General features: G+C 63.1%; 59 protein-coding genes (1 of these 59 running past the window's edge). 24 read left to right on the forward strand and 35 right to left on the reverse strand.

Features of this window, described 5'->3' with window-relative positions:
- Positions 1–159: 159 nt before the first annotated feature.
- The 4 genes from NKJ64_RS27220 to gcvA all read right to left on the reverse strand — a co-directional run bounded on the left by NKJ64_RS27220 (position 160) and on the right by gcvA (position 5,693).
- On the reverse strand, positions 160–1,464 hold the full coding sequence (locus tag NKJ64_RS27220; protein WP_023671283.1) for an ABC transporter substrate-binding protein: 1,305 nt from the start codon (positions 1,462–1,464) through the stop codon (positions 160–162).
- A 152-nt stretch (positions 1,465–1,616) separates the two neighbouring features.
- Complete coding sequence (locus NKJ64_RS27225) at positions 1,617–3,059, reverse strand: hypothetical protein (RefSeq protein ID WP_352463623.1); 1,443 nt, start codon at positions 3,057–3,059, stop codon at positions 1,617–1,619.
- 191 nt (positions 3,060–3,250) lie between these two features.
- Positions 3,251–4,555 (reverse strand): nicotinate phosphoribosyltransferase, encoded by a 1,305-nt coding sequence (pncB, locus tag NKJ64_RS27230; RefSeq protein ID WP_023683568.1) that lies wholly within the window; start codon positions 4,553–4,555, stop codon positions 3,251–3,253.
- A gap of 169 nt (positions 4,556–4,724) precedes the next feature.
- Positions 4,725–5,693, reverse strand: a complete 969-nt coding sequence (gene gcvA / locus NKJ64_RS27235) for a transcriptional regulator GcvA (protein ID WP_023671280.1) — start codon at positions 5,691–5,693, stop codon at positions 4,725–4,727.
- Positions 5,694–5,905: 212 nt separating this feature from the next.
- On the opposite strand from gcvA, the gene speB reads away from it, so the two are divergent.
- From speB to NKJ64_RS27275, 8 genes are all read left to right on the forward strand, one after another.
- Positions 5,906–6,967, forward strand: coding sequence for an agmatinase (speB, locus tag NKJ64_RS27240; protein ID WP_023714542.1), 1,062 nt, complete (start codon positions 5,906–5,908; stop codon positions 6,965–6,967).
- A gap of 83 nt (positions 6,968–7,050) precedes the next feature.
- The gene (locus tag NKJ64_RS27245) at positions 7,051–7,845 is read left to right on the forward strand and encodes a transporter substrate-binding domain-containing protein (RefSeq protein ID WP_352463624.1); all 795 of its coding nucleotides are present in this window, start codon (positions 7,051–7,053) and stop codon (positions 7,843–7,845) included.
- A 6-nt stretch (positions 7,846–7,851) separates the two neighbouring features.
- Complete coding sequence (locus NKJ64_RS27250; protein ID WP_023683571.1) at positions 7,852–8,508, forward strand: amino acid ABC transporter permease; 657 nt, start codon at positions 7,852–7,854, stop codon at positions 8,506–8,508.
- Complete coding sequence (locus NKJ64_RS27255) at positions 8,505–9,152, forward strand: amino acid ABC transporter permease (RefSeq protein WP_023671276.1); 648 nt, start codon at positions 8,505–8,507, stop codon at positions 9,150–9,152. Before NKJ64_RS27250 ends, NKJ64_RS27255 begins: the two co-directional genes overlap by 4 nt.
- Before the next feature lie 68 nt (positions 9,153–9,220).
- Entirely contained in the window at positions 9,221–10,309 is a 1,089-nt protein-coding gene (locus tag NKJ64_RS27260) for an ABC transporter substrate-binding protein (RefSeq protein WP_023671275.1), read from the forward strand.
- Between the two features lie 95 nt (positions 10,310–10,404).
- On the forward strand, positions 10,405–11,442 hold the full coding sequence (locus NKJ64_RS27265; RefSeq protein WP_023829338.1) for an ABC transporter ATP-binding protein: 1,038 nt from the start codon (positions 10,405–10,407) through the stop codon (positions 11,440–11,442).
- Positions 11,439–12,293: an ABC transporter permease gene (locus tag NKJ64_RS27270; protein ID WP_023703699.1), complete on the forward strand. Its 855-nt coding sequence runs from the start codon at positions 11,439–11,441 to the stop codon at positions 12,291–12,293. Before NKJ64_RS27265 ends, NKJ64_RS27270 begins: the two co-directional genes overlap by 4 nt.
- Positions 12,290–13,093 (forward strand): ABC transporter permease, encoded by an 804-nt coding sequence (locus tag NKJ64_RS27275; protein WP_352443567.1) that lies wholly within the window; start codon positions 12,290–12,292, stop codon positions 13,091–13,093. Before NKJ64_RS27270 ends, NKJ64_RS27275 begins: the two co-directional genes overlap by 4 nt.
- 183 nt (positions 13,094–13,276) lie before the next feature.
- Here the strand turns inward: NKJ64_RS27275 and NKJ64_RS27280 are convergent, their stop codons facing one another.
- Positions 13,277–14,275, reverse strand: coding sequence for a LacI family DNA-binding transcriptional regulator (locus NKJ64_RS27280; RefSeq protein WP_023815995.1), 999 nt, complete (start codon positions 14,273–14,275; stop codon positions 13,277–13,279).
- 243 nt (positions 14,276–14,518) lie between these two features.
- Here NKJ64_RS27280 and NKJ64_RS27285 point away from each other — a divergent pair, with 243 nt between their 5' ends.
- Genes NKJ64_RS27285 through NKJ64_RS27305 form a run of 5 tightly spaced genes read left to right on the forward strand, consistent with a single transcriptional unit; the run spans position 14,519 to position 19,179 of the window.
- Positions 14,519–15,511 (forward strand): ABC transporter substrate-binding protein, encoded by a 993-nt coding sequence (locus NKJ64_RS27285; protein WP_352463625.1) that lies wholly within the window; start codon positions 14,519–14,521, stop codon positions 15,509–15,511.
- 27 nt (positions 15,512–15,538) lie between these two features.
- Complete coding sequence (locus NKJ64_RS27290) at positions 15,539–16,576, forward strand: ABC transporter ATP-binding protein (RefSeq protein WP_023700444.1); 1,038 nt, start codon at positions 15,539–15,541, stop codon at positions 16,574–16,576.
- Positions 16,573–17,460 carry an ABC transporter permease gene (locus tag NKJ64_RS27295; protein WP_023703702.1) on the forward strand — a complete coding sequence of 296 codons (888 nt, stop codon included), beginning with the start codon at positions 16,573–16,575 and terminating at the stop codon, positions 17,458–17,460. Before NKJ64_RS27290 ends, NKJ64_RS27295 begins: the two co-directional genes overlap by 4 nt.
- Positions 17,453–18,244 carry an ABC transporter permease gene (locus NKJ64_RS27300; protein ID WP_023703703.1) on the forward strand — a complete coding sequence of 264 codons (792 nt, stop codon included), beginning with the start codon at positions 17,453–17,455 and terminating at the stop codon, positions 18,242–18,244. Before NKJ64_RS27295 ends, NKJ64_RS27300 begins: the two co-directional genes overlap by 8 nt.
- A gap of 14 nt (positions 18,245–18,258) precedes the next feature.
- Positions 18,259–19,179 (forward strand): phosphorylase family protein, encoded by a 921-nt coding sequence (locus tag NKJ64_RS27305; protein WP_352463626.1) that lies wholly within the window; start codon positions 18,259–18,261, stop codon positions 19,177–19,179.
- Between the two features lie 174 nt (positions 19,180–19,353).
- Here NKJ64_RS27305 and NKJ64_RS27310 read toward each other — a convergent pair whose 3' ends face one another.
- The 6 genes from NKJ64_RS27310 to NKJ64_RS27335 all read right to left on the reverse strand — a co-directional run bounded on the left by NKJ64_RS27310 (position 19,354) and on the right by NKJ64_RS27335 (position 25,752).
- On the reverse strand, positions 19,354–20,757 hold the full coding sequence (locus tag NKJ64_RS27310) for an MATE family efflux transporter (protein WP_352463627.1): 1,404 nt from the start codon (positions 20,755–20,757) through the stop codon (positions 19,354–19,356).
- Positions 20,758–20,944: 187 nt separating this feature from the next.
- Positions 20,945–21,706 carry an SDR family NAD(P)-dependent oxidoreductase gene (locus NKJ64_RS27315; RefSeq protein ID WP_023816001.1) on the reverse strand — a complete coding sequence of 254 codons (762 nt, stop codon included), beginning with the start codon at positions 21,704–21,706 and terminating at the stop codon, positions 20,945–20,947.
- Positions 21,707–21,734: 28 nt separating this feature from the next.
- A complete protein-coding gene (locus NKJ64_RS27320) occupies positions 21,735–22,547 on the reverse strand; it encodes an ABC transporter permease (RefSeq protein ID WP_023683576.1) in 813 nt (270 codons plus the stop codon).
- Positions 22,547–23,410, reverse strand: a complete 864-nt coding sequence (locus tag NKJ64_RS27325) for an ABC transporter permease (RefSeq protein WP_023816002.1) — start codon at positions 23,408–23,410, stop codon at positions 22,547–22,549. The genes NKJ64_RS27320 and NKJ64_RS27325 overlap by 1 nt, the downstream gene beginning before the upstream one ends.
- A gap of 61 nt (positions 23,411–23,471) precedes the next feature.
- Positions 23,472–24,635 (reverse strand): ABC transporter substrate-binding protein, encoded by a 1,164-nt coding sequence (locus NKJ64_RS27330; protein WP_023683578.1) that lies wholly within the window; start codon positions 24,633–24,635, stop codon positions 23,472–23,474.
- Positions 24,616–25,752, reverse strand: a complete 1,137-nt coding sequence (locus tag NKJ64_RS27335; RefSeq protein ID WP_023755456.1) for an ABC transporter ATP-binding protein — start codon at positions 25,750–25,752, stop codon at positions 24,616–24,618. Before NKJ64_RS27335 ends, NKJ64_RS27330 begins: the two co-directional genes overlap by 20 nt.
- Positions 25,753–25,865: 113 nt before the next feature.
- On the opposite strand from NKJ64_RS27335, the gene NKJ64_RS27340 reads away from it, so the two are divergent.
- The 7 genes from NKJ64_RS27340 to NKJ64_RS27370 all read left to right on the forward strand — a co-directional run bounded on the left by NKJ64_RS27340 (position 25,866) and on the right by NKJ64_RS27370 (position 33,135).
- Entirely contained in the window at positions 25,866–26,675 is an 810-nt protein-coding gene (locus NKJ64_RS27340; RefSeq protein WP_023755457.1) for a helix-turn-helix transcriptional regulator, read from the forward strand.
- A 94-nt stretch (positions 26,676–26,769) separates the two neighbouring features.
- Positions 26,770–27,687: an AraC family transcriptional regulator gene (locus tag NKJ64_RS27345; protein ID WP_023752497.1), complete on the forward strand. Its 918-nt coding sequence runs from the start codon at positions 26,770–26,772 to the stop codon at positions 27,685–27,687.
- Between the two features lie 229 nt (positions 27,688–27,916).
- Positions 27,917–29,188, forward strand: coding sequence for an ABC transporter substrate-binding protein (locus tag NKJ64_RS27350; protein ID WP_023693095.1), 1,272 nt, complete (start codon positions 27,917–27,919; stop codon positions 29,186–29,188).
- Positions 29,189–29,285: 97 nt separating this feature from the next.
- Positions 29,286–30,152: a carbohydrate ABC transporter permease gene (locus NKJ64_RS27355; protein ID WP_023745863.1), complete on the forward strand. Its 867-nt coding sequence runs from the start codon at positions 29,286–29,288 to the stop codon at positions 30,150–30,152.
- Positions 30,153–30,163: 11 nt separating this feature from the next.
- Positions 30,164–30,976, forward strand: coding sequence for a carbohydrate ABC transporter permease (locus tag NKJ64_RS27360; protein WP_023671259.1), 813 nt, complete (start codon positions 30,164–30,166; stop codon positions 30,974–30,976).
- 15 nt (positions 30,977–30,991) lie between these two features.
- The gene (locus NKJ64_RS27365; RefSeq protein ID WP_023700456.1) at positions 30,992–32,038 is read left to right on the forward strand and encodes an NAD(P)-dependent alcohol dehydrogenase; all 1,047 of its coding nucleotides are present in this window, start codon (positions 30,992–30,994) and stop codon (positions 32,036–32,038) included.
- 2 nt (positions 32,039–32,040) lie between these two features.
- Positions 32,041–33,135, forward strand: coding sequence for an ABC transporter ATP-binding protein (locus NKJ64_RS27370; RefSeq protein WP_023752500.1), 1,095 nt, complete (start codon positions 32,041–32,043; stop codon positions 33,133–33,135).
- Positions 33,136–33,189: 54 nt separating this feature from the next.
- Here NKJ64_RS27370 and NKJ64_RS27375 read toward each other — a convergent pair whose 3' ends face one another.
- The 10 genes from NKJ64_RS27375 to NKJ64_RS27420 all read right to left on the reverse strand — a co-directional run bounded on the left by NKJ64_RS27375 (position 33,190) and on the right by NKJ64_RS27420 (position 43,675).
- The gene (locus NKJ64_RS27375) at positions 33,190–34,776 is read right to left on the reverse strand and encodes an FGGY-family carbohydrate kinase (RefSeq protein WP_352463628.1); all 1,587 of its coding nucleotides are present in this window, start codon (positions 34,774–34,776) and stop codon (positions 33,190–33,192) included.
- A 134-nt stretch (positions 34,777–34,910) separates the two neighbouring features.
- Positions 34,911–35,570 carry an HAD family hydrolase gene (locus NKJ64_RS27380; RefSeq protein ID WP_023671254.1) on the reverse strand — a complete coding sequence of 220 codons (660 nt, stop codon included), beginning with the start codon at positions 35,568–35,570 and terminating at the stop codon, positions 34,911–34,913.
- A gap of 11 nt (positions 35,571–35,581) precedes the next feature.
- Positions 35,582–37,060, reverse strand: a complete 1,479-nt coding sequence (locus tag NKJ64_RS27385; protein WP_023832542.1) for a mannitol dehydrogenase family protein — start codon at positions 37,058–37,060, stop codon at positions 35,582–35,584.
- A 46-nt stretch (positions 37,061–37,106) separates the two neighbouring features.
- Positions 37,107–37,877 carry an L-iditol 2-dehydrogenase gene (locus NKJ64_RS27390; RefSeq protein ID WP_023671252.1) on the reverse strand — a complete coding sequence of 257 codons (771 nt, stop codon included), beginning with the start codon at positions 37,875–37,877 and terminating at the stop codon, positions 37,107–37,109.
- Positions 37,874–38,878: an ABC transporter ATP-binding protein gene (locus NKJ64_RS27395; RefSeq protein WP_023671251.1), complete on the reverse strand. Its 1,005-nt coding sequence runs from the start codon at positions 38,876–38,878 to the stop codon at positions 37,874–37,876. The genes NKJ64_RS27390 and NKJ64_RS27395 overlap by 4 nt, the downstream gene beginning before the upstream one ends.
- A gap of 50 nt (positions 38,879–38,928) precedes the next feature.
- A complete protein-coding gene (locus tag NKJ64_RS27400; RefSeq protein ID WP_023671250.1) occupies positions 38,929–39,753 on the reverse strand; it encodes a carbohydrate ABC transporter permease in 825 nt (274 codons plus the stop codon).
- A gap of 11 nt (positions 39,754–39,764) precedes the next feature.
- Positions 39,765–40,637 carry a carbohydrate ABC transporter permease gene (locus tag NKJ64_RS27405; RefSeq protein ID WP_023711367.1) on the reverse strand — a complete coding sequence of 291 codons (873 nt, stop codon included), beginning with the start codon at positions 40,635–40,637 and terminating at the stop codon, positions 39,765–39,767.
- A gap of 122 nt (positions 40,638–40,759) precedes the next feature.
- A complete protein-coding gene (locus NKJ64_RS27410) occupies positions 40,760–42,070 on the reverse strand; it encodes an ABC transporter substrate-binding protein (protein WP_023746514.1) in 1,311 nt (436 codons plus the stop codon).
- Between the two features lie 242 nt (positions 42,071–42,312).
- On the reverse strand, positions 42,313–42,594 hold the full coding sequence (locus NKJ64_RS27415; RefSeq protein ID WP_023683593.1) for a hypothetical protein: 282 nt from the start codon (positions 42,592–42,594) through the stop codon (positions 42,313–42,315).
- Positions 42,595–42,766: 172 nt separating this feature from the next.
- Positions 42,767–43,675, reverse strand: a complete 909-nt coding sequence (locus tag NKJ64_RS27420) for a LysR substrate-binding domain-containing protein (RefSeq protein ID WP_023671245.1) — start codon at positions 43,673–43,675, stop codon at positions 42,767–42,769.
- 110 nt (positions 43,676–43,785) lie between these two features.
- Here NKJ64_RS27420 and NKJ64_RS27425 point away from each other — a divergent pair, with 110 nt between their 5' ends.
- Positions 43,786–43,971: a hypothetical protein gene (locus NKJ64_RS27425; RefSeq protein WP_023732685.1), complete on the forward strand. Its 186-nt coding sequence runs from the start codon at positions 43,786–43,788 to the stop codon at positions 43,969–43,971.
- 22 nt (positions 43,972–43,993) lie between these two features.
- Here NKJ64_RS27425 and NKJ64_RS27430 read toward each other — a convergent pair whose 3' ends face one another.
- The gene (locus NKJ64_RS27430; protein ID WP_023711370.1) at positions 43,994–44,953 is read right to left on the reverse strand and encodes a sugar-binding transcriptional regulator; all 960 of its coding nucleotides are present in this window, start codon (positions 44,951–44,953) and stop codon (positions 43,994–43,996) included.
- A 220-nt stretch (positions 44,954–45,173) separates the two neighbouring features.
- On the opposite strand from NKJ64_RS27430, the gene NKJ64_RS27435 reads away from it, so the two are divergent.
- Positions 45,174–45,806, forward strand: coding sequence for an HAD family hydrolase (locus NKJ64_RS27435; RefSeq protein WP_352463629.1), 633 nt, complete (start codon positions 45,174–45,176; stop codon positions 45,804–45,806).
- A gap of 294 nt (positions 45,807–46,100) precedes the next feature.
- On the opposite strand, the gene NKJ64_RS27440 is transcribed toward NKJ64_RS27435, so the two are convergent.
- From NKJ64_RS27440 to ureC, 8 genes are all read right to left on the reverse strand, one after another.
- A complete protein-coding gene (locus NKJ64_RS27440; RefSeq protein ID WP_023711372.1) occupies positions 46,101–46,868 on the reverse strand; it encodes a class II aldolase and adducin N-terminal domain-containing protein in 768 nt (255 codons plus the stop codon).
- A 66-nt stretch (positions 46,869–46,934) separates the two neighbouring features.
- The gene (gene ureG / locus NKJ64_RS27445) at positions 46,935–47,567 is read right to left on the reverse strand and encodes an urease accessory protein UreG (protein WP_023671240.1); all 633 of its coding nucleotides are present in this window, start codon (positions 47,565–47,567) and stop codon (positions 46,935–46,937) included.
- A complete protein-coding gene (locus NKJ64_RS27450) occupies positions 47,564–48,004 on the reverse strand; it encodes a DUF3995 domain-containing protein (protein WP_023695872.1) in 441 nt (146 codons plus the stop codon). The genes ureG and NKJ64_RS27450 overlap by 4 nt, the downstream gene beginning before the upstream one ends.
- Positions 48,001–48,672, reverse strand: coding sequence for an urease accessory protein UreF (locus tag NKJ64_RS27455; protein ID WP_352463634.1), 672 nt, complete (start codon positions 48,670–48,672; stop codon positions 48,001–48,003). Before NKJ64_RS27455 ends, NKJ64_RS27450 begins: the two co-directional genes overlap by 4 nt.
- Positions 48,665–49,267: an urease accessory protein UreE gene (gene ureE, locus NKJ64_RS27460; RefSeq protein WP_352463630.1), complete on the reverse strand. Its 603-nt coding sequence runs from the start codon at positions 49,265–49,267 to the stop codon at positions 48,665–48,667. Before ureE ends, NKJ64_RS27455 begins: the two co-directional genes overlap by 8 nt.
- Complete coding sequence (locus tag NKJ64_RS27465) at positions 49,264–49,869, reverse strand: glutathione S-transferase family protein (RefSeq protein WP_023683600.1); 606 nt, start codon at positions 49,867–49,869, stop codon at positions 49,264–49,266. The genes ureE and NKJ64_RS27465 overlap by 4 nt, the downstream gene beginning before the upstream one ends.
- Before the next feature lie 42 nt (positions 49,870–49,911).
- Positions 49,912–50,505, reverse strand: coding sequence for a hypothetical protein (locus NKJ64_RS27470; RefSeq protein ID WP_023689157.1), 594 nt, complete (start codon positions 50,503–50,505; stop codon positions 49,912–49,914).
- A 92-nt stretch (positions 50,506–50,597) separates the two neighbouring features.
- Entirely contained in the window at positions 50,598–52,310 is a 1,713-nt protein-coding gene (gene ureC, locus NKJ64_RS27475) for an urease subunit alpha (protein WP_031195771.1), read from the reverse strand.
- Between the two features lie 180 nt (positions 52,311–52,490).
- On the opposite strand from ureC, the gene NKJ64_RS27480 reads away from it, so the two are divergent.
- Complete coding sequence (locus tag NKJ64_RS27480) at positions 52,491–52,853, forward strand: hypothetical protein (RefSeq protein WP_023671233.1); 363 nt, start codon at positions 52,491–52,493, stop codon at positions 52,851–52,853.
- A gap of 123 nt (positions 52,854–52,976) precedes the next feature.
- Positions 52,977–53,474 (forward strand): hypothetical protein, encoded by a 498-nt coding sequence (locus tag NKJ64_RS27485; protein ID WP_023689155.1) that lies wholly within the window; start codon positions 52,977–52,979, stop codon positions 53,472–53,474.
- 26 nt (positions 53,475–53,500) lie between these two features.
- Here NKJ64_RS27485 and NKJ64_RS27490 read toward each other — a convergent pair whose 3' ends face one another.
- The 5 genes in view from NKJ64_RS27490 to NKJ64_RS27510 are tightly spaced (at most 30 nt apart) and all read right to left on the reverse strand, a layout consistent with a single transcriptional unit that may run on beyond the window.
- Positions 53,501–53,806, reverse strand: a complete 306-nt coding sequence (locus NKJ64_RS27490) for an urease subunit beta (protein ID WP_023671231.1) — start codon at positions 53,804–53,806, stop codon at positions 53,501–53,503.
- A gap of 8 nt (positions 53,807–53,814) precedes the next feature.
- A complete protein-coding gene (locus NKJ64_RS27495; protein ID WP_023689154.1) occupies positions 53,815–54,408 on the reverse strand; it encodes a HupE/UreJ family protein in 594 nt (197 codons plus the stop codon).
- A gap of 29 nt (positions 54,409–54,437) precedes the next feature.
- A complete protein-coding gene (locus NKJ64_RS27500; RefSeq protein ID WP_023671229.1) occupies positions 54,438–54,692 on the reverse strand; it encodes a DUF1272 domain-containing protein in 255 nt (84 codons plus the stop codon).
- 10 nt (positions 54,693–54,702) lie between these two features.
- A complete protein-coding gene (locus NKJ64_RS27505; protein ID WP_023689153.1) occupies positions 54,703–55,005 on the reverse strand; it encodes an urease subunit gamma in 303 nt (100 codons plus the stop codon).
- 30 nt (positions 55,006–55,035) lie between these two features.
- Positions 55,036–55,241: the end of an urease accessory protein UreD gene (locus NKJ64_RS27510; RefSeq protein ID WP_352463631.1), read on the reverse strand. Its footprint extends 616 nt past the window's final position; only the last 206 of its 822 coding nucleotides appear in the window; its start codon lies beyond the right edge, outside the window — the gene reads right to left on this strand; the stop codon is at positions 55,036–55,038.

A 55,241-nucleotide genomic window follows, 5' to 3' on the forward strand; every position in this document is an offset into this window, starting at 1 on the left:
CCCGGCCGCCCTCCCCCTCCCCTGGGGGGGTGGGTGCCCGCCCCGGGGGCGGGGGGGGGTTGGGCACGGGCCGGCGCGACCCCCACCCCGTCTCGCAAGCTTCGCAAAAGTGCGAAGCTTGCGTGCCGACCCTCCCCACAAGGGGGAGGGTAAGGCGCCTCACAGCGCCTGCGTCGTATAATCCCCTTCGGCCTCGTAAAGCCCGTCCTCGATCTTGGTCTTGTGGACGACCTTCATCTTGCCGCCTTCGACCTTGGAGATGTTCTGGATGCCAAAACACTGGTGGATCTTGCCGTTGAAGGTCTTCGGCCCCTGCGGATGCTCCGGCCCTTCGGCGAATTCGGTCAGCGCCTCGGTCGCCTCGACCAGCTTGGCGCGGTCTTCCGGGCCCTTGTAGCCGGCGTCTTCCATCGCCTTCTTGACGACATAGAGCGTCTCCCAGCAGCCGAACATGTGGGCGGCGGTGGAGACGTCCTTGGGGTCGCCGACGGCCGCGCCATTGTCGTCGATGCCGACAGCGGCGCGGTAGGCTTTCTGCGCGGCCGAGTCATTGGCCTGCGCATAGCGCGGCGAACCTTCCCAGAAATGGCTGCCGTCCAAAAATTCGAGGCCGGGGCTATTTATGTCGGTGGCTTCGAGCGAATCGATAAAGCCGAACAGCTGCGGCCGGTTGGAGCCGTAGAACTCGCCGAGTTCCTTGACGAAGGTGAGCACGGCGGGGCCGACCATGACATGGTAGATGACCTCGGTCTCGGCCGGGATCTGCGGGAAGTATTTGGTGAAAGACGACTCTGTCGGCGGGATGGCGATCTGGGCGATGACCTCGGCGCCTTGCGCCTTCAGCGCCGGCGGCAGGTAGTCGCGATGGTCGTAGCCGAAGGCGAAGTCGGGGAAGATCTGCGTCACCTTCTTGCCGGCATTGGCCGCGATCCATGGCGCCATCGACTGGATCTGGCTCTTCACATCGGTGATGCCGGGCTGGAAGACGTAGCGGTTGAGCTTGGTCGAAGCGACGTGGTGGCCTTCGCTGACGACGAAATAAGGGATCTTGTTTTCGCCGGCGGCCGGCGCCGAGCCGATCACCACATGCGAGAACAGCGTGCCGAAGACGATGTCGGTCTTGTGCTGGGTGGCGAACTTGCCGACCACCTCGGCGCCACGGCCGGGATCGGTGCCGTCATCCTCGATCACCAGTTCGACAGGCCGGCCGTTGATGCCGCCGGCGTCGTTGATCGCCTTGACCGCGGCGGCACTGGTCTTTTCATACCAGCGGCCATAGGCGGCGCCGATGCCGGTGCGGTGCGACTGGAAGCCGATCTTGATTGGCGCTGAACTCTGCGCCTGGCTGTAGCGGACGAAGCCGGGCGCGAGCGTCAGCCCGGCGCCGGCGGCGAGACCTTTCAGCGCGGTGCGGCGGCTAAGGGTGGATTTGGAGAGATCGAAAAACCCATTCTTGTCAGTCACGGCAGTTCCCCTGTTTTTGAGTTTTGACTGTCTGTAACGAGGCAAGGCCACTCCCTTGCAGGAGGGGCAGAAATTGCATGTGTACAAACTAAATCACCAAAGCACAGAGCTTGCAAGCGGGCTTTCCGCAAAGGCATATTGATCAGCTTGTCTCATCCGGCCGTCGGCGTGGCAAGCAACCACAGGCCGAAGATCGTGTAGGCAATCATCAGTATGGTGAGCGGCAACTGGCTGAGGGCGGCGCGCGATGGCACATGGTGCAGTCGCCAGGCCAGGCCATGGGCGACGAGCACCGCCAGCATGTGCCCGGCGATGATGATGCCGGCCTGCAGGTTCCACAGCCACCAGGCGGAGTCGGCGCCGGCGACGATGCCGGCCTCGATCTGCATGTCGGCGGCGCCGAACAGGTTCCAGCCCAGCGCGAACGGATCGGACAAAGCGGCGATCGCATACTGGCCGTCGACCAGCAGCGCCGTCAGATAGTGCGCGACATGATAGGCGAGCGCGATCGGCACGATCGACCAGACCAACAGCCCGGCGGCCTCGCCGTGGGAATGTCGGCTGCCGGCAAGGCGCTGGCCGAGGAGGACAGCCAGCAGGAATGCCGCCGCGAGCAGGACGAAGGTCAGCACGAGGCCAAAGCTGCTTATGCCGATGAGCGCCGTGCGGCCGGGATATTCCAGCGGGTTGATGCCGAACAGGCCGAGCCAGAAGAAGGTTTTCGACAGGCCGTCGAAGGACACCGATGACAGGCTGAGCAGCAGGAAGGCGATGCCGCTTGCCGGCGGGGGCGCTGCGCCGAGCAGTTTTGAGCCCGGCCAGCAGAGAGCGAGCCGCCCGTGTTCATCGCGCTCAACAAGGGCGAAGCGCGCCACCATGGCGAAGAACACCGTCAGGAATTCGCCGCGCCGGCTCCAATCGCGGTAGCCAAAGGCGAGCATGGCGATGAAGGTAAGCAACCAGTAGAGGCCGGCGACATAGGCAAGCCGCGCCGGGTCGTCGGGCGCCGGGTAGATCAGCTCGAACCAGGCGAAGGCGAAGAACAGGATAACGGCCGGCCAGCAGCCGAGCCATGAAGGCAAACGCGATTCCTGTCCCTCACGGCCACGAAACTTGAACATGCGGCTTTCGATCCGCCGCGGGCCATACCATGGATTCAGCCACGACCAGAGATCGCCGAACAGGCCTTGCGCGATGGCAAGGCCGACCCAGAGCAGCGTCCAGATGGTTAGCGGCAGCGGATTGGAGAGCGGGTCGCGGCTGCCGAACAGGCCGGCGGCGATGAGGGTTGCGAAGCCGGCAAAGGAGAGCAGGCTGATGATTGTGCGAGGGGTGTCGCTGAAGGTGAAAAGTTGCAAGCGGCGGCGCCAGAAACGGTCGAGGGCGTCGGGTGGCAGCAGGGCGAGGACGAGGAAGCTGACGGCGACGGCGAGCGCGCCGCCGGCGATATAGTAGCCGGTCGGGAGGAGGAGGACGTGGCCGCGGTCGGAGGCGTGGGCGAAGGCAGGGGTGGGGAGGAGTGTGAGGGTGGGGGAGCAGGCGACATATGTCAGCCTGACGCGATCCTTCACACCCCCCTCTGGCCTGCCGGCCATCTCCCCCGCAAGGGGGGAGATTGGATGTCGCCGGGGCTTTCGCCAACTTTCAAGGGTAAAGAAAGAGGCGCGGTACTCGATGCTGCCAATCTCCCCCCTTGCGGGGGAGATGTCCGGCAGGACAGAGGGGGGTGGGCGGCAACTCACGCTATCGCGATTTCCATTTCGTCCAGCAAGGCACCCGCCGACCCTCAAACCTTGACCAGCTGCTCCACGCGGTCCTTCGCCCCAAAAATCCGGAGATAGCGCTCGATCTCCTTCTTGTCGCCCGTCGCTTTCGCCGGATTGTCCGACAGCTTCACCGCCGGCCGGCCATTGGCCTCCGTCACCTTGCAGACCAGCGATATCGCATCCAGGCTGTTGGTTTCGGTCGGCGCGCAGCCTTCGAAATCGTTGGTGAGGTTGGTGCCCCAGCCGAAGGACATGCGCACCTTGCCCTTGAAGTGCCTGTAGGTCTCCTCGATGGTTTCGACCTCGAGACCGTCGGAGAAGATCAGCAGCTTCTGCCTGGGGTCCTTGCCCTTCTCGCGCCACCAGTCGATGATTTTTTCGCCGCCTTCGATCGGCGGCGCGCTGTCGGGGCGGAAGCCGGTCCAGTCGGCGACCCAGTCCGGGGCGTCGCGCAGGAAGGATGCGGTGCCGAAAGCGTCGGGCAGCACGATCAGCAGGTTGCCGCCGTAATAGCGCTGCCAGTCCTGCAGCACCTTGTAGGGCGATTCCTTCAATTCCTTTTCCGACTTGGCAAGGGCGGCAAAAACCATCGGCAATTCATGCGCGTTGGTGCCGAGCGCTTCGAGGTCGTTGTCCATGGCCAGCAGCACGTTCGAGGTGCCGGTGAAGGCTTCGCCAATGCCTTCCTTGAGCGCCTCGACGCACCAGCGCTGCCACAGGAAGGAATGGCGGCGGCGGGTGCCGAAATCGGAGATGCGGATGCCGGGCAGCGCCTTCAAGCGTTCGGTCTTGGCCCACATCTTCCCCTTGGCGCGTGCATAGAGCACGTCAAGCGCGAAGGGACCGAAGGCGCGCATGGCGGCGCGGGAACGAAGCTCATTGATGATCGCCAGCGCCGGGATTTCCCACAGGGTGGTGTACATCCAGGGACCGCTGAAGGAGAGCTCGTACTGACCGTCGCGCTTGGACAGCTCGTAGTCGGGCAGCCGAAAACCTTCCAGCCAGGCGAGGAATTCCGGCTCGAAGATCTGCTTGCGGCCATAGAAATTGTTACCGCCAAGCCAGATCATCTCCTTCTTGGAGAAGCGCAGCGTGCGGGCATGGTCGAGCTGGTCGCGCAATTCGCCTTCGTCGATGTCGTCGGCCAGGCGCACCGAGGTGGTGCGGTTGATCAGCGAAAAGGTGGCGTCGACCTTGGGGTACATGCCCCAGATCATCTGCAGCATCAGAAGCTTGTAGAAATCGGTGTCGAGCAGGCTGCGGACGATCGGGTCCAGCTTCCAGGTGTGGTTGTAGACGCGCCGCGCTATATCGGTTCTTGCCATGTCCTGCCGTCGCCTTCGCTGCTCACGTCTTTCTTACGCAATTCCGGACGGGAAACCGCCGCACAGTTTTCCTGGAATTGCCGGGCAAGAGCTTATTAGCATTGAATTTTTGAAAGCGCCTCCCGCTTTCCGGGCTGGCCCGACAAAAAGCAGCCGCTCAGGTCCAGCCTCAACTCTTGGCGCCCACCACCCGCAGCGCCGGACGCTTCCTGCGGCTGCCGATGCGGCCGGCCACCGGCGCGTCGGCCCGGCTGTCGGCCTGTTCCTTTTCGGCAAACAGCCAGTCGACGAACAATTGCACGATAGGCGCCGAACGCATCTCGTTGCGGCAGACGACGTAGAAATCATCGACCGCCGGCACCGACAGGCTGAACGGCGCCACCAGCAGGCCCCTGGCGAGCAGCATGCTGGCGGTGACGGAATCGCCGAGAGCCACGCCATGTCCGTGCACCGCGGCTTCGATCGCCGTACGGGCGTCGCCGAGATGGTGGCGGCGGCCACGTTCGAGGTCGAGCCCATCGGCGGCGGCCAGCCAGGTGTGCCATTCGCGGCCATCATCGCCATGCAGGATGACATGGCCAGCAAGATCCCGGCAGATGCGGAGCGGCCGGTTGTTGATCAGCGTCGGGCTGACCACCGGGAACAGTTCGAGGCCCGACCATTTGCGCATCCAGCAATCGGTCCAGCTGCCGTCGCCATAGAGCACGCAGACATCGACCTGTGGGGCGCGGATGTCCTTGGGGTCGTTGGACGGGATCAGCGTCAACCTGATATCAGGATATTGCGCCATGAAGCTGCCGAGCCGCGGCGTCATCCACAGAAGCAGCAGCGCCGGCACGCAGGAGACCGACAGCGTACCGGCGCTGGCTGGCCTGGTCATGCGCTGGGTGGCGGCGGCGATGCCGTCGAAGGCGGTCGAGACCGCCGGCAGCAATTCGGCGCCGTGCGGGGTGAGCTTTACCCGCTGTCCGGTGCGTTCGAACAGTTTTACGCCGAGTGATTGCTCGAGCGCCTTGATCTGGTGGCTGATTGCGCCGTGGGTGACGTTGAGCTCACTCGCCGCCTTGGTCAGCGAGGCATGCCGCGCCGTCGCCTCGAAGGCGCGCAAGGGATTCAAGGGGGGCAGACGCTTGGCCATGAGCAACCGGATACTCTGTGAGATTTTCTCACAATCAGCACCGTAACAATATCAATTGATTTTTCAATGCGGCTGCCGGACACTTTGGCAGGTCAACAGCATCAATGACGTGAAATCTACAGGCAGCCAGCGGGACAGCGACCCGGCCGGATGATGGTCAGTTCGCAGATGTCGCCACGGCCGCATGCATCAGCCCGCAGGAGGAGACCGACATGGGTTATGACAGAGGCAAGCTGGAAGCCTTGCGCCGCAAGTATGGCGAGAGCCATGGCGGCGAGATGTTCGACCCGAAGTTCCGCAAGGTCGCGGACAAGATCTTCTCCAAGAGCGGCACAAGGCTGGCGCCCTATGCCGGCATCCCCACCTTCCTCGCCGCGCCCTACCGTGAAATCGCTGCCGACAATCCGGATTTCGGCGATTTGCAGGTGGCGATCATCGGCGTGCCGATGGATCTCGGCGTCACCAACCGGCCCGGCTCGCGCTTCGGGCCAAGGGCGCTGCGCGCCATCGAGCGCATCGGCCCTTACAATCATGTGCTGGAATGCGCGCCGACGCATGAGCTGCGCGTCGCCGACATCGGCGATACGCCGTTCCGCAGCCGCTACCGGCTGGAGGTCAGCCACGAAGATATCGAGCGCCGCACCAACCAGATCGTCGATGCCGGCGTGCTGCCGCTCTCGGTCGGAGGCGACCACTCGATCAGCCATCCGATCCTGAAGGCGGTCGGCAAAAAGGCGCCGGTCGGCATGATCCATATCGACGCTCATTGCGACACAAGCGGGCTGTTCGACATGACCAAGTTCCATCATGGCGGACCGTTCCGCAACGCGGTGCTGGACGGCGTGCTCGACCCCACCCGCACCATCCAGATCGGCATCCGCGGCTCGGCGGAGTATCTGTGGGAGTTCACCTATGAATCCGGCATGACGGTCGTGCATGCCGAAGAGGTGACGGGTCTCGGCATCCCGGCCATCATCGAGAAGGCGCGCAGAATAGTCGGCGACGGCCCGACCTACATTTCCTTCGACGTCGACAGTGTCGATCCGGCCTTCGCGCCAGGCACCGGCACGCCGGAAATCGGCGGCCTGACGACGCGCGAAGTGCTCGAACTGCTGCGCGGCTTGAAAGGCCTCAACATCGTCGGCGGCGACGTCGTCGAGGTGGCGCCGCAATATGACGCGACCACCAACACCGCCCATGTCGGCGCCCAGGTCCTGTTCGAGATCCTGAGCCTGATGGTGTTCAGCCCGGCGATCACCGGCAAGGGGGCCTGACGGATTTCACATGCAAAGGCGGCCGCCGCGCTGGAGCCGGCGGCCGTTTCCAAAACAAACAAGCTTCCAGAAGGGGAATACCAATGACAATCCAAATGAAATCAACCATCGCCGCCGCGCTGATGCTCGCCGGCCTCGGCTTCGCCGCCCAGGCCAATGCCGACGCCGTCGACGACATCACCAAGGCCGGCGCCATCAATGTCGGCATCTTCTCCGACTTTCCGCCCTTCTCCTCGGCCAGCGCCGATATGAGCATCAAGGGTTACGACGTCGACGTCGCGCAGGCGATCGCCGATTCACTCAAGGTGAAGCTCAATCTGGTCAGCGTCACCGGCCAGAACCGCATCCCGTATCTCACCGACAAGCGCGTCGATATCCTGATGAGCGTCGGCTATTCCAAGGAGCGCGAGGAGGTGATCGATTTCGCCGCCGCCTATGCGCCCTACTACATCGCCGTCATCGGTCCGGCAGCGCTTTCGATCAAAGGCAAGGAAGATCTCGCCGACAAGTCGATCGCCGTCAATCGCGGCACGCTCGAGGATACGTCGTTGACCGAAGCGGCGCCGTCATCGGCCGACATCAAGCGCTTCGACAACTACAATTCCGTCATCCAGGCCTTCATCTCCGGCCAGACCCAGCTGATGGTGGTCGGCAATGATGTCGGCGCGCAGGTGCTGGCCAAGCAGGACGCGCTGAAGCCGGAGCAGAAGTTCCAGCTTTTGACCTCGCCTTCGCATATCGGCCTCAACAAGAAAGAGGACCGGCTGAAGACGGCGGTCAATGATGCGGTTGCCAAGATGCTGGCCGACGGCAAGCTCGACGAGAGCTCGAAGGCCTGGCTGAAGACGCCGCTCAATCCCGACAACCTCAAGGATTGAGTTCTCGTGGCCTTTGCCTGGCTCCCAGGTGCTGTGGGCGACATCGCGCGCGGCGCGGCCACGACGATCCTGTTGATCGTCGTGACCACGCTCGTGGGCACGCTGCTCAGCATCCTGGGCGCTGCCGGCCGGCGCAACGGCCCGGTATTCGTGAAGCGCGCCATCGCGGTCTATGTCGAGGTGATGCGCAACACGCCGTTCCTGGTGCAGCTGTTCTTCATCTTCTTCGGCCTGCCCAGCCTCGGCATAAGGCTCGACCCGATCCTGGCCGCCATGCTGGCAATGACGCTCAACATGGCGGCCTACACCATTGAAATCGTCGGCGCCGGTCTCGATGCCGTGCCCGGCGGACAGACGGAAGCCGCCTTGGCACTCGGGCTTCGGCCACGCCAGGTGTTTGTCAAGATCGTGCTGCCGCAGGCGCTCAAGGTGATCTATCCGGCGCTGACCAGCCAGATCGTCATCATGATGCTGGAATCGGCCGTGGTGTCGCAGATCGCCGTGCGCGAGCTGACCTATGAGGCCGACATGCTGCAAGCCCGCACCTTCCGGTCCTTCGAAACCTATTTCGTCGTGACCTTGGTCTACCTCGTCCTGTCCATGGCCTTGCGCCGGCTGCTGGTCACAGGCGGGCGCCGCGTGTTGGGGGCAGGTGTCACATGATCGAATTCACCTTCTGGGACATCGTTCGCAATCTGCTGCTCGCCGCCCGCTGGACGGTGCTGTTGTCGCTGGCGGCCTTTGTCGGCGGGGCGGTGGTAGGGCTGATCGTGCTGTTCTTCCGCATCGCCGAAAATAAATGGAGCCGGCGCATCGCTTCCGGCTACATCGCCCTGTTCCAGGGAACGCCGCTGTTGATGCAGCTGTTCCTGATGTTCTTCGGCCTGCCGATGCTCGGCCTGCGCATCGAGCCATGGACGGCAGCGGTGCTCGGCCTGACCTTCTTCGCCAGCGCCTATCTGGCCGAGATCTGGCGCAGCGGCGTCGATGCGCTGCCGCGCGGGCAGTGGGACGCTGGCGCCAGCCTTGGGCTGCACCGTCTGCAGGAGCTCAGGCTGATCATCCTGCCGCAGGCGTTCTCGATCACAAGGGCACCGATCGTCGGCTTCCTGGTGCAGTTGATCAAATCGACGGCGCTGACCTCGATCATCGGCTTCGAGGAGCTGGTCAGAACCTCCAACGCCATCAACAACGCCACCTTCGAACCGTTCAAGGTCTACGGGCTGGTGGCGCTGATCTTCTTCGTCATGTGCTTTCCACTGACGCAATACGCCCGTACGCTCGAACAACGAGCGGCGGCCCACTGACGCCAGGCGGCGACAGTGCGTGAAGGGAACCTGCCGGAATAGAACGGCATCAACTGAGGAGAAACCAGATGAACAGACTGATTGGAAAATCCCTGACACGGCGCGGCGTGCTTGGTGCGGGCCTCGCTACAGCCGGCGTGCTCGCCATGCCGTCGATCCTGCGCGCGCAGGACAAGTCGCTGAAGGTCGGCGTCTATGGCGGCTATTTCAAGAAATCCTTCGACGAGCACGTCTTCCCCGATTTCACCAAGGCCACCGGCATTGCAGTGGAATCGGTCGCCGAGCCGACCGGCGAAGCCTGGCTGGTGCAGCTCGAACAGGCGTCCAAGGCAGGCCAGGCGCCGGCCGACCTTTCGATGATGTCGCAGACCTCGACGCTGAAGGGCCAGTCGACCGAATTGTGGACGCCGCTCGATACGTCGAAGTTCAAGCACTACAATGACCTCTTGCCGCGCTTCGTCAACAAATATCCGGATGGCCGTGTTGCTGGCATCGGCGCCGTCGCCTGGTGGATCACGCTGGTCTCCAACACCGACGTCTACAAGGATGCGCCGACCTCATGGGAGACGCTGTGGGACAAGGCCAATGAGGACAAGCTCGGCCTGCTGGCGCTTGCCTCGAACTCGTTCCTGCTCGAAGTGACGGCCAAGACCTTCATGGGCGGCACCAATGCGCTCGACACCGAGGACGGACTGAACAAGGCGTTCGAAAAGCTCGCCGAGCTCAAGCCGAATGTCCGGCTGTGGTATCGCGACGAGGCGCAGTTCGAGCAGGCGCTGAAGTCGGGCGAGATCCCGATGGGCCAGTATTATCACGACGTCACCGGCCTCGCGGTCGCCGACGGCTTCCATGTCCGCTCGACCTTCCCGAAGGAAGGCGGCATCCAGGACTCCGGCAATTGGGTGCTGTCGCGCGCCTCGACCAAGGTCGACGAGGCACATGCATTCATCGACTATATGAGCCAGCCGTCAATGCAGGGCCTGATGTCGCGCAAGGTCGGCACCACGCCGACGCTGAAGAAGGAGGTGCTTGATCTCAAGCCGGAAGAGTTCGCCGCGGTGTCGTCGGATATCGATCCGATCATCCCGCGCTATGACCTCTATACGTCGAAGGCCGACTGGATCAACCAGAAGTGGACCGAGCTCATCGTCGGCTGAGCCGTTCGATCCGCTTAAAAACTGATCGGCCGCCGGACCTCTTCCGGCGGCCATTTCCTGGAATTGCTCCAGCGCACAGCCTGAGAGGGATGAGCATGTCCGGACTAGATATCAACGCCGTCACCAAAAAATTCGGCAACTTCGCCGCCGTCGACAATGTCCAGCTCAACGTGCCGCATGGCATGTTCGTGTGTCTGCTCGGCCCATCGGGCTGCGGCAAGACCACGCTGCTGCGCATGATTGCCGGACTGGAGGAGCCGACCAGCGGCGCCATCGTCCTCGACGGCGAGGACATCACGCCTTTGCCGACGCACAAGCGCAATCTCGGCATGGTGTTCCAGTCGCTGGCCCTGTTTCCGCATCTCTCTGTTGGCGACAACATTGCCTATGCGCTGCGCATTCGCGGCGCCTCGAAGGAGGAGCAGAAGAAGCGCGTCGACGAGTTGCTGGGCCTCACCCATCTGACCGGCTTTGCCGACCGCCCGGTGGCCAAACTGTCGGGCGGTCAGCGCCAGCGCGTGGCAATTGCACGGGCCTTGGCGCTGTCGCCGAAACTGTTCCTGCTCGACGAGCCGCTGTCGGCGCTCGACGCCAAACTGCGCGAGGCCATGCAGGTGGAACTGCGCCAGTTGCAGCAGCGGTTGGGCATCACCACCATCGTCGTCACCCACGACCAGCGCGAAGCCATGACCATGGCCGACCTCGTCGTCGTCATGGGCCACGGCAGGATCCTGCAGGCGGCGCCGCCGATCGAGATCTACCGCAAGCCGGCCGACGCCTTCGTCGCCGACTTCATCGGCATCACCAATCTGCTGCCGGCCGAGATCGACAGCACCGGGCGCACCACCATTCTGGGCACAGCCATTCCAGGTCTTGCCATGCCGGCGGGTCAGACTAAAGCGTCTGTATCGGTCCGCCCCGAGGATGTGCATCTCGGCAGCCCCGGCGGCTCGGCCATCACCGGCGAGGTGAGTTTCGTGCGCGATCTCGGCGGCACCATCGAGACCTTCGTCGACGTCGGCGGCACCAGCATCATTGCGGTGACGACGCCGCGCGAGCGGCATGACGTGCCGGTCGGCGCCAAGGTCGGCGTCACACTGCCGCCGGCAAGCTGCGTGGTGCTCGGCGCATGAGACGCGAAGCGCCGAAGTCGATAGCCGACTACACGCCGCTGTTCTTTCCGGCGCTGATGCTGATCGTCTTCTTCGTCGTGCCGTTCTCGACGATGATCGCGGTGAGCTTCTTCAAGCGCAACCCGTCCGGTTTCTACACGCCGGATTTCGTGTTCGACAATTACGCCCGCTTCCTGTCGGTGTTCTTCGGCGGCGTGCTCGGCTTTTCGCTGCTGCTGGCGGTGCTGGTCGCCGTCTGCTGCGTGGCCATCGCCTTTCCCTTCACCTACCTTTTGACCCGTCGGCCGCGCCGTGTGCAGACGCTGTGGCTGGTCGGCCTGCTGTCGGTGCTGTCGCTGTCGGAAGTCATCATCGGCTTTGCCTGGTCGACGCTGTTTTCGCGCACCGCCGGCATCACCAATCTGTTCGTGGCGATCGGGCTGATGGACAAGCCGGTGGCGCTGCTGCCGACCTTTGGCGCGGTGCTGACCGGCATGGTCTACCAGGCGCTGCCCTATACGATCCTGGTGCTGTACCCCGCCCTCGTGCGCCTCGACCCGACATTGCTCGAGGCAGCGCGCACGCTCGGCGCCTCGCCGATCCGCGCCTTCTTCAACGTCGTCGCGCCGGCATTGCGCAACACCATTGTGGCGACACTGATCATGGTCTTCGTGTTCGCCCTCGGCTCGTATCTTTTGCCGCAGATTCTGGGACGGCCGCAACACTGGACGCTGTCGGTGCTGATCACCGACCAGGCGATCTACCAGTCCAACATGCCGTTCGCGGCCGCAATGGCGGTGTTCCTGGTGCTGATCTCGCTGGCGCTGGTCGGATTGACACTGCTCGTCGGAAGAAGGGAGAACGCCCTATGACCGCGACCTTGCTGCGCCGTGTCTATTTCACCATCGTCGCTTTGTTCCTGGCGGCGCCGCTGATCGTCGTCGCCGGCGTGTCGGTGAATTCGCGGCAGGAGCTCAGCTTCCCGCCGGTCGGCTTCTCGCTCGCCTGGTACGCCCAGATCTTCACCGATCCGGAATGGCGGCTGGCGCTGATCCATTCTGTGACGCTCGCCGTCTGTTCGGCGGCGATTGCCGTTGCGGTGGCGCTGCCGCTGGCCTGGTTCCTGTGGCGGCGCATCGCGCCCTGGGCAAATATCTTTCAGCTGCTGGGGCTTGCCCCCTTCATCCTGCCGCCGGTCATCACAGCGCTCGGCTTCCTCTCCTTCTGGGCGACGGTCGGGCTGTTCGGCCAGTTCTTCACCGCCATCATCAGCCACGCCATCTTCTTCGTGACGCTGCCGCTGGTGACGCTGTCGCTGGGCTTTGCCTCGATCGACCGCTCGCTGGTAGAGGCCGCCGCCACCATGGGCGCCGACGACCGCACAGTGCTGAAAACCGTGGTGCTGCCGTTGATCCTGCCCTACCTCGTCTCGGGCTACGCCTTCGCCTTCGTCTTGTCGCTCAACGAATACATCGTCGCCTACATGACGATCGGCTTCACCACCGAGACGCTGCCGATCAAGATCTTCAACGCGCTGCGCTATGGCTACACGCCGACCATGGCTTCGGTGTCGGTGTTCTTCGTCGCGGTGGCGGCACTGGTGTTCGGCTCGATCGCCAGGTTCGGCGATATTCGCAGATTGCTCGGCGCGATGTCGTCCGACGGGAGCTGAGCGCAATCATTCTAAGTAACAGCACCAGTACAGCACCCCTCGATCGCTGCTCAGACCACCAATGCCATGAAGGTGCTGAGTGCACCCTATGCACTCGCGCAGGCGGCAGCTTCGCGCCTCATCTCGGACTCAGGGGTGAACCTAAGTGCTCCTCGAAAGCGGACAACTGACTTCTTCGCCCGACTATTCGCCAGGGTCGAACTCACCTTTGAACAAGACCGTCTCCACCGGCCCGAGGGGATTGACGATCCGGCTCTCCAGGACTTCGACAAGTTTGCGTCCGACACCCGCTATGTCCACGAAATGAACGCCGATCTTCGCAGGCAAGAAACGTGACAGCCGCGTGCTGTCCCGAGTGACAATGTGGATGTCACTCCCTGGCGCGAGACCTCTTCTGCCAAGAGCGTGTAGTGCCCCCAGAAGGCCCAGTTCGTTGGCGCAAGCCAAGCCCGTCGGCGGATCTGACCAGGCCAGCATGCGATCGAACCAGGCTGCGCTCGATTCCATGGTGAACATTCCATGACCGATCAGCGACTGGTCGATCGGAATACCAGCCTCGGCCATTGCCCTTCCATACCCGGAAAGACGCATGGCACTCGCCTGGTCGCCCGGAACGAGAAGTTGCAGCGCAATGCGTCGGCAGCCCTTGTCCATGAGCCGCCGGGTCGCCTCGTAGGCAATCTGTTCATTGTCGATGTCGACATAAGGATATGCTGTATCCAGGTCAGTTCTTCCAAACGCGACGAATGGCATGCCTCTATCCAGCAATAGCTTAACGCGTGGATCACCCGAGACCATGCGCGTGATAATCAGTCCGTCTGTGCTGCCCGCCTGAAGCTGTCGCTGCACACTCTCGATGGGGTCATCATCGGGCGTGGTGGAGTAGATGGATAGACTATAACCCGCTTGCCGCGCCGCCAGCGTCATGCCTTCGATTAACGGAAGCTTCAACAGATCGGACAGGTGATCTTGTGTTTCCATCGGGTAGATTGCTGTCATCGTCAGCGTGCGGCCAGTTTTGAGCGCGAAGCCATGATGATTTGGCACATAGCCGACCCGCTGCGCCACTTCCTTGACGCGAGCGATGGTGGCGGGATGAACCTCCGGCCCATCCTTCAGCGCGCGGGATACGGTGGTCACCGAAAGGGAAAGTTCCGCCGCGATCTGTTTCAGGTTGGTCATGTCGCCCGACCTCATTTGCGAAAGCGCCGGCTGATTTGCTGACTTCCACTACGTGACCGAATTCCACCTCACGGTCAATCCAAGCTCTCGCTAAAGCAGCTTGACTCTCCTGCAATTGGATGCAATCGTAACGTTACGATTGGCAATAATTGGCCATTTTTAGCGCGTCTCAACAAATTCTAGGGAGGAGAACCTATGTCTTGGTTACGCATTTCATTGACGGCATTCGCATTCTCGGCCGCCGTGCCGGTCTATGCCCAATCAGTCACCCTCACGACCGCGGGCGGCGATTATGGCAACGCCATGAAGGAAGCCATGTGGGCCCCCGCTGCAAAAGAGCTTGGCTATGCTGTCCGCGAGGAGACCCTCAGCGACGGCTTGGCCGCCCTGAAGATGCAGGTTACCTCGGGCGCGGTCACAACCGACGTCATTCACCTGGGCTCACCGGAGGGCGCGCAGGCCGCCGCACAGTCGCTGCTGGAGCCGCTCGACTACACGATCATCGACCCAAAGGCCGTGCCGGACGGCGCAAAGTCCGACTACTGCTATCCATTCGACTCCTATGGCACCGTCTTGTCGTGGAACACCAAGACCTATGGCGAAAACCCGCCGAAGACATGGGCGGAGTTCTGGGACGTTGCCAAATTCCCCGGCCGTCGTGCGCTGCGTGCCAATGCCCAGGACTCGATCGAGATCGCGCTGCTCTCCGATGGCGTAGCACCGGCGGACGTCTATCCCGTTCTCAGCACGCCAGAGGGTCTGGATCGCGCTATCAAGCGGCTCGAAGCACTCAAGCCAAATGTCGCCGTTTGGTGGACCTCGGGAGCGCAGTCGGCGCAGTTGCTGAAAGATGGTGAGGCGGATTTGGTCGTTACCTGGAACGGGCGGGCCCAAACCGTAAAAGCAGATGGCGGCGCGGCCGACTACACGTTCAAGGGTTCCGTCATTGGCACCGACTGTCTTGCGGTGCCGAAAGGGGCGCCGAACAAGGAAGCAGCTATGAAGCTCATCGCAGCGATGACACAGCCCGCGCGCGTGGCGAAGCTGACCGACTTCATAGCCTATGGCCCGGTCAATCCTGCTGGCTATGAGGGTGGCCTTATCCCCGAGGACCGTCTCAAGACGCTGGCGACCGCGCCTGAAAATGCCGGCACTTCGGTGTTTTCGAATTCAGAATGGTGGGTCAGGAATGGCGAGGCTGCCCAAAAAGCCTTCGATGAGATGATGGCCCGCTGAGTCTCAGCTCTAAGGCTTGAGCACATGATGAAGTCGCTCCCGATCACCATCGACAGCGTGCGCAAGACCTATGGATCTTACGTCGCGCTGGACGATGTCTCGCTCGACATTCGGGCTGGCGAATTCCTCACGCTGCTGGGGCCATCGGGATCGGGCAAGACCACGCTGCTCATGGCTCTGGCCGGCTTTGTCCGGCCGGATTCCGGTAGACTTCTGTTGGGCGATCGCGACATTACCCGCCTGGCCCCGAACAGGCGCAACATCGGCATAGTCTTCCAGAACTACGCCCTGTTTCCCCACATGAACGTTCTGGCAAATGTTGAGTATCCGCTGGTGCTGCGCAAGGTACCGAAAGCCGACGCCCGCCAGCGGGCGCTCGACACTTTGGACCGCGTGAAGCTCGAAGGTTTGGCGGAGCGCAACATTGCCGCATTGTCCGGCGGCCAGCGCCAGCGGGTTGCGTTAGCGCGGGCGATCGTCTTCGAGCCGCGCGTGATGCTGATGGACGAGCCGTTGTCGGCGCTCGACAAGAATTTGCGCGAAACCATGCAGTACGAGATCCGGCGTCTGCACGATGATCTGGGGATCACCACGATTTATGTGACGCATGACCAGCGCGAAGCACTGATCATGTCAGACCGGGTCGCGGTGATGAATTCCGGCCGTATTCAGCAGATCGACACGCCACAGCGGATTTATGATCGTCCATCGACCCGCTTTGTCGCGGAGTTCATGGGTGAGGCCAACATTGTGGCCCCGGGCGCGGTGCGCAGAATAGACGGCGCCGATGCATCAAGCGAAGCTCTGATGATCCGCGCCGAAAGTTTCCATCTTGATGCGAAGCTCGTCGGGCGAGACGGGGTGGCGCTCGAGGGAACGCTGCGCGCCAAGGCGTTTCGCGGCGAGAACTGGCTTTTGACGCTGGCGCTTGACGGCGGGCAAGAGATTCTTGTCTGCGTTCCGGCGGCGATGGCCAGCGGCTGCGGCGAGCTTGCCACCGGTCAGCGAGTGACCGCATATGCACCGGCAGCGAAAGTTCACGCGATACCGGGAGCAGGAGCGTGACCGTCATCGCCGATCCTGCGCTCGCGGCAGACGCACGACGCGAGCGGCGGTTCTTCCTGTCGCTTTCAGTGCCCGCGCTTTTGATCGTTGGGCTGGCGGCGATCCTGCCCATCGTCTGGATTATCCGGCAATCCTTCCTCACCACAGCGGGTGAATACACCGTCGGCAACTACGAGAAAGTGCTTTCGAGCGGACTGACATGGTCGGCACTCGTCACCACCCTTGAGCTGTCCGTGGGCACGCTGGCGATCTGCATTCTACTCGGTACCCCCTTGGCGCTCGCCCTGGCCAGCACCAGACCAAGGGTGGCCAATTTGCTGATGGCCTTCGTCATGCTGCCGTTGTGGACCTCCATTCTGGTGCGCACGTATGGCTGGCTCGTTCTGTTGCGACGCGATGGCCTGATCAACGCGGCTTTGACCGGTTCAGGCCTGACAGCTGAGCCCTTGCCGCTGGTCTACAACTTAACGGGAACGCTCATCGGCATGGTTCACTACATGCTGCCGCTCTTCCTGCTGCCCGTTTATGCGGCGATGCGCGATATCGATGCAAACCTCGTTCGCGCGTCGGCGAGCATGGGCGCCACGCTCGGACAAACGATCCGCACGGTCATTCTGCCGCTTTCGGCCGGCGGCATCTTCTCGGGTTCGATCATCGTCTTCATTTACACCATAGGGTTCTTCATCACGCCCGCGGTGCTTGGCGGCGGCAAGGTGAACCCTCTTTCCACCCGGATCGAGCGCACGCTATCGACCTTCCAGGATTGGGGCTCGGCGAGCGTCCTGGGCATCCTGCTCCTCGTACTAATGGCGTTGGTGGGGGTGATGTTCCTGGCTGCGCGGCGGCTGATTGCCGGACGCAGCATCGGCACAGCCCATGCTTGAAGCCTATCCAGATAGCAGGCTGGCCCGCATCCTCCTGTGGAGCTTTTGCGCGCTCGTTATGGCGTTCCTGATGCTGCCGACGCTCGTCGTCGTGCCGCTCTCTTTTTCGGCGTCTAATCTTTTGGAGTTCCCGCCGCGCGCATACTCGTTGCGCTGGTACGAGGCTTTCTTCGGTTCGGCGGCATGGATGGCCGCACTCAGGACGAGCCTGATCCTTGGCACATTGACGGCTATGATCGCAGTGCCCCTGGGGCTGCTGGCCTGCATTTCGATAAATCGGCTCGGCGGAAAGGCCGCCATTGCCATTCAGGGTATTCTGCTAACCCCTTCTATCGTGCCGGGAATCCTGCTCGCGATTGGTCTCTTCTTTGTTCTGGCGGCCCAACGTCTGGTCGGAACGCTGTTCGGTGTCCTGGTCGGACATGTGGTGCTGGCCATTCCGGTCGCCTGCATTGTGTTGGTGCCCGCCTTGGCCCGCTTTGACTGGAACCAGGTTCAGGCGGCGCGCAGCCTGGGCGCAAACTGGGCAAGAGCCATTGGCGGAATAATTGTCCCCCAACTTCGGATAAGTCTGTTGTCGGCCACGCTGATGGCCTTCCTGACCTCGCTCGATGAATCCGTCATTTCGATCTTCGTCGCGAGTGGTCAAAACAGCACGCTGCCGAAGCTCATGTTCCTGTCGCTGCGCGATCAGATCGACCCGACCATTGCGGCGATTTCGACCTTGTGGACCGTCATCGTCGTGGTCGTTGTCCTCGTCGTGACCCTTCGCCAAAAATCCTGACCGAGATTGGAAACATGCCCAACAATCATCATGCAGCCGACGATCTGGCGGATCATTCAACGGACATACCCCAGGTGGGGTTGGCGATCATCACCGGCTCGGCGAATTGGGGTCTCGCCTTTCCGGAAGATGTCGAAGTCGATGGCGTCCGCACCTTGCAACGAGACATGAGTTTCGAAACCCCTTTCGGTCCCAGCGACAATTGGAAACTGCTCGAATTCGATGCATCTATTACCGTCGAGGGCAAAACGAAACGTGCCCTGTGCATGTATTCGCACGGCAATCCCCGAGACCATATCGACCATTCCTGTCATCGCCGCGCGTTCTGGGTGTTGATGAAAGCGGGTGTAAGGCAAGTGCTGGCCTGCTCGACTGTTGGCGCCGTCAACAAGGCGATCCAGCCCGGCGACATAGTCGTAAACGCCGATATCATCGAACTGTCGCAGACCCCGTTTTCACTTCTGCCTGGCCGCCAGAGCTTCGACTGCTCGGGCAAGCAGATCGTATGTCCAAGATGTGCGGCATTGTTGGCCGAGACCGCCCGGCGCCATTGGCCAGCCGGATGCCGCGTCCATGGCATCGAGCAGCAGTTGGTGGCTGCCCACTGCTACGGGCCGCGACTGACAACTCCCGCCGAAGCTCTGGCGTATCGAAACATGGGAGCGGACGTGCTCAACCACTCGATCGCCCCTGAGGCCACCTTATCGCGCGAGATCGGCGCCTGTTTCGTGCCCCTTGCGTTCGTCACGGCCGGCTTCAACGACTATATGGACCGCGAGCGCCAGAAATTGCTGCAGGAGCACGTGCTGCCGAGCCTCTCTATGACAGCCTCGCGGGTTGCGCTGGAGACCGCGGCGCGACTTCCGGCCAATCCGGAATGCTCTTGCCACGGCTTGAAGTCGCCCCAACCGGCAGAGCGTTCTACCCGGTTCTGAAAAGCAGCGAGAGTCTGGGATCGTTCACTCGCAACGATGCTCGCGTCGAACTGAGAGTCCGCTTTTGAAGATCCCACGCCCGAAGCGTTCGGCCGCTTCCGGTCCAAAAGGCGACACCAGACATCTGCTCTGCAGTGACTGCTTCGGGCAGCTGACGGACCGCTTGGTGCGTCTTCAATGGCTGAAGACGAGCGGCGGCGCAATCTTATCCCGCCGCAGCCAGCGCGCGAGCAGCAGCACCGCCACCACGGCCAGACCTGACGCCAGGCCGATCCAAATGCCGACGCCGTGCAGGCCGAAATGGAAGGCGAGCAGCACGCCGAGCGGCAGGCCGATGCCCCAATAGCCGATCGCGGCATAGATCATCGGCACCTTGGTGTCGTGCAGGCCGCGCAGCATGCCGGCGGCAACGGCTTGCGCGCCGTCGAAGATCTGGAACAGTGCGGCAAAGGCCAGGAACGACACGGCCAGCGCGATCACCCTGGCATTGGCCGGATCGGTCATGTCGATGAAGGCGCTGATCAACAGATGCGGCCACAGCACCATCACCAGCGCCATCAGCGCCATGGACGAGACGCCGATGACGAAGGCGGTCCAGCCAGCGCGCGAAACGCCTGCCGGATTGCCTGCGCCATGCGCCAGCCCGACACGCACGGTGACCGCCTGGTTGAGGCCGAGCGGCACCATGAAGGAGATCGAGGCGATCTGGATGGCGATGGCGTGCGCGGCGAGCGAATCCGCATCGATCAGGCCCATCAGCAGGGCTGCGGCGTTGAAGATCGTCACCTCGAAGGCGAGGATGCCGGCGATCGGCATGCCGAGCCGCAGCAGACCCTTGAAGCGCGGCCAGTCGGAGCGCCAGAAGCGGCCTAACAGGCGGTAGCGGCGAAACTTCTTCTCCAGCATCACCACGGCTGCCAGGCCGCAGAACATCAACGTGCTCGACAGCGTGGTCGCCAGCCCCGAACCGGCAATGCCCATTGAGGTGACGCCGAGATTGCCAAACATGAACACCCAGTTGAAGAAGGCGTTGCAGGCGACGGCGACGAAGACGATGATCAGCGCCCAGCCCGGCCGCTCCAGCGCCGAGATGAAGGAACGCAGCACGATATAGCCGTAGAAGGGCAGCACCGCCCATTCCAGCCAGCGCAGATAGATGCCGGCCTGATGTGCCAATGCCGGCTCCTGGCCCATGGCCAGCAGAATGGCCTCGCCATGCCACAGCACCATCCAGATCGGGATCGAGATCAGGATCGCCAGCCACAGCCCTTGCCGCACGGTGCGGCGCAAATCGCGCACCGAATAGCGGCGGCGGCCAAGCTCGGTGGCGATCATCGGCGAGGTCGCCAGCATCAGGCCGAGGCCGAAGATCAGCGGCATGAAATAGAGGTTGGCGCCGAGCGCGCCGCTGGCCAGCGTGTCCGCGCCCAGACGCCCCATCATCATGACGTCGGTGGCGGTCATCGCGGTCTGGCCGAGATTGGTGAGCACCATCGGCCAGGCCAGCGCCAGCGTCGCCCTGATTTCCTGACGCCAAAGATTTTCCGGCGCACGAGCGCCGGCTTCGATCGCAGACATTGTCCTGCTCTTTCCGATTGCGGCGCGTCGGCAACGAGGCCGGAAGCCGCACTTCCAAACGGCAAAACCTTCGGTTTCGCAGCGTTTGCGTCGTTCTATTGGACGAAATGCGGCATGAAGGCAAGGGAGGACGGGCAGCCGGCGATTGAGCCAGAAGCGGGAACCCTCCTATCCGGCTGCCCTTGGATCAGCCGATGCTTTCGCCGCCGTCGATCACCAGTGCCTGGCCGGTCATGAAGGATGAGCGGTCGGAGACGAGGAACAGGATCGCTTCTGCGATCTCTTCGGCGCTCGCCCAGCGGCCCATCGGAATCTTGGTGCGGACATAGGTTTCGATCGCCTCGCGTCCGCCCATCTGGGCGATGAACGGCTCGTTGAAAGGCGTGTCGACCCAGCCCGGGCAGAGCGCGTTGACGCGCACATTGTGGCGGGCATAGTCGAGCGACATCTGTCTGGTCATCGCCACCACCGCATGTTTGGACGTGGCATAGGCGATCATCTCGCGGTCGTAGAAGACGCCCGAATTCGAAGCCGTGTTGAGGATGACGCCGCCGCCTTGCGCGACCATCGCCGGCATGGCCAGCCGCGCGGCCAGGAACTGCGCCCGTACATTGATGCGCCAGGACGCATCCATGCCATCGACCTCGACCTCGGTCAGCGTGCCGCCGACCTGGATGCCGGCGTGATTGTGCAGGATGTCGATGCGGCCATACTTGCCGAGCGTGCCTGTGATGAGCTGCCCGACCGCCGCGTCGTCAGAGACGTCGGTGACAATCGCCTCGGCCTGCCCGCCCACTGCCCGGATGTCCGCCGCCGTGGTCTCGCCGCTGGCCAGATCCCGGTCGGCGATGACCACCAGCGCGCCTTCCCTGGCCATGATCATGGCGCCGGCGCGGCCGATGCCGGAACCGGCGCCCGTCACCACGGCGATGCGGTCTTTGAGGAGCATGAATTTGTCTTTCAGCTGGATGGCTTGTTCAGTTTGACGGCTGGCGCTGGCGCAGCTGCCATTGGGCAAGCACCACCAGAAGAACCGAGGCGACGAGCACGATGGTGGCGATGGCGTTGATTTCCGGCGTCACGCCGCGCCGGATCGAGGCGAAGACATAGATCGGCAGCGTCGTCTGCGCGCCGGCGACGAAGAAGGCGACGATGAAATCGTCGAAGGAGAAGGTGAAGGCGAGCAGGAAGCCGGCGATCACCGCCGGCATGATCTGCGGCAGCACGATCGAGCGAAACGTCGTCAGCGGCGTGGCGTAGAGATCGCTCGAGGCCTCGACCAGGTTGCGGTCGAGGCTGGCGAGACGCGTGCCGACGATTATCGTCACCAACGCCATCGAAAACAGGCCGTGGGCGGCGATGATCGATCCATAGCCGAGCGACAGGCGCGGCGGCTGGTCGTTTGGCCAGATCGAGGCGAGGAACGGGTTGAGCACGCCAAACAACTGGACCAGCGCGACGAGCGTCGAGATGCCGATGACGACGCCGGGAACGACGATCGCGGCACCCATCAGCGCGTCGAAGACGGCGCGGGTTCTGAGCCCGACCCGCGCCAGGCCGAGTGCGGCTGCCGTGCCGCACACCGCCGCCAGAAGCGCGCTGGTGGTGGCGATGAACAGGCTGTTCTTCAATGCCTCGACCAGGAACGGGTTCGACAGCGCCGTGCCGTACCACTGCACCGAAAAGCCGGTGAACTCGCTGGCATGGCGGCCGGCGTTGAAGGAAAACAGCACGACCAACGCAATCGGCAGATAGAGGAAGGCGAAGACGGCTGTGACGAAGGCGCGCATCAGATCAGATCCACCCTGCGGGCGCCCGACACCCGCGTCGAGATGCGGTTGGCGGCAATCAGCACCACCACCGAAACCGCCACCAAGGTGATGGCGATGGCCGATCCGAACGGCCAGTTGCGCGACTGCAGGAACAGGTCGACCAGCGCGTTGCCGATGAAGAACACCTTGCCACCGCCAAGCAGCGTCGGGATCAGGTATTCGCCAAGCAGCAGGATCATGACCAGCGAGAAGCCGGTCATGACGCCCGGCAGCGACAGCTTCAGCGTCACGCCTAGGAAGGTCGAGAGCGGCGTCGCGCCGAGATCGGCAGAGGCTTCCAGCAGCCGTCGGTCGAGCCGCTCAAGACTGACATAGATCGGCAGGATCATGAGCGGCAAATAGCCATAGACGATGCCGAGCAGCACGGCGCCCGGCGTGTTGATCAGCCTGACATCCTCGGTGCCGACAAAGGCCAGCAGTGCGGGAATGCCGCGTCCGCCCAGAATGTACATCCAGGCATAGGTGCGCATCAAAAGGCTGGTCCAGAACGGAATGACCACGAGCGCCAGCAGGATCAGCCGCCAGCGTTGCGGCGCCTTTAGGGCAAGGTAGTAGGCGACAGGGTAGGCGACGAGCAGGCAGGCAAGCGCGCCCACCGGCGCCAGCATCATCGTGTTCCAGAAGGCAGTCGCCCGCGCCGGGAGGTTGGCATATTGCGCCAGCGTGAAGGCGGCCTGGTAGCCGCCCTCCGGCGCCCGCTCGCCGACGCTGAACACGGCAATGGCGACGAACGGCAACACCAGAAACACCACCAGCCACGCTGTAGCCGGAGCGAGCAGCAGCGCTGTCAGGATGTTATACCGAAATCTGTTGCCGTGCATGGAACCCGCCCCGATGCCGGCGGACATAGGCCCGCCGGTTTCCGTTTGCGTCAGGCCAGCCTCAAGCCGACTTGAAGCGCGCCATCAGCTCGGCGCGACCCGGATCGGTCAGTGTTGCCGCCGCGCCGAACTCAAGCGGTGTCAACAGGTCGGCCGCCGGGTAAAGGATCGGATTGTCGAGCACTTCCTTGGGCAGCAGCTTGTTGACGCGTGCGTCGGTCGAGGGCGCGCCGTTGGCGAGATGCTCCTTCACAGCAACCTCCGGGGTCATCAGATAATTGAGCAAGGCATAGCCGGCCGGCTTGTTCGGCGCGTCCTTCGGGATGGCGTAGAAGTCGGTCCAGATCTCGCCGCCCTCCTTACCCAGCACATAGGCGATCTCCGGGATATCGCGATGCAGCTGTGCGCCATCATTCGTCCAGCACATGGTCATCCAGGCGTCGCCCGCCCGCATGCCCGGCTGGTAGTCCGAAGAGACCGCGAACAGATGCGGCTTGACCTTGAGCAGCAGTTCCTCGGCCTTGGCGAGTTCGTCCTGCTTCAGCGAGTTGAAGGAATAGCCGTAATATTTCAGCGCGTTGCCGATGGTGGTCAGCTGGTAGTCATGCACCATGGTGCGGCCATCACCCTCAGCCATGGCGACGTCCCAGAATTCCTTCCAGCTCGTCATCGGCTTGGCCAGCTTCTTGGTGTTGACGGCAAAGCCCGTGGTGCCCCAGTTCTTCGGCACCGCGTAGGTCGTGCCGTCGATCGTGCCTTCCGAGGTGAAGCGCGGGTCCTCCTGGGAGCCGTCGAAATTCGGCAGCTTGGCCATGTCGAGCGGATCGATGATGCCGAGTTTCTTGTAGGTCGAGATCGTGTAGTTGGTCGGCACGAACAGGCTCCAGCCCGAGGCGCCGGCCTGCAGCTTGGCAAGCATCTCCTCATTGGAGCCGAATACGTTGACCTCGACGGCGACGCCGGTGTCCTTCTTGAAATTCTCGAAGGTCTGCGGGTCGTGATAGTTCGGCCAGGTGGCGATCGACATGCGGTCGCCGAGGTTTTCGGCGGCGAAGGCCGGCGTCGGCATGATGCCGAGCTCGCGCGCCATCACCGCGGTTGCGATGCCCAGGCCGGTGAGGCCGAGGAAATCGCGGCGGCCGATCGAGCCGCGCTTCAAACGCATCAGTTGGTCGACGAAGTTCTCAGGGCTTATCGGCAGTCCGTCACGATATGATTTCGACATTTTTTGCTACCCTCTGGTTGGTCCCGTTGTTCTTGGTCTCCGGAAACGCCAGCGGCGTCCCGGAGGCAAAGCCGATGGCGACGGGTTCACCCGGCTTGAAGAGATTGCCGTGGCCGATCACATGGTCGGCCTTGGCCAGCAGCGTTCCGATGCCCTGGACCTCGATGGCGTATTCCGCGGTCGAGCCCAGAAATATCCGGTTGCGGACGATGCCCTTGAACAGGCTGCCTTCCGTGGCGCCGAGGCTTAGCGATTCAGGGCGCAGGCTGACGGAAACGGCCTCGCCCTGCTGCAAGGCAGTTCGTTTGCGCGCCGCAATGACGGTGCCGTCGGCGAGCGCCACATTCACCAGATCGCCGGTATGCCCGGCGACCTTGCCGCTCAACAGATTGGTCTTGCCGACGAAATCGGCGACGAACAGGTCGGCCGGCTCGTCATAGATTTCACTTGGCTGGCCGAGCTGGACGATGCGGCCGCCGTTCATGACGCAGACGAAGTCGCTCATCGACAGCGCTTCCTCCTGGTCGTGGGTGACCAGCACGAAGGTGATGCCGATTTCACGCTGCAGGTTCTGCAACTCGATCTGCATGTCGGTGCGCAGCTTCTTGTCGAGCGCCGCCAACGGCTCATCGAGCAAAAGCACCGCCGGCTTGTTCACCAGCGCGCGCGCCAGTGCGACGCGCTGCTGCTGGCCGCCGGAGAGTTCGTGGATCTTGCGGCTGCCATAGCCGGCAAGCCGCACCATTTCGAGCGCCTCGCCAGCGCGTCGGCCGATTTCCTGCGACGACAGGCGCGGCCTCGCCTGGCGTAGCCCGTAGGACACATTGGCTTCCACATCGAGATGCGGAAACAGCGCGTATTGCTGGAACACCATGTTGACCGGGCGGCGATAGGGCGGCGTGCCGGCCATGTCCTGGCCGCGGATGAACACCTGGCCTTCGCTCGGCTGTTCGAAGCCGCCGATCATGCGCAGGCATGTCGTCTTGCCGCAGCCGGACGGTCCGAGAAGGGCGACAAAGGCGGAGGGCGGCACAGCCAGATCGATGCCGCTGACAGCGGTCACGGCGCCATAGCGCTTGGTGACGCCGCGAAACTCGATGTCGGGCACTGCGGTCAAAGTGCTGGCTCCAGCAACAGGGCTATTTCAGGACGCTACCAGAGCCAATGGCGGCTAGTATATACCTCGCAGGTGGTATATCTGATCTATTTTCTCGTTTGAGGGGGTATAGGTTGAGTGCGTCCCGCAGCGACGAATACAGCCGGCTCGCAGCCCTTGTCGCGGCAACGCGAGAGACCAGCGGCGAAATGTTCGGCCAGGCAATGGTCGATTGGCTGAGCCAGCATGTCAGCTTCGACCACTGCGTTATCTTCGGCTATCGCGGCGCATCGCGACCGCCGCTGCTGTTCGAAACCTTCTCGCCGGCCGAGAGCCATGTCTTCGTCACGCTCTATCAGGAAGGACCTTATCTGCTCGACCCATTTCATCACGCGGCGGTGGAGCGCAAGGAGGGGTTCTGGCGCATGCGCGAGCTGGCGCCCGACCGCTTCTATGCCAGCGAGTATTTTCGCACCTACTATAGCCAGACAAGGCTGGCCGAGGAGGTCGGCTTCTTCGTGCCGCTGCCCGGCAAGGATGCGCTGGTGCTGTCGCTGATGCGATTGCACGCCTCGGGTCCCTTCGGCACCGCCGATGCCAGGCTGCTGCGCGACATGGCGCCGGCGGTCATCAACTTCGCCCGGTTGCGCTGGCCCGCACTTGCGGCCGAGGAGCAGGACGAAGCGGAGCAGGGCGAGACGATCGCCGCCGTCAACGAGTTCGACCGCGCCCACATTTGGGAAAGCCTGTCGCTGACCCCGCGCGAAAAGCATGTCGTCGATCTGGTGCTGCAGGGGCATTCCACCGAGTCGATCGCGAGAGCCATGCGCATCGTGCCGGGAACGGTGAAGGTTCATCGCCGCAACATCCATCGCAAACTCGGCATCAAATCCCAGGCCGGGCTGTTCGCCCGCTTCATCGAGATCATCGAGAGCCGGCGTTGAAATCGCTGAGGCAGACATCGTTCACTTGCGGGCAACAGACTGCTACGGATTACCCGAAACCAGTCGCTTCCTCATACGCCCCGGAGAGCAGACGATGGCATTCAGGCGCAGAAAGAACACGGCCGCGATCCCTCGCACGGTGCCGGCTTTCGAGCACATCGTCACCGAGGCGAGCGACAGTTTCCTGTGGCGGCTCGACGACTATCCCTGGGAGCGCAATGTCTGGAATTTTCATCCGGAATACGAGATCCATCTCCTGAGGAAGTCTTCCGGGGTCGCGCTGGTCGGCGATCACATCGGCGAATTCGGGCCGGGCTACCTGAGCATCGTCGGCGGCGGGCTGCCGCATGACTGGGTGACATCGGTGCAACCCGGCGAGCTGATCGAAGGACGCGACATCGTGCTGCAATTCGATCCGCAGCGGCTGCGCGGCTCGGCGGGACTGCTGCCGGAGCTGCGCGAACTAGAACCGTTCCTGGAGCGATCGCTGCGCGGCATCGTCTTCCATGGCCGCGCCGCGCTCGACGGCGCTGCGCTGATGGAAAGGATGGGCACCGTGCACGGGCTCGCCCGGTTTTGCCTCTTCCTCGAACTGGTCGATCTGCTGGCCAGGACAGACGAATACGAGCTTTTGTCCTCGCCGGATTTCTCACCCGCGCTCGACGCAACCTCGCTGGACATCATCCAGCGCACGCTGACCTATCTCTTCCAGCACTTCGCCGAGGACCTGAAGCTGCCGGAGGCGGCGGAGCTGGCGGGGATGAGCGAAAGCACGTTTTCGCGCTTCTTCCAGAAAAACACCGGCAACAGTTTCAGCGACCACATCGCCAAGCTCCGGCTCTGGCAAGCCTGCAAGCTGCTGGCGGACACCGATATTCCGATCACCGACATCTGCTTCCAGGTCGGCTACATGAACATCGCCAACTTCAACCGCGCCTTCCTGCGCAAGCACCGGATGACGCCGTCATCTTACCGCAAGCTGTCGAAGCAGCGGATGACGATGCGCGCCTGAAAACCGGCCTTCCTCACTCCATCGGTACTCATGTGACAGAGGCTGTGCAGGCGGGCCGGATTTTGCAGCGCACAATGCATAAAAGTACAGGTCTGCTGCAACGGGGCTTCTAGCGCGGCCTTTAGCAACTCCTCATTTTGGCGATGGGCGGCTTGTCGCTCGGGCGATGGCGAGGATCGCGCAACCGAAGACTTCCGCTTCCTGCGACTGTTCCTGGAGGAGTAAATCAATGAAACCAATTCGGCTCGCTGCGAGCATAAGCGCAGCTTTCATGCTTACCACGACCCTCTCGACCATGGCGCTGGCGGCGCCGGTCTGCTCGGCGCCGGTCAAGGTGCTGGCGCAACCGCGTGACGGGCTGACGCTGCTGGAAGCGTCCAAGGACGAGTTCCAGAAACTGGCCGGCGCCAGCTTCCAGATCGACTATCTCAACGAGAACGACCGCCGGGCAAAGTCGCGCGCCGATGCGTCCACGGTCGGCAACTACAACGTCTACTATGTCGACGAAGCCAATGTCGCGCTGTTCGCCTCGTCGAAATGGATCGTGCCGCTCACCGACTATTACCCGGCTGACTACGACTACGCCGATTTCGACCCGGGCCGGCAGAAGGTCGCCACCTATGACGGCAAGGTGTGGTTCGCGCCGCTGACCGGCGGCGGCGACCTGATGGTCTACCGCAAGGACATTCTGGAAGCCGCCGGCATCCAGCCGCCGAAGACGCTGGACGAGTTGATCGCCGACGTGCCGAAGCTGACCGATCCCGACAAGGGCATGTACGGCATCGCGCTGCGCGGCGCGCGTGGCTCGGGCGCCAATGTCTGGCGCTGGATGCCGTTCTTCAAGGCCTATGGCGGAAAATGGTTCGACGGTGACAAGCCGGCTTTCAACTCCGAGGCCGCGGTCAAAGCGACCGAGACCTATCTTAAACTGTTCAAGGATTCAGCGCCCGGCACGCAGACCGGCAGCTGGGATGAATCGACCGGCGCCTTCCTGTCGGGCCAGGTTGCCATCTTGGTCGAATCGACGCCACTGTCGGGCATGGCGGTCGACCCGAAGACCTCGCAAGTGGTCGGCAAGATCGGCTTCCTGCCGCCGCCCTCGCCACTGACCGGCGGCGGCTACGGCCACGGCCTCGCCATCGCCGCCAAGGCCAATGCCGATGACGCCGCGAAGCAATGCGCCGGCCTGTTCATCGCCTGGGCGACGTCGAAAGAGAACGAGAAGCGCCGGCTCGACGCGCACCAATTCGGCGAGCTCAACCGCACCAGCGTGCTGTCCAGCAAGGAGTTCGCCGACATCTATGGCGCCGATCTCGGCCAGGCGCTTGCCGATACCGGCAAGGTGACGGCGGTGAACTTCTGGCAGGATCCGCGCTGGCCGGATCTCGGCGACCGCTGGGGCATCATCCTGGAAGAGCTGGTCACCGGCACGCGCACCGACGTCAAGGGCGGCCTCGACGAACTCGAGGCCTACGCCAACGAGCTGGTGAAGAAGAAGTAATCCTCCCGCCCGCGGCGCGCGGTCCACGGCATTCGACCGGATGCCGGGACCTGTGCGCCGCGGGTCTCTCCAAAAGGGCACAGCCCGAGGATAGGCAATGCGCCGACGCTCTTCCCTGCCCGTGACGTTTCTGGTTCCGACGCTCGCCATTCTTCTGGTGCTGTCGATGGTGCCGACGCTGTACGCCATCGTCATTGCGCTGCAGAACCGCGAGCTGAGCTCGTCGGACTATTCCTGGGTCTGGCTGTCGAACTTCATCGACCTGTTCGCCGACCGGCGTTTCCTCAACGCGGTCTGGGTTTCGGTGAAGTGGGAAATCGTCACCGTGGTGGCGACGATGATGGTGGCGATCGGGCTCGGCGTGCTGATGTTCGAAGTAGCGTCGCCGCGGCTGCGCAACATCTACTGCCTGCTGTTCATCATCCCGGTGCTGTTGCCGCGTGTCTCGGCGGCCTTCGTGTGGAAGTTTGCCTATCATCCGCTCTACGGCATCGCCACCTATCCCTACAGGCTGATCACCGGCGGGCTGATCTTCGACCCGCTGTCGAAGCCGTCGACGGCCCTGTTTGCCGTCGCCTCGGTCGATGTCTGGCAGTGGGGACTGTTCTTCGCGGTCATCGTGCTGAAGCTTCTGGAGACCTTGCCGCCGCAGCCGATCGAAGCGGCGCGGCTCGACCACGCCCAACGCTGGCAGATCCATGCCTATGTGACCTTGCCTATGCTGAAGGCGCCGCTGATCAGCCTGATGTTCGTCAAGATGATCGAATCGCTGCGCTCCTTCGACCTGATTTATGTGATGACGCGCGGCGGGCCGGGCGTGGCGACCGAGACGCTCGACATGTACGCCTTCTCGCAAGGCTTCATCGAATCCGGCAAGGTGTCCTATGCCTCGGCCATGGCGGTGCTGATGATGATCGCGACTGTCATCACCTTCACCATGCTGTGGAAGCGGGTGCAGGCATGAGGCCGTATCGCATGAGACCGGGCCGCCTTATCGGCAAGATCATCCTGGCCTTCGCCGGCTTCATGGCGGTGTTTCCGCTCGCCTGGACGGCGGTCAATTCGCTGAAGAACAATGTCGACATCATCACCCGCGTGCCGCGCCTGGTGTTTACCCCGACCTTCGACAATATCAGCTACATCATCGGCCGCGACAGCGTAATGACCGGTCTCTATAACTCGGTCATTTCCTGCGGCGTCGCCGTGCTGATCGGCGTCATGCTCGGCCTTCCGGCAGCCTATGCGGTGGCGCGCTATCCCAATCGCTTCGCTGGCGACATCCAGTTCTTCGTGTTGTCGCTGCGCTTCCTGCCCCCGGTGGCAGTCGCCATTCCGCTGATGGTGATCTGGCTGCAGATCGGGCTCTACGACACCTTGCCGGCGCTGATCGTCACCTATTCGCTGCTCACCATCTCGGTGATCATGTGGCTCGCCATTCCCGCCTTCCAGGCCGTGCCGAAGGAAATCGAGGAAGCCGCTTTCGTCGACGGCTACGGCGCTTACTCGGTGTTCTGGCGCATTGCGCTGCCGGTAGCGGCGCGCTCGCTGATCGGCGCCGTCGCCTTCAGCTTCGTGCTGGTGTGGAACGAATTCCTGATCGCGCTGATGCTGTCCAGTTCCAACGCCAAGACATTGCCGATCGTCGCTTCCGAACTTTCACAGCAAGGCATGAACGTGCCGTGGGGAATCCTCAACGCCTCGGTCGTGCTGTTGTCGCTACCGCCGCTGCTGTTCCTCGGCGTGCTCAGCGGCTTCCTGAATTCCGTTTTCCGGCAAAAAAAGACTTGATGCGAGGACTTACCTATGCGGGCACTGGTGCTTGAGAAAAAAGGCGAACTGTCGCTGCGCGAGATCGCGCTGCCGCTCGACGTCGGACCGGGCGATGTCAAGATCGCCATCCACACGGTCGGCGTCTGCGGCAGCGACGTGCACTATTACACCCATGGCGCCATCGGCAGCTATGTCGTGCGGGCCCCGATGGTGCTCGGCCACGAAGCCGCGGGAACGATCGTCGAGATCGGCGCCAATGTCGGCACGCTGAAGGTCGGCGACCGCGTCTGCATGGAGCCGGGCGTGCCGAACCTGTCGTCGCGCGCGACCAGGCTCGGCATCTACAATGTCGACCCTGACGTCTCCTTCTGGGCGACGCCGCCTGTGCATGGCGTGCTGGCGCCCTATGCCGTGCACCCGGCCGCCTTCACCTACAGACTGCCGGACAATGTCACCTTCGCCGAAGGCGCGATGGTCGAACCCTTTGCCATCGGCATGCAGGCGGCGCGCCGCGCCCGCATCGTGCCTGGCGACGTCGCCGTCGTCGTCGGCTGCGGCCCGATCGGCATCATGATCGCGCTGGCGGCGCTGGCCGGCGGCTGCTCGAAGGTGCTGATCTCCGATTTTTCCGCACCCAAGCTCAAGATTGCCGCGCAATATCCCGGCATCGTGCCGGTCAATATAGGTGAGCAATCGCTGGTCGACGCAGTCTCCGCCGCGACCGACAATTGGGGCGCGGATATCGTGTTCGAGGCGAGCGGCAGCCCGAAGGCATTCTCCGACCTGTTCGATGTCGTGCGGCCGGGCGGCGCGGTGGTGCTGGTCGGACTGCCGGTCGAACCGGTCAGCCTCAACGTTCCGGCGGCGATCTCCAAGGAAGTGCGCATCGAGACGGTGTTCCGTTACGCCAACATCTTCGACCGCGCGCTGCAGCTGATCGCCTCGGGGAAGGTCGACCTCAAGCCGCTGATCACCGGCACTTATGATTTCTCGGACAGCATCGAGGCCTTCGAGCGGGCGGCGCAAGGCAAGCCGCAAGACGTCAAGCTGCAAATCCTTCTTACCGGCGAGAAGGGCTGACCATGTCCGCGATCGTTTGCTCCCATGTCGACAAGGCTTACGGCGCCACTACCGTCATCCGAGACCTCAATCTCTCGATCGAGGAGCACGAATTCGTCGTATTCCTCGGCCCGTCCGGCTGCGGCAAGTCGACCTTGCTCAGGATGCTGGCCGGACTGGAGGATATCAGCGGCGGGGAAGTGTCGATCGGCGGCAAAGTGGTCAACGATCTCGAGCCCGGCGAGCGCGGCATTGCCATGGTTTTCCAGAACTATGCGCTCTACCCGCATATGACGATCTTCGACAACATCGCCTTTGGGCTCAAGCGACAGAAAGTGCCCCCGGCCGAGATCCGGAAGCGGGTCGAGGCGGTGGCAACGACGCTCGGCCTCGAACCTTACCTCGCCCGCAAGCCGACCGAACTTTCCGGCGGCCAGCAGCAGCGCGTGGCGATTGCGCGCGCCATGATCAAGACGCCGAAAGTGTTCCTGTTCGACGAGCCGCTGTCCAATCTCGATGCCAAGCTGCGCAACCACATGCGGGTCGAGATCGCCCGGCTGCATCAGTCGCTGAAGACCACCACCGTCTATGTCACCCACGATCAGTTGGAAGCGATGACGCTGGCCGACCGGATCGTGCTGCTCAGGGATGGCGTCATCGAACAGATCGGCTCGCCTGCGGAGATCTATCGCCAGCCGGGCAATCTGTTCGTCGCCGGCTTCATCGGTACGCCGAACATGAATTTCATCGACGTGGCCGTCGGGCGGAAGGACGAACGCTGGACGCTGACAGGCGGCGGCTCGACCTTCTCCATAGAAGGCTCGGGCTTCGATCTGCGCGGCGTCCAGCGCGCCGTGCTTGGAATCCGACCGCCGGACCTGAAGACCGCCGGCGCTCAGAGCATCAATCTTCTGCAAGGCACCGCCGACCTCATCGAGTTCCATGGCAATGACGCGCTGGTGACGTTCGCCTGCGGCGGCAAGGAGGTCGGCGCGTTGGTATCGGCCCGCGAATGCCCGGCGTTGCGCGCGCCTGTGCGCTACACATTCGAGGAGGAGAGCGTGCATCTGTTCGACGCGGCGACCGGCGCATCCTTGCGCCGGCGAGAGGAGGCCTAGATTTGGTACGCAATTCCGGACGGAAAACCGTTTCACGCTTTTCCTGGAATTGCTCTAGCTGATGGCGTCGAGCGCCTGCCGCTGGCGGTGCATTTCGAGGAAGATCCTGTAGTCGCGGTCGAAGCGGCCTGACGCGGTCGGGTTCGAGGTGCGCGCCCTGCCGCCTTGCTGCATGGCGACGCAGGCGGCATTCAGGTCCGGGAACAGGCCAGCGGCGGTGGCGGCGACCATGCCGGTGCCGAGCAGAACGGCTTCGTCGGCCAGCGGCTCGATCACCGCGCAGCCGGTGGCGTCGGCATAAAGCTCCATCAGCAACGGGTTCTTGGTGTGGCCGCCGGTGACATGCAGCGTGTCGATGAGATAGCCGTTCTCGTTCAGCGCCTCCAGCACATGGCGCACGCCGAGCGCGATGCCGACGGCCGTGCGCCAATAGAGCTTGCACAGGCTGTCGAAAGAGGAATCCAGCGTCAGCCCGCTGACCACGCCGACGGCATGCGGGTCGGCAAGCGGCGAGCGGTTGCCGTGAAAATCCGGCAGCACATGCAGCCTCGCCGCCAGCTTGTCGCCTTCGGTGCTGCGCAGTTCAGCGACGCGCCTGGCGATCTTGGCATGCATGGCCGCATCCGGCTCGCCGCCGGCGCCATGCCAGCGGATGATGTGGTCGAGCAAAGCCCCGGTAGCCGACTGGCCGCCTTCCGACAGCCAGAGCTTTGGCAGTGCGGCGCCATAGTATGGACCCCAGACGCCGGCGAAAGGCTGCGGGTCGGGCGACATCGCCATGACGCAGGACGAGGTGCCGGCGATCAATGCCAGATGGCGGCCGATATTCTGCTCGTCGCCAGCAAAGCCGCCGAGCACGCCAAGCGCGCCGGCATAGGCATCGATGACGCCGGCGCCGACCCGACAGTTTTCGCTCAAGCCCAACTCCGCCGCCGCTTCAGGGGTGAGCGTGCCGATGTCTTCGCCGACAGCACTTGCCTTCTCCGGCAGGCTGCCGTGTTCGAACAGATCGCCAAGCCCGACCGTGTCGAAGAAGTCACGGCGCCAGCCGGTTTCCTCATGCGCCAGATAGGTCCATTTGGCGGTCAGCGTGCATTGCGAGCGCGCCAGCGACCCGGTCGCCTTCCAGGTCAGGAAATCGGTGAGGTCGAACAGGTAGCCGGCTTCATGCCAAGTTCCCGGCAGATTGCGCTTCAGCCACATCAGCTTCGGCGTCGCCATTTCCGGCGACATGACGCCACCGATATAGTCGAGTACGGCGTGGCCGCTATCGGTGCATTCATCTGCCTCGGCGATGGCGCGATGGTCGAGCCAGACGATGGTGTCCCAGCGCCGTTCGCCCGTCACCGAGACGCTGAGCTGGCCGGCATTCCTGTCCAGCACCACCAGCGAGCAGGTGGCGTCGAACGACATGCCGACAATATCGTCGGCTGACACACCGGCCTTTTCGCGCGCGGCACGCACCGCGATGCAGACCGCCGACCAGATATCCTGCGAATTGTGCTCGGCGTGATCGGCCTTCGGCTGGTTCATGACGATCGGATGCTCGGCGCGGCCGAGCAAGGTGCCTGACGTATCGAGAATGCCCGCGCGGGCGCTCCCGGTGCCGACATCGACCGCGCAAACGAAGCTTTTCGTCAAGATGCTTTTACTCTCGCTCCCTAGAGCCGGATGATTTCAGGTCTGTTCGACCTGAAATCTGAATCCGTCTCTAAATCAAAGAAGTAGAGCATGATGTCGTCCGAAAACCGCTTCACACTTTTTGGCATCATGCTCTAGCCTGCAATCAGATCGGGCAATTGCAGCATGTCCGCGAATATAAAGTCCGGTTCACTCGACGCAAGCCGCGCTTTCAAGGCCGGGTTGCCGGCGTGCGAACCGCCGGTGAAAGCAAAGACGCGCATGCCGGCCGCACGCGCCGCCGCGATGCCGGCAGGGCTGTCCTCGATTACGATGCAATTACCGGGATGCGCGCCCATGGCGGCGGCGGCATGGAGAAAAAGATCCGGCGCCGGCTTGCCGCGCGGGACCATGGCGGCGCTGAACAGATGGGGCTCGAGCAGGCCGAGCAGGCCGGTAACGTCGAGCGCATAGCGAATGCGGTCGAGCGTGCCGGAAGAGGCGACGCAGCAGGGAATGCCCAGCCTCGGCAGGATGTCGCTGATGCCGGGAATCGGCTTCAGCTCCTCGCGGAATTTGCGCATCAGTTCGACGCGCATGTCGGTCAGATGCACGTCGGTGATGTCGATGGTGAAATCGCGAAGAAGTATCTCGCGCACGCTCTTCATGCTCTTGCCTAAGAAATGCTCGTAGGCGGTATCTTCGCTGACCGAGCCCCCGGCGGCAGAGATCATGCCGAGCAGAGCCGAAACCGACAGCGCCTCGCTGTCGACCAGCACGCCGTCACAGTCGAAGATGACCAGTTCGGGCGTCATTGCGGCTGGCGTCAGAGCTTGCCGGAGATGTAGCGCGTCAGCGTCGCGCGCGTGCCATTCGCCCACAAGACGTTGAGCGCATGGGCAAAGGCCTCGGCGAACGGCGCCGAGCGGCCGACCCCGCCATAGATATCCTCCATCGCAAGCCAGGCGCCGGGCTTGTCCTTCGCCGCCTTGGCGCTTGCCTGCAGCCGGCCCCAGCTCGGGTCGTTGGCCTCGATGACCGCGCCGCTGTCGGTGGTGCCGAAGCAATAGCGGCACCACAGCGCCGACTCGAGCGCCAGACCCGCGACGCTCTTCCCGGCTTTCAGCCGGTCGGCGATGGTCGGGATGATGAATTTCGGCTGCCGGTTGGAACCGTCGAGGCAAAGCCGGCGGATGGTGTCGCCGATCTTGGGGTTGGAAAAGCGGTGCTCGATGAGCTGGTAATAATCCTCCAGCACGGTGTCCGGCACCGGCGGCACGGTCGGGATGATCTCGTCATGCTCGAGCTTGGCGAGGAAGCCGCGCACCAGCGGCTCCTGCATCGCCTCATGGACGAAATGGATGTCCATCAACCCTGCGGGATAAGCGATCGTGGCATGACCGCCATTGAGGATGCGGATCTTCATCAGTTCATAGGGCGCGACATCCCTCACGAATTGCACACCGACCTTTTCCAGCGGCGGGCGGCCGTCGGTGAAACGGTCTTCCAGCACCCATTGCTTGAACGGCTCGCAGAACACCGGCCAGTTGTCCTCGAGGCCGAACTCGGTGGCGAGAATACCGCGCTCGCGGTCGGAGGTGGCGGGGGTGATGCGGTCGACCATGCCGTTGGGAAAGGCGACATTGTCGCTGACCCAGTTTGCCAGATCCTCATCGATCAGCCGGGCGAGGCCGATGACGCCATCCGAGGTGACATGGCCATTGTGAGGGATGTTGTCGCAGGACATGACGGTGAATGGCACGATGCCGTCGGCCCGGCGGCGCATCAGGCCCGCAAGGATGAGGCCGAACACCGTCTTCGGCGTCGTGCCTGCCTGTGCGTCGGCGACGATGTCGGGGTGGGTTGGGTTGAACTTGCCGGAGGCCGGATCGATGAAATAACCGCCTTCCGTGATGGTCAGCGAGACGATCTTGATCGCCGGATCGGCGAGCTGGTCGATGATGGCATCGGCATCGCCGGGCGTCAGGAAGTCGATCATGACGCCGGTGACGCGGGCGCTCATATGGTCGGAATCCTGCTCGACCACGGTGGTCAGCCAGTCCTGCTCCTGCAGCTTGGAACGGCCGATTTTTTCGCCCTCGAAGACTCCGGCGCCGACCAGCGCCCAGTCATGGCCGATGCCTGCATTGAAGAGATCGTCGAGGTAGACCGCCTGATGCGAGCGATGGAAATTGCCGACGCCGAAATGGACGATACCGGGTTTGAGCCTGGAGCGATCATATCTGGGACCGGCGACCTTGGCGGGGAGTTCCGAGAGGATCGAGGAGGAGAGTTTCACGGTCATTTTTCTACCCTTTTGGCCGGGCTGCGGCCTTCGTGATCCCGGCCCATCAACTCATCCATTGGCCGCCATCGACATTGTAGGTCTGGGCGACGATGTATTCGGCGGCGTCGCTGGCCAGGAACACCGCCATGCCGGTCAGGTCCTCCGGCTTGCCCATGCGGCCATAGGGCACGCCCTCGCCGACCAGCCGCTTCTTCTCGCCCTTCGGCCGGTTCTCATATTTGGCAAACAGCGCATCGACCTCATCCCACATATCGCTGTCGACGACGCCGGGCGCGATGCCATTGACGTTGATGCGGTGCTTGATCAGGTCGAGCCCGGCGGACTGGGTCAGCGAAATCACCGCGGCCTTGGTGGCGCAATAGACGGCGACCAGCGGCTCGCCGCGCCGTCCGGCCTGGCTGGCGATGTTGATGATCCTGCCGCCCTTGCCCCTTGCGATCATCGAACGTGCCGCTGCCTGCAGCATGAACAAAGTGCCGGCGACGTTGACGGAGAACAATTTGTCGTAGCTCGCTTTGGTGATCTCGACGATCGGCGCCAGGTCGAACAAGGCAGCATTGTTGATCAGGATGTCGAGGCCACCGGTCTTTGTTTCGACCGCCTTCACCGCCGCCTCGATCGAAGCGAGGTCGCTGACGTCGAGCCTGACCGGATAGGCGTTGGCGCCGATCTCGGAGGCTGTCTTTTCGGCAGCCGCCAGATTGATATCGGCAATGGCGACGGTCGCACCCTCACGCACATAAGCTTCGGCGAAGGCCTTGCCGATGCCGCGTGCTGATCCGGTGACCAGCGCCGATTTGCCTTTCAGCCTCACTGCGTCAGCGCCTTTCCGTCGGGGCCGAAGCGATGCATCCGGACCTTGTCGGGGGTGAGGTAAATGGTGTCGCCGTGACGGACGGGCATTTCGCCATCGGCGCGCACGGTCAGCGGACCGACGCCGTCAGCCTGGACATGCAGGAAGGTGTCGGATCCAAGATGCTCGGCGACGCCGACAAGGGCTTTCCAGTCGCCCGCCGTGGTCGATATCCCCATGTGCTCGGGACGGATGCCGATGGTCTTGGCGTTGTATTTGGCCGCCGGCGCGCCTTCGATCAGATTCATCTTCGGCGAACCGATGAAGCCGGCGACAAACAGGTTCTTCGGCGACTTGTAGAGTTCCATCGGCGAGCCGACCTGTTCGATGTTGCCGGCGTTGAGCACGACGATCTTGTCGGCCATGGTCATGGCCTCGATCTGGTCGTGGGTGACGTAGACCATCGTCGTCTTGAGCTGGTGGTGCAGCTCGCTGATTTCCAGACGCATGGTGCCGCGCAGTGCGGCATCGAGGTTGGACAGCGGCTCGTCGAACAGGAATGCCGAGGGCTGGCGCACGATGGCGCGGCCGATGGCGACGCGTTGCCGCTGGCCGCCGGAGAGCTGGCCGGGCCGGCGTTCGAGATAGTTGGTGAGGTTGAGGACCCGGGCTGCGTCCTTCACCTTCTTGTCGATCGTCGCCACATCCTCGCCCGCCATCTTCAGCGGGAAGCCGATGTTCTTGGCCACCGTCATATGCGGATAGAGCGCATAGGACTGGAATACCATGGCCAGCTTGCGCTTGGCCGGCGCCTCGCCGGTGACGTCACGGCCATCGATGTTGATGGTGCCCCCGCTGGTGTCCTCGAGCCCGGCGATGAGGCGCAGCAACGTGGACTTGCCGCAACCCGACGGCCCGACGAAGACGACGAACTCGCCATTCTCGATGACGAGGTCGAGGCCTGGAATGATGACCGTCGATCCGAAATGCTTGGAGACGTTCTTGAGCGTGATGTTTCCCATGGTTTCCTCCCCGAGGGGTTATTTGGCCGGATTGCTTCAGGCAACGTCCGTTATTTTACCGCGCCGAATGTCAGGCCGCGCACCAACTGCTTCTGGCTGAACCAGCCCATGATCAGGATGGGGGCGATGGCCAGCGTCGAGGCCGCCGAAAGCTTGGCCCAGAACAGGCCTTGCGGGCTTGAGAACGAACTGATGAAGGCCGTCAGCGGCGCCGCCTCGGTGGTGGTCAGGCGGATGGTCCAGAACGCTTCGTTCCACGCCAGGATGATGTTGAGCAGCATGGTCGAGGCGATGCCCGGCACGGCCATGGGGGTCAGCACATAGACGATCTCGCCCCACAGGGTGGCGCCGTCCATGCGTGCCGCTTCCAGGATCTCGCCGGGGATTTCGCGGAAGTAGGTGTAGAGCATCCAGATCACGATCGGCAGGTTGATCAGCATCAGCATGATCATCAGGCCGATGCGGCTGTCGAGCAGTCCGGCATCGCGGAAGATGAGGTAGATCGGGAACAGCACGGCAACCGCCGGCATCATCTTGGTCGAGAGCATCCACATCAGGATGTCCTTGGTCCACTTGCCCGGCGAGAAGGCCATCGACCAGGCGGCCGGAACCGCGACTATCAGGGCCAGGATGGTCGAGCCGACCGAGAGCAGCACCGAGTTGAAGAAGAACTTGAAGTAGCCGCTCTGCGCCTGGACCTCGGTATAGCTCTCGAACGTCCCCGACGGGATCAGCGCGAAGCCCTGGATGGCCTCCTGCTCCGACTTGAACGAGGTGATGATCGTGTAGAGGATCGGGAAGAAGATCAGCAGCGCGACGATCCAGGCGGCGCCTGTCGCAATGACCTTGTGTTGGGTGGTGACTGCACGTGCCATCGTATCCTCCCTTACTTGTCCAGGTTCTTGCCCACCGCGCGCATGGCGAAGAAGGCGACGATGTTGGCGAGAATGACGGCGATGACACCGCCGGCCGATGCCTGGCCGATTTTGAACTCCAGCAATGCCTTCTGGTAGACGAGGAAGGGCAGGTTGGTGGAGGCATAGCCGGGTCCGCCATTGGTGGTGACCAGGATTTCGGCATAGACCGACAGCAGGAAGATGGTCTGGATCAGGATGACGACGGTGATGGCGCGCGACATGTGCGGCAGCGTCAGATAGATGAAGCGGCTGACGAAGCCGGCGCCGTCCATCTCGGCGGCTTCCTTCTGCTCGCCGTCGAGCGACTGCAATGCGGTCAGCAGGATCAGCGTGGCGAAGGGAAGCCATTGCCAGGCGACGATGATGATGATGGCCAGCATCGGATGCTGCCCGAACCAGTCGATCGGTTGAGCCCCGAAGAAGCGCGCAATGTCGGCAAAGACGCCGTATTGCGGGTGCATGATCATGTTCTTCCAGACAAGTGCAGCCACCGGCGGCATGACGAAGAACGGAGAGATGACGAGGATGCGGACGATCCCCTGTCCCCACATCGGCTGATCGATCAACAGCGCCAGCATGATGCCGCCGATCACGGTGATCAGCAGCACGCTGCCGACCAGGACGAGCGTGTTCAGGATCGATTGCAGGAATGCCGGGTTGGAATAGAACAGCGAGTAGTTCGAGAACCAGACGAAGCCGTCGCGGATCGGGTTCAGCGGATTGTATTGCTGGAAGGAGAACCAGAAGGTGATGACCAGCGGCACGATCATCCAGACGAACAGCAACACGACGGACGGCGCCATCATGAAGCGGGCAAGCGAACGGGTCTGCTGAGTAGCCATGACGGTCACCCTTCACTAGTCGGACTGAATTTTCACAGCGGGGAAAAAGCGGCCGCCCGAACTGGGACTCGGGCGGCCATCGCCGGTCAGGAGGCGACCGGCGTTCGGCACCGGGAGGAGCCTTACTTGATATAACCGCCTTCGGTCATGGTCGCCGTGGCGGCGTCCTGCGCCTGCTTGAGCGCGTCGTCTACGCTGGTCTGGCCGGCGAGCGCCGCCGAGAACAGCTGGCCAACGGTTGTGCCGAGGCCCTGGAACTCAGGAATGGCGACGAACTGCACACCGACATAGGGCACCGGCTTGACCGTCGGATGCGCCGGATCGGCGGCATTGATCGAGTCCAGCGTCATCTTGGCGAACGGGGCCGCCTTCTGGTACTCGGGATTGGCGTAGAGCGAGGAACGCGTTCCCGGAGGAACGTTGGCCCAGCCTTCCTTGGAAGCGACCAGTTCGGCATAGTGCTTGCTGGTCGCCCATGAGACGAACTTCTGGGCGGATTCCGCCTTCTGCGTGCCTGCGGGGATCGCCAGCGACCATGCCCAGAGCCAGTTGGCGCGCTTGCCGAGGCCATTGTCCGGCGCCAAAGCATAACCGACCTTGTCGGCCACCTTCGAGGCCTTCGGATCCGAGACGAAGGACGCCGCCACGGTGGCGTCGATCCACATGCCGCACTTGCCTTGCTGGAACAGAGCCAGATTCTCGTTGAAGCCGTTGGACGAAGCGCCTTCCGGACCGTCGGCCTTCATCAGGTCGACATAGAACTGCAGTGTGTTCTTCCATTCCGGTTGGTCGAACTGCGGCTTCCAGTTCTCGTCGAACCAGCGGGCGCCAAACGAGTTGGACATGGCCGTCAGGAACGCCGTGTTCTCGCCCCAGCCGGCCTTGCCGCGCAGGCATACGCCGTTCACGCCATTGGCGCGGTCGGTCATCTTGTCGGCCGCCTGCTTGATGAAGTCCCACGTCGGGGCATCGGGCATGGTCAGCCCGGCCTTCTCGATCAGGTCCTTGCGGTACATGACGAAGGAGCTTTCGCCGTAGAAGGGCGCGGCATAGAGCTTGCCGTCGACCGAGAGGCCGCCGGCGATGGCCGGGATGATGTCCTTGGCGTCATAGTCGTCGCCGAGCTTGTCGAGCGGCAACAGCCAGCTCTGCTTGGCCCAGATCGGAACCTCGTAGGTGCCGATCGTCATCACGTCATACTGGCCGCCCTTGGTTGCGATGTCGGTGGTGACGCGCTCGCGCAGCACGTTCTCTTCGAGCGTGACCCAGTTCAGCTGGATGTCGGGGTTCGCCTTGGTGAAGTCGTCCGTCAGCTTTTGCATGCGGACCATGTCGCCATTGTTGACCGTGGCGATGGTGATGGATTCGGCGTGTGCGGCAAAAGCGAAAGCGCTGGCCGACAACAAGCCCAGGGTGAGCGTGCGCAGTTTCATCAAATTCCTCCCATGAACCAAGATGAGCATTTGCCTTGGTAATGGGCAATTACTCACTTGGCATAAATTATGTCAAGCCAGATTCGATGCTGCAGCGCAGCACGCAAGGCGGAGCGCCGCGTTGCGCGCGTAGAGGATATTGAACGGATTTGGGAAGCTGTTTGCAGGGGATGTGAGAGCGCGTTGATGCCGACCCATCGCAACCCAATCGTCGCGCCAGGGGAGCGATAGGGCCGAGTCCATCAGCCGTGGGACGGGTAGCTTCCCACGGAATATTCGAAAACCCTGCCGTCGCGTGTTTGCTTGGCTCTGGTCAGCACTTCCGTCACCTGGATCCAGCTGGGCTCGTCCTTGCGCAGCCTAACTTCCCGGCCGATTGCCTTCACGGCAGCTTGAAACGGCGTAAATGCTTCGATCACCTGCGTCGTGCGCACGGTGTTGTTTTCAATTTCTTCGACGCGATAGACTTTCATCAGCCGGCTGATCGACCCTGTTTCAATCTGCAGACGATTGATCCTGCTCAATTGGGTCGTCACAAGCACAAGCCTATGCCGGGCGAGTGATATCGACAGCGTTTTTGTCAAGCTTGGTTAACCGGGTGGCCCGATCGCAGCTGTTTGTCCGCGAAAGCGAGCATTCGTCGCGGATCCATGGCTCGCTTTGCATCTCGGAAATCAATCCGCGAATCGCTCGCCCTCAGGCGCAGGCGATCTCGGCCAGGATCCAGTCCCGGAAGGCTTTTATCTTCGGCACGTTGCGACGCGCCGTCGGGTAGACCAGCCAATAGGCGTGGCCGTCGTCGCCGACCAGGTCGAAGGGCTGGATCAGGCGGCCGGCGGCGAGCTCGGTCTTGAACAATGCGGTGGTCAGGATCGCCACACCATGGCCGGCGATGGCCGCGTTCGCCTCATAGGCCTGCGCGCCCATGCTGGTGCCGGTGCGCCTGGCAAGTTCGTCCGCCGGGACGCCGGCAAGGGCGAACCATTCCCGCCACCAGATGTCGCCGGGATCGAGAATGGGCAGCTTGAACAGGTCGGCGGGTTCGTGGACGCCACCTATGGTGGCAGCGAGTGCCGGGCTCAGCACCGGGGTGAAATCGGCCTTGAACAAAAGATGGGTCTCCACTCCAGGCCACTTGCCGCTGCCGGAGCGGATAGCGATGTCCATGTCCTCGCGGGCAAAATCGATCACCCTGTTCGAGGTATCGACGCGCACCGCCAGCGACGGATGCGCGACCTGGAAGGAGCCGAGGTGCTGCGCCAGCCAGTTCGAGGCAAAGGTCAGCAGCGTCGAGACGCACAGCACACCATCGGCGCCCCCACGCGCGGCGGAATAGGCGCTTGAGAGCAGGCTGAACGCCTCGCTGACGGCGGGCGCCAGGCGCTGGCCGGGTTCCGTCAGCACAATCTGGCGCGGCTGGCGCAGGAACAGCGGCGAACCGATGCGCTCTTCCAGAAGCTTGATCTGGTAGCTGGCGGCGGCCTGCGTCATGCCGAGTTCCTGCGCGGCCTTGGTGAAGGAGAGATGCCGCGCGACGGCTTCGAACACCCTGATGGCCTGCAGCGGCGGCAACTGGGCGAGCTGTGGTGCCTTGAGATCGGGCATAAGCCCTCCTTATGGGTCTTGATCGACGTTTGATTGGAAGCCGGAGCCGATCAGACTGATATTTGGTGTCGAGGAACAATCCAGTTCAAGCATAGCGGAGGCTGAAGATCATGACCACGGTACAGGAAAAGCTGCATTCGGCCCCGGCGCGGAGCTGGTTTTCCGTGCTGGCGCACGAATTTTCCCTGCTGGTACGCCGCCGCCGCAGCTATGTCGACGTCAGGGAATTGTCGCCGCATCTGCAGCGCGACATGGGTTTCCTCGATGGAAATGATGTTTGCGGACGGCACAAATAGCAGTGCCGATTTTATCACCAGATCAGGCACCGTCGAGCAGGGCGGCAGCGGTCCGCTCGTCGGTGATGAGGCCATTGACCAGCCGGCGGTTCACCGCGGCCAGGATGCCCGGCAATTTGCGCTCGCCCATGGCGAGCGCAATGACCAGCGACTTTTCGCGTGACGGCAAGGCTGCCGACGATACCCGGTCGTTGGTGATGCCCTCGATCATGCGGCCTTCCCGGTCGAACACCCAGCCGACGATCTCGGCGACGCCGCCAGCCTTTTGCAACGCCTTCAGCTCGCTTTCCGAGATAAAACCGTCCTCGTAGAGCGGCGCCTTCGGGCCGAGATCGCCGATGCCGACAAAGGTGACGTCGGCTTCCGCGGCCAGCGCCAGCGTCGGTTGGATCATCGGCTGGGCAAGCAGCATCTCGCGCTCTTCCGGCGACGAGGCGATGACCGGCAGCGGCATCGGGAACGAGCGCGCCTTGACCCGGTCGGCCATGGTGAAGATGACGTTGTAGAAGGCGGCCGAACCATCGGGCGAGATGTTGCCGGTCAAGGACACAACCTTGTGCTGCGAGCATTCCATCGGCGGCAATTGCTCGATCGCCGCCTTCAGCGTGCGGCCGGTGCCGATGGCCAAGACGATGGGCGTCGGTGACCGCAGCCGCCGCTCGATCTCGGCCGCGGCCGCCTCGGCAATGCCGATCGTGGTCGAGGATGAGGTTGGATCGCTCGGCACCACTTCGACGAGGTCGAGCGCGAAGCGTGACTTCAGTCTAGCTGCGAGATCAAGGCAATTGGCGATCGGGTGATCGACGCGAACCTTGATCAGCCCCTCCGACACCGCCAGCGACACCAGCCGCTGCGCCGTCTGCCGGGAAATGCCGAGCGTGGCGGCGATCTGGTCCTGGGTGTTGCCGGCAACATAATAAAGCCAGCCGGCGCGCGCTGCCTCGTCCAGCCTGCTGCTGCCGCCGTCTTGCCGCGAATTCAAAATGTGCCTCCAGCCCTGCCCCTTTGCCCGCCCTTGGGCGAAGCGTCATAGTCTTGCAGGGAATGTGTCGGCGCGCAATTGTCTATCGGCAGGGCAATTGCTTGCTGCTTCGATCCGACTGCCGCGCGGCGATCAACCCAGCGAAAATCGCCGGCGAACGGGCTCGGCGGTTTATCTCCTGATACAAACGCTTTAAGGGGATCGGCAAAAGGAGCCTCGCATGACGCCGAAAGCGGTTTTCTGGGATATGGACGGCACGCTGGTCGACAGCGAGCCGCTGCATGAGGCGGCCTTGGTGGCGGCGCTGCGCAGCGTCGGTATCACGCCGCCGGCCGACCTGCATGAGCGGGTGCTGGGCGTCGCCGCCGCACCGGTCTACGAGATGCTGCGCAGCGAGTTCGGCCTCGACCTGCCCTTCGACGACTGGATCGTGCGCAAATACGATCACTACATGCCGATGGCCGAGACGCTGAAGCCGCGCCCCGGCGCGATCGAAGTGTTCAACGAGTTGCGCGCGCTCGGCGTGCAGCAGGCGGTGGTGTCCAATTCCGACCGGGTGATCGTCGATGCAAATCTGAGCGCCGTCGGCCTGATCTATCCCGGCATGCGCACGATCAGCCGAAACGACGTGCGCGAAGGCAAGCCGCATCCCGAACCGTTCCTGCGCGCCGCATGGCTGGCCGGCGTCGATCCCGCAGACGCGGTGGCCGTCGACGACAGCATTACCGGCGCCACATCAGGCCTGGCCGCGGGGATGCGGACGATCTTCTGGCCGGAAGCGCCGATGGCAGGACCGAAGGGCGCTGTCGTGATCAACAGTGCGGAAGAGTTGCGGGCTCAGTTGGGACTCTGAGTGAGCCTATGAACGTCGGCGCTGCCCTTCATCCTCCCTTCAGCTTGGCCATGCATTGTCTAATGTTGCGCTGGTCGACCCCCACTCCGTCTCGGCTTCGCCGAGCCAAGCTTTTTGCCGTCAAACGCTCGTCCAGAAAGCTCCCTTCCTTTCCCTCCGGAGGAGGGAAAGGTGGCGCTGCGAAGCAGCGACGGATTGGGGGAACCACCTGGCAACCAAGCCTTACGCCGATCAGTCATAACAAATCACAGAAGGTGAGTGCGTAGCGTAAACGGGAGAAGCACGGATGGTCGCTTAGCTGCGGTACACCGGCTCCTCCTCGTCGAGGATCGCCTTCAGCTCGGCAAGGTGACGCTCCGCCTGGCCGGGATAGTCGTCCATTTCGCTGGCGGTCTTTTCGGCAATGGCGTCGGAGAGCGTGCGCAGCGGACGGCCGGTCCACAGCGCCTTGATGTAGGTCTCGGCGGCACGCTCGAAATAGAACATGCGGTTGAAGGCGTCGGCAACGGTGTCGCCGATGACCATGACGCCGTGATTGCCCATCACCATCACCTTGACCTTAGGGTCGGTGAGCAGTTGCGAGCAGCGCTCGCCTTCCTCCTCGAAGGCCAGCCCGCCATAGTGGGCATCGACGACGTGGCGGTTGAAGAACATGGCCGAGTTCTGGTCGATCGGCGGCAGAGTCGAGTCGGCCAGCGATGCAAGCACAGTGGCATGAATGGAATGCACATGCATGGCGCAGCGCGCATGCGGCACGTTGCGGTGAATGGCGCCGTGCAGACCCCAGGCGGTCGGGTCGGGCGCATTCGGGCCGGACAATGTCTCGGGATCGTTGGCGTCGATCAGCAAAAGGTCGCTCGCCTTGATGCGCGAGAAATGCACCTGGTTGGGGTTCATCAGGAATTTGCTGCCGGCCTCGTTGACCGACAGCGAGAAGTGGTTGGCCACGGCTTCATGCATGTTGAGCCGCGCCGTCCAGCGGAAGGCGGCGGCAAGGTCGACGCGCTCCTCATAATAGGGCAGGTTGGTCAGCGGCTCTTTCTGCAAACGGGCGATGCTCATCAAAAAATCCTCCATTTCCCCGAGAATGCCGCGCCCAATGCCGACCAGCAACCGGTAAGTACTGGGTCAGGCCGCCGAGCGGGCCGACTGCAGCCCGCCATGTTCGACGATGAAGTCGATGACTTCCTGCAGTCCCTTGCCGCGCGATAGATCGGTGAAGCCGAACGGGCGCTTGCCCCGCATTCGGGCGGCGTCGCTCTCCATGACATCGAGGTTGACGTTTACATAGGGCGCCAGATCGCTCTTGTTGATGACCAGGAAATCGGAACGGGTGATCGCCGGCCCGCCCTTCCTGGGGATTTCCTCGCCCTGGCAAACCGAGATGACATAGAGGGTCAGGTCGGCAAGGTCCGGCGAGAAGGTGGCGGCAAGATTGTCGCCGCCGGATTCGATGAAGACGATGTCGAGATCGGGGAATTTCCTGTTCAGCCCGGCGATCGCCTGCAAATTGATCGAGGCGTCCTCACGGATGGCGGTGTGCGGGCAGCCGCCGGTCTCCACGCCGACGATGCGGTCCTCAGGCAGCGCCTGCAGGCGAGCCAGCATCATGGCGTCTTCCTTGGTGTAGATGTCGTTGGTGACGACGGCGATGGAGAAATCGTCGCGCAGCGCCTTGCAGAGCTTTTCGGTTAGCGTCGTCTTGCCGGAGCCGACGGGACCGCCGATGCCGATGCGAAGGGGACCATTAGCCTGGGTCATGCCGAAAACTCCGTGATGGCGAGGATTGCGAAGCTGAGCCCGATCAACAGGCAGAGCGGAGAATAAAAGCTGGTATCGAGTCGCGCAAAAGGCTGCTCCGGCGCCAGCCGGCGCCACCAGGGCGTGAAACCGGCAATGCCGCGGCCGAGGAAGACCAGCCCGATAAGCAGCGCTGTCGCGGCAAGGCCTTCCCTTGGAAAGGGGGAGGCGAAGACCCCAGCGAGCGCCAGCGGCCACAGCGTCGCCAGGCAAAGGCACGCGGCAACGGCAAAACAGGCAAACGGCGTCGGCATCTCGTCGACGCCGCGAAAGCCGACAACGGCGTGGGCGCAGGAGGCGCCGTCCTTGCCCGGCCAGATGCCGCCAAGGCCCCAATAGACATGCAACGCGGTGATCAGCAGCAGCACCGCCGAGAGGGCGAAGGCGAGCGTGGTCATGAGCGGAACAACCTGGAATATTGCGTCTCGTGTTTCATCGCCATGACGTCGGAGATGAAGGCGCAGCCGCCGAGATCATCGGGTGTCGATCTGGCGGCACGCGCGGCCGTCGCCAGCGCCAGCGGCTCGAAGCCGGCTAGCAGGACAGTCGCTCCGCTTTGGCCGACGATTCCGAGCCGGATCGCCGCCTGGACGAGGTTGGAGAAGAAGGCTTGCAGGAAGGCGGACAGGGCGTCCTGAAGCGCGATGCCGTTGCCGCCGGCAAATGCGCCTACCGCGACGCAATAGGCGCATTCGGCCGGCAAGCGGCCCAGCACGGGATTGGGCCAGGCCGACGCTGCCTTGAGGAAGGCGGCGCCTTGCAGCATCGTCTCAGCGTGGCGCTCCTGCGAGCCGGCCAGCGCTTCGGCGAGACCGGCAATCTCGGCGAGATCACCGCCCTCGCGGGCGCGGCGCCAGGCCTCGGTGAAGAGCACGGCGTCGTTCCAGCCCGAGCCCATCTCGACCAGCGTTTCGAGCCAGAAGGCGAGGCTGTCGCTGTCGGGCACAAACCCGTCATGCACGGCACGCTCGAGACCGTGGCTGTAGGCAAAGCCGCCAACCGGGAAGAACGGCGACAGCCATGCCATCAGCCGCAGCAAAGCGATGCCGGATGGCTGGTCAGTCATGATCGTGATGATGCCCGTCATGGGAATGGCTGTGCGAATGCGACTCGCTGTGTGCGTGGGAACGTCCATCATGGGAATGCACTTCGGCGTGCGCATGCGCATGGCCATGATCATGACCATGCGCACCTTGGGCGGAATAGGCGCCGCGCACCGGCTTGAACGGTTCGGAGACTTCGCGCACCGTGGCGCCCAGCCCTTCCAGCATAGCCTTGATGACATGGTCGCGCAGGATCAGGATGCGGCCGGGCTCGATCGCTGCCGCCAGATGGCGGTTGCCGATATGCCAGGCGAGTTCGGTCAGATGCACGGCGTGGCGGGCACGAATGTCGTAGACCTCTTCGGGTGCCGCGGTGATCTCGACCTGGCCGCCATCCTCCAGCACCAGCCGGTCGCCATCGTTCAAGGTCACGGGCTCGGGCAGGTCGACCAGCACCTTGCTGCCGTCGGCAAGCTCGATGGCGCGGCGGCGCAAATGACGCTCGTCATGGGGCAGGACGGCACGGCCGGATGGCGGCGTAGTTCCGGCAGTGCCGGCAGGCACCACCGAGACGGCCCGGGGGAACTTGGTGAAGTCGGTGTTCAGGTTGAGTTTCATCGCATGGCTCCACCGTTAGCCTGGGCTCTCGCACGGGCAGGCCGCGCCAGGACGCGGTCGAAATACGCGTTGACGCGCTCGGATTCGATCGGAAATTTTCCGGCGCGGGCCCAGCCGCCCATGTCGCCCAACAGCACGTCGACGGCGGAAAACCGGTCGCCCAGCGCAAACTCCCGATCCCCCAGCCGGCCGTCGAGCGCCTTGGCCTCCGAGGCGAAATCGTAGGCGGCGGCGGGGCCGACATCGACCCGCACGTCCTTCGGCAACAGGAAGCGGTGGCGCAGCTTGTTCCACAGCGGCGCTTCGAACTCGGACTGGGCAAAATGCATCCAGGAATCCATTTCGGCGCGTCCGGCCACACCTGGATTGGCGCCCATGCCTTTGTCGGCGTGCTTGTCGGCGAGATAGACGCAGATTGCCGCCGAATCAGTCACCGTCAGTTCGCCATCGATCAGGATCGGCACCTTGCCCGACGGGTTGAGCGCATAGGCTTCGGGCGAACGCAATTTGACCTCGACGAATTCATAGGGCTGCCCGAGTTCCTCGAGCATCCACAGAACGCGGCTGACGCGGGATCCACGCGATCCGATGGCCTTGTACATGGTTGAACCCTCTTTCCTGCGACCCTAAACCATAGCCACTGTTCAGACGATGGTGTCGAAGAGCCGCAGGATGAACGATATCTGATAGATCAGCGTGCCGGCGACGAAGGCGATGTGGAAGCGGCGGTCACGCACCAGTATGGCGGCGATGCACAACACCACGAAAACCGGCGTTCGGAACAGATATTCATTGCCGTAGCGGGCGAAATGCTCGGGACCCTTCAGCAGCGTGTCGACGACGTCGAGCAGATAGGTCGTCGCCAGCAGGCCGAAGAACCAGCCACGGCGTGAATAGAAGAAATCCTCGTAGCTGGTGTAGTCGAGCATCGAATCCGGAAACAGCAGCGCGCACAGCAGGAACAGCGTGATGGCGTAGAAGATCAGGAACAGGTACTTGCCGAAAGTCCAGACCTCTATGGTGTAGAGGCCGAACTCCCACCACCAGAAGTGCACCAGCAGCAACAGCATGGAGGCGACCCAGCCGAGGTGCACGGGATAGAGCCTGTACTGGCCGGGATGCTGGACGATGCGCGCCACCCCCGACAGCAGGCGAGCGACGCCAAGTCCGATCACCATGCCCATGACGATGCGGATATGCGGGAAGATATCGTGGGCGGAGGCTATTTCGGTGGCCATGACCTGCTACGCGGTTTCTTTGAGCCGCATATTGCGGCGGCACCGACCGGCTCGCAACGGAATTTGCCGGGTCGATCAAATCGCCCCTCGCCTCAAAACAGGAAATACCGCTGCGCCATCGGCAGCACGGTTGCCGGCTCGCAAGTCAAGAGTTCGCCATCGGCGCGAACCTCATAGGTTTCGGGATCGACCTCGATATGCGGCGTGGCGTCGTTGAGGATCATCGAGTGCTTGCCGATGCCGCCGCGGGTATTTTCGACCGCGACGAACTGCTTGTCGACGCCGAGCCTGCCATGCAGGCCGGACTCCAGCGCCGCCTTCGAAACGAAGGTCACCGACGAGTTGGTCCTGGCCTTGCCATAGGCGCCGAACATCGGGCGGTAGTGCATCGGCTGCGGTGTCGGGATAGAGGCGTTTGGGTCGCCCATCGGGGCTGCGGCTATCATGCCGCCGATCAGCACCATGTCGGGCTTGACGCCGAAGAAGGCTGGGTTCCACAGCACCAGATCGGCGCGCTTGCCGACCGCGATCGAACCGATGTCCCTGGAAAGGCCATGCGCGATTGCCGGGTTGATGGTGTATTTGGCGATGTAGCGGCGGACGCGGAAATTGTCGTTGTTGCCGGTCTCCTGCGGCAATGACCCGCGCTGGCGCTTCATCTTGTCGGCGGTCTGCCAGGTGCGGATCGCCACCTCGCCGACGCGGCCCATTGCCTGCGAGTCCGACGAGATGATCGAGAAGGCGCCGATGTCATGCAGAATGTCTTCCGCCGCGATGGTTTCCTTGCGGATGCGGCTTTCGGCAAAGGCGATGTCTTCGGGGATCGACGGCGACAGATGATGGCAGACCATCAGCATGTCGAGATGCTCGGCCAGCGTGTTGACGGTGTAGGGCCGGGTCGGGTTGGTCGAGGACGGGATGACGTTGGGCAGGCCGCAAACCTTGATGATGTCAGGCGCATGGCCGCCGCCGGCACCCTCGGTGTGGAAGGCGTGGATGGTGCGGCCCTTGATGGCGGCGACGGTGTTCTCGACGAAGCCGGATTCGTTCAGCGTGTCGGTGTGGATCATCACCTGCACGTCGTAATCGTCGGCAACCGACAGGCAGCAGTCGATGGCCGCCGGCGTCGTGCCCCAGTCCTCGTGCAGCTTCAGCGAGCAGGCGCCGCCCAGCACCATTTCCTCGAGCGCCGCCGGCAGCGAGGCATTGCCCTTGCCGGACAGGCCGATGTTCATCGGGAAAGCGTCGAAGGACTGGATCATGCGCGCCATGTGCCAGGGTCCCGGCGTGCAGGTGGTGGCCAGCGTGCCATGCGCCGGGCCGGTGCCGCCGCCGAGCATGGTGGTGATGCCCGACATCAGCGCTTCGTCGATCTGCTGCGGGCAGATGAAGTGGATGTGCGCGTCGAAGCCGCCGGCGGTCAGGATCTTGCCCTCGCCGGCGATGATCTCGGTACCGGGGCCGATGATGATGGTGACACCGTCCTGCGTGTCGGGATTGCCGGCCTTGCCGATCGCCGCGATGCGGCCGTCCCTGAGACCTATATCGGCCTTGAAGATGCCGGCAGTGGCATCGACCACCAGCGCGTTGGTGATGACCGTGTCGACCGCGCCGCCGGCGCGCGACACCTGGCTCTGGCCCATGCCGTCGCGGATGACCTTGCCGCCGCCGAATTTCACCTCCTCGCCATGGACGGTGAGGTCCTTTTCGACCTCGATAAACAGCTCGGTATCGGCCAGGCGCACTCTGTCGCCGACCGTCGGGCCATACATCTGCGCGTAGGCGGCGCGGGTAATTCTAGCCATCAGTCAATGCTCCCCAAACGAGAGTCCGGCCGCAGCCGAACTCCACATCGTCGCCATCCAATGGTCATGCAATGACCCGCTCGGCGACACCTTCTGATCCCATTTGGCCGTTGAGGTGGCCGTGCCACCCCAAACCGCCCGTTTGCCAAACCCTTGGCCAAATCGATGAAAGGAAAATACATGCGCAAAATCATCGTTCTTGCAGCCGCCGCCACGCTGGCCTCCGCAACCGTAGCCGGCGCCCAGCAGCAGCCCACGCCGCAACCGAAGCCGGCGGCGCCCAGCGCTCAGCCGGCGGCGCCGGCGATCCAGAAGGTCAACATCGTCGATATCAGCGAATTGCCCAAGGCCACCCAGACGCAGGTCAATCAGGTGATCGCCCAGCGTGGCGATGCCGGGCTGCAGAAACTGCGCTCTTCGATCGACGCGACGCCGCAGATCAAGTCGGCGCTCGAAGCCAAGGGGCTCACCTCGGCACAGGTGGTCGCCGCCAGCATGACCACCGATGGCGCGCTGACCCTTGTCACCAAGAAGGCAAGCTGAAAGAAGCGCTTGGCGGGCCGGCACCCGGCCCGCCAGCCCACAGGGAACCTTCGCCCGACAGGAGGCGTTTCGTTCCTTTGGCGCCGAACGGCGTTGCACAGAAAAGTCCACCAGGAGCGAGCAATGCCTGTCTTTGCCGACACCAGATGGCTCCAGAGCCTTGCTGCCTGCACATTTCTCGCAGCTTTCGGCCCGCAAGCCGCGCAAGGTCTTGAAAGCGCTGACGCCGTCAACCGGGCCGACACCGTCAACAGGATCGTCGGCTCCGATGTCCGGCAGGAGGAGGCGCGGACGGAACCACAGACCAACAAGATCATCACCGCGATCGAGCGGACGCGTGAGAACATCGGCGCCGTGCGCAAGACGTCCAAGCTCGATACTGTGGATATCGTCTTCCTCACCGACGCGGCGCGCAGCGAAGGCGGCCCGCCGCCGGCGGTCGAGAGCAAGGTCGAACAGCATCAGGATGACATTGCGGAACTGCGCAAGGAGATCGACGCCAACGCCTTGCTGTTCAACGCCATCGATTCGCGGCGCGTGCTTACGGAAGACGTCCTTGCGGTGGAATTCGACGGCTCGGCAAGAATCGTCATCTACGCGGCGGCCAGGCCGTCGAACTGACCTCAGGGCGCCCGACCCCGTCGATCTCACAGCCTGCCCATGATCTTCTGCTGAAAACCGTAGACCTCGCGTTTTCCTCCGAACGGCACCAGCGTGACGTCCCGCTCTTGTCCCGGTTCGAAGCGCATCGCGGTGCCGGCGGCAATGTCCAGACGCATGCCGCGCGCTTTGTCGCGATCGAATTTCAACCCCTCATTGGTCTCGAAGAAATGGTAGTGGCTGCCGACCTGGATCGGCCGGTCGCCGCTGTTGGCCACCTTCAGCGTCACCGTCGGCAGCCCCTTGTTGAGCTCGATGTCGCCGCTTGCCGTGATGATTTCGCCGGGAATCATCGTTAGCCTCACAAAACGCCGAAGACCAGGCCGACGGCGACTGCAGCACAAGCGGCGCCAGCGGCGCGGGCAAGCCCGCGAAAGCGCATGCCGAGGCCAAGGCCGGCAGCGATGCCCATGGCATGGAGAAGTGCGGTGGCAACGGCAAAGCCGGCCATATAGTCAAGTCCACCGGCATTTTCCGGCACTTCCGTGCCGTGGGCATGGCCATGGAACAGCGCGAACAGGCCGATGATGGCGACTCCGGCCGAGACCGGCAGATCGACCGCCAACGCCACCAGCAAGCCAAGCGCGACGACGGAGGCAAGGATGCCCGGTTCGACGAAAGGCACCGGCACGTGGAGCATGCCGAGCGCGCCGCCGACCAGCATGACGCCGACAAAGGCCAGCGGCCAGGCCCAGATTGCCTTGCCGCCCTTGAGCGCCGCCCACAGGCCGACGGCTACCATGACGGTCATATGGTCGAGGCCGGACAGCGGATGCGCGAAGCCCGCCGCGAAGGACGAGGTCGTGCCGATGCCGACATGGGCATAGGCGGGCATCGCCGCCGCCAGCAGCAGGATCGCTGCAAGCGTGGTGCGTTTGGTTGAAGCAGAGATCATCGGTCTTCCCTTCGAAGTCACGAAAACAATCACGCAGCCTTGCGCGGGCCGCAGCCCTCGGCCTTGAGCACGCGTTGGGTCGAGGCCGGATATTTCACCAGTTTCTCCACTGGGCGGATCGGGCGTGCGGAAAAATTGCCGCCGCAGTTCGGGCAGACGCCGCCCAGCACATGTTCAGCGCAGTCAGCGCAGAAGGTGCATTCAAAGGTGCAGATCAGCGCGTCCGCCGCTTCCGGCGGCAGGTCCTTGTCGCAGCATTCGCAATTCGGTCGCAGCTCCAGCATCGTTTTCTCCTCACCTGATCGGTTCGTGAACGGTCACCAGCTTGGTGCCGTCGGGAAAGGTCGCCTCGACCTGCACGTCGTGGATCATCTCGGCGATGCCTTCCATCACCTGCCCGCGGGTGATGACATGGGCGCCGGCCTCCATCAGTTCGGCGACCGGGCGGCCGTCGCGGGCGCCCTCGACGACGAAATCGGTGATCAGCGCGATCGCTTCGGGGTGATTGAGCTTGACGCCGCGTTCCAGCCGCTTGCGCGCCACGATCGCCGCCATGGCGATGAGCAGCTTGTCCTTTTCACGCGGCGTCAGGTTCATGCGCTTTCCTGGATTTGGCCTGTATTTGGCTCAGAGTGACCATAATTTGGGCAGACCCGCCCGCCCGTTGAGCAGTTCGACGAGCGGAACCAGCCGCTTGCGCAGCTGATAGCCGTCCTCGGCAAACAGCCTCGCAAGAAGCTTGCCAGATTTTTTGACGCTCCAGGCGCTGGCATCGCCGTCGGCGCCGACGATGTCGCGGGCCGGATCGAGCAAGGCTTCGGCCTGCGGCGAGA

Source organism: Mesorhizobium sp. M0062 (genome assembly GCF_040323125.1).
Taxonomy (GTDB): domain Bacteria; phylum Pseudomonadota; class Alphaproteobacteria; order Rhizobiales; family Rhizobiaceae; genus Mesorhizobium.

What these genes read in the sequence shown, in the direction of transcription:
- NKJ64_RS27320 (WP_023683576.1), bottom strand. Translation starts at nt 22,547, where the DNA reads ATGCGCGCCTTCGTCACAGCCGTCTTCGCCTTCCTCTATCTGCCGATT.
- NKJ64_RS27470 (WP_023689157.1), bottom strand. Translation starts at nt 50,505, where the DNA reads ATGGCCACCGAAATAGCCTCCGCCCACGATATCTTCCCGCATATCCGC.
- NKJ64_RS27485 (WP_023689155.1), top strand. Translation starts at nt 52,977, where the DNA reads ATGCCTGTCTTTGCCGACACCAGATGGCTCCAGAGCCTTGCTGCCTGC.
- NKJ64_RS27505 (WP_023689153.1), bottom strand. Translation starts at nt 55,005, where the DNA reads ATGAACCTGACGCCGCGTGAAAAGGACAAGCTGCTCATCGCCATGGCG.
- NKJ64_RS27500 (WP_023671229.1), bottom strand. Translation starts at nt 54,692, where the DNA reads ATGCTGGAGCTGCGACCGAATTGCGAATGCTGCGACAAGGACCTGCCG.
- NKJ64_RS27275 (WP_352443567.1), top strand. Translation starts at nt 12,290, where the DNA reads ATGACCGCGACCTTGCTGCGCCGTGTCTATTTCACCATCGTCGCTTTG.
- NKJ64_RS27300 (WP_023703703.1), top strand. Translation starts at nt 17,453, where the DNA reads ATGCTTGAAGCCTATCCAGATAGCAGGCTGGCCCGCATCCTCCTGTGG.
- speB (WP_023714542.1), top strand. Translation starts at nt 5,906, where the DNA reads ATGGGTTATGACAGAGGCAAGCTGGAAGCCTTGCGCCGCAAGTATGGC.
- NKJ64_RS27395 (WP_023671251.1), bottom strand. Translation starts at nt 38,878, where the DNA reads ATGGGAAACATCACGCTCAAGAACGTCTCCAAGCATTTCGGATCGACG.
- NKJ64_RS27280 (WP_023815995.1), bottom strand. Translation starts at nt 14,275, where the DNA reads ATGACCAACCTGAAACAGATCGCGGCGGAACTTTCCCTTTCGGTGACC.
- NKJ64_RS27385 (WP_023832542.1), bottom strand. Translation starts at nt 37,060, where the DNA reads ATGACCGTGAAACTCTCCTCCTCGATCCTCTCGGAACTCCCCGCCAAG.
- ureE (WP_352463630.1), bottom strand. Translation starts at nt 49,267, where the DNA reads ATGAAACTCAACCTGAACACCGACTTCACCAAGTTCCCCCGGGCCGTC.
- NKJ64_RS27325 (WP_023816002.1), bottom strand. Translation starts at nt 23,410, where the DNA reads ATGCACGGCAACAGATTTCGGTATAACATCCTGACAGCGCTGCTGCTC.
- NKJ64_RS27420 (WP_023671245.1), bottom strand. Translation starts at nt 43,675, where the DNA reads ATGCCCGATCTCAAGGCACCACAGCTCGCCCAGTTGCCGCCGCTGCAG.
- NKJ64_RS27310 (WP_352463627.1), bottom strand. Translation starts at nt 20,757, where the DNA reads ATGTCTGCGATCGAAGCCGGCGCTCGTGCGCCGGAAAATCTTTGGCGT.
- NKJ64_RS27495 (WP_023689154.1), bottom strand. Translation starts at nt 54,408, where the DNA reads ATGATCTCTGCTTCAACCAAACGCACCACGCTTGCAGCGATCCTGCTG.
- gcvA (WP_023671280.1), bottom strand. Translation starts at nt 5,693, where the DNA reads ATGGCCAAGCGTCTGCCCCCCTTGAATCCCTTGCGCGCCTTCGAGGCG.
- NKJ64_RS27490 (WP_023671231.1), bottom strand. Translation starts at nt 53,806, where the DNA reads ATGATTCCCGGCGAAATCATCACGGCAAGCGGCGACATCGAGCTCAAC.
- NKJ64_RS27380 (WP_023671254.1), bottom strand. Translation starts at nt 35,570, where the DNA reads ATGACGCCCGAACTGGTCATCTTCGACTGTGACGGCGTGCTGGTCGAC.
- NKJ64_RS27360 (WP_023671259.1), top strand. Translation starts at nt 30,164, where the DNA reads ATGAGACCGGGCCGCCTTATCGGCAAGATCATCCTGGCCTTCGCCGGC.
- NKJ64_RS27365 (WP_023700456.1), top strand. Translation starts at nt 30,992, where the DNA reads ATGCGGGCACTGGTGCTTGAGAAAAAAGGCGAACTGTCGCTGCGCGAG.
- NKJ64_RS27355 (WP_023745863.1), top strand. Translation starts at nt 29,286, where the DNA reads ATGCGCCGACGCTCTTCCCTGCCCGTGACGTTTCTGGTTCCGACGCTC.
- NKJ64_RS27425 (WP_023732685.1), top strand. Translation starts at nt 43,786, where the DNA reads ATGACCACGGTACAGGAAAAGCTGCATTCGGCCCCGGCGCGGAGCTGG.
- NKJ64_RS27400 (WP_023671250.1), bottom strand. Translation starts at nt 39,753, where the DNA reads ATGGCACGTGCAGTCACCACCCAACACAAGGTCATTGCGACAGGCGCC.
- ureC (WP_031195771.1), bottom strand. Translation starts at nt 52,310, where the DNA reads ATGGCTAGAATTACCCGCGCCGCCTACGCGCAGATGTATGGCCCGACG.
- NKJ64_RS27450 (WP_023695872.1), bottom strand. Translation starts at nt 48,004, where the DNA reads ATGACCACGCTCGCCTTCGCCCTCTCGGCGGTGCTGCTGCTGATCACC.
- NKJ64_RS27305 (WP_352463626.1), top strand. Translation starts at nt 18,259, where the DNA reads ATGCCCAACAATCATCATGCAGCCGACGATCTGGCGGATCATTCAACG.
- NKJ64_RS27260 (WP_023671275.1), top strand. Translation starts at nt 9,221, where the DNA reads ATGAACAGACTGATTGGAAAATCCCTGACACGGCGCGGCGTGCTTGGT.
- NKJ64_RS27440 (WP_023711372.1), bottom strand. Translation starts at nt 46,868, where the DNA reads ATGAGCATCGCCCGTTTGCAGAAAGAGCCGCTGACCAACCTGCCCTAT.
- ureG (WP_023671240.1), bottom strand. Translation starts at nt 47,567, where the DNA reads ATGACCCAGGCTAATGGTCCCCTTCGCATCGGCATCGGCGGTCCCGTC.
- NKJ64_RS27405 (WP_023711367.1), bottom strand. Translation starts at nt 40,637, where the DNA reads ATGGCTACTCAGCAGACCCGTTCGCTTGCCCGCTTCATGATGGCGCCG.
- NKJ64_RS27455 (WP_352463634.1), bottom strand. Translation starts at nt 48,672, where the DNA reads ATGACTGACCAGCCATCCGGCATCGCTTTGCTGCGGCTGATGGCATGG.
- pncB (WP_023683568.1), bottom strand. Translation starts at nt 4,555, where the DNA reads ATGGCAAGAACCGATATAGCGCGGCGCGTCTACAACCACACCTGGAAG.
- NKJ64_RS27315 (WP_023816001.1), bottom strand. Translation starts at nt 21,706, where the DNA reads ATGCTCCTCAAAGACCGCATCGCCGTGGTGACGGGCGCCGGTTCCGGC.
- NKJ64_RS27345 (WP_023752497.1), top strand. Translation starts at nt 26,770, where the DNA reads ATGGCATTCAGGCGCAGAAAGAACACGGCCGCGATCCCTCGCACGGTG.
- NKJ64_RS27290 (WP_023700444.1), top strand. Translation starts at nt 15,539, where the DNA reads ATGAAGTCGCTCCCGATCACCATCGACAGCGTGCGCAAGACCTATGGA.
- NKJ64_RS27370 (WP_023752500.1), top strand. Translation starts at nt 32,041, where the DNA reads ATGTCCGCGATCGTTTGCTCCCATGTCGACAAGGCTTACGGCGCCACT.
- NKJ64_RS27410 (WP_023746514.1), bottom strand. Translation starts at nt 42,070, where the DNA reads ATGAAACTGCGCACGCTCACCCTGGGCTTGTTGTCGGCCAGCGCTTTC.
- NKJ64_RS27265 (WP_023829338.1), top strand. Translation starts at nt 10,405, where the DNA reads ATGTCCGGACTAGATATCAACGCCGTCACCAAAAAATTCGGCAACTTC.
- NKJ64_RS27480 (WP_023671233.1), top strand. Translation starts at nt 52,491, where the DNA reads ATGCGCAAAATCATCGTTCTTGCAGCCGCCGCCACGCTGGCCTCCGCA.
- NKJ64_RS27225 (WP_352463623.1), bottom strand. Translation starts at nt 3,059, where the DNA reads ATGGCCGGCAGGCCAGAGGGGGGTGTGAAGGATCGCGTCAGGCTGACA.
- NKJ64_RS27350 (WP_023693095.1), top strand. Translation starts at nt 27,917, where the DNA reads ATGAAACCAATTCGGCTCGCTGCGAGCATAAGCGCAGCTTTCATGCTT.
- NKJ64_RS27435 (WP_352463629.1), top strand. Translation starts at nt 45,174, where the DNA reads ATGACGCCGAAAGCGGTTTTCTGGGATATGGACGGCACGCTGGTCGAC.
- NKJ64_RS27330 (WP_023683578.1), bottom strand. Translation starts at nt 24,635, where the DNA reads ATGTCGAAATCATATCGTGACGGACTGCCGATAAGCCCTGAGAACTTC.
- NKJ64_RS27270 (WP_023703699.1), top strand. Translation starts at nt 11,439, where the DNA reads ATGAGACGCGAAGCGCCGAAGTCGATAGCCGACTACACGCCGCTGTTC.
- NKJ64_RS27245 (WP_352463624.1), top strand. Translation starts at nt 7,051, where the DNA reads ATGACAATCCAAATGAAATCAACCATCGCCGCCGCGCTGATGCTCGCC.
- NKJ64_RS27255 (WP_023671276.1), top strand. Translation starts at nt 8,505, where the DNA reads ATGATCGAATTCACCTTCTGGGACATCGTTCGCAATCTGCTGCTCGCC.
- NKJ64_RS27465 (WP_023683600.1), bottom strand. Translation starts at nt 49,869, where the DNA reads ATGTACAAGGCCATCGGATCGCGTGGATCCCGCGTCAGCCGCGTTCTG.